This is a genomic window from Streptomyces sp. NBC_01216 (assembly GCF_035994945.1).
In the GTDB taxonomy this organism is placed as follows: Bacteria; Actinomycetota; Actinomycetes; order Streptomycetales; family Streptomycetaceae; genus Streptomyces.
Window position 1 is genome coordinate 4056225 of record NZ_CP108677.1, and the last position, 56044, is coordinate 4112268.

52 protein-coding genes and 1 pseudogene (2 of these 53 only partly in view) are annotated in these 56044 nt (G+C 71.6%); 31 read left to right on the plus strand and 22 right to left on the minus strand.

Translation table 11 applies throughout. The annotated features are described in order from the left end of the window. The 3 genes from OG393_RS17915 to OG393_RS17925 all read right to left on the minus strand — a co-directional run. Window positions 1–900 carry the 5' portion of an NAD-dependent epimerase/dehydratase family protein gene (locus OG393_RS17915; RefSeq protein WP_327375665.1) on the minus strand. 201 nt of this gene lie to the left of the window's left edge, so only the first 900 of its 1101 coding nucleotides appear in the window; its start codon is at window positions 898–900; its stop codon lies off the left edge, out of view. A 107-nt stretch (window positions 901–1007) separates the two neighbouring features. Continuing rightward, window positions 1008–1271 carry a DUF7848 domain-containing protein gene (locus tag OG393_RS17920; RefSeq protein ID WP_327375666.1) on the minus strand — a complete coding sequence of 88 codons (264 nt, stop codon included), beginning with the start codon at window positions 1269–1271 and terminating at the stop codon, window positions 1008–1010. Continuing rightward, window positions 1268–1747, minus strand: a complete 480-nt coding sequence (locus OG393_RS17925) for a hypothetical protein (RefSeq protein WP_327375667.1) — start codon at window positions 1745–1747, stop codon at window positions 1268–1270. Before OG393_RS17925 ends, OG393_RS17920 begins: the two co-directional genes overlap by 4 nt. Before the next feature lie 178 nt (window positions 1748–1925). Between OG393_RS17925 and OG393_RS17930 the strand changes: the two genes are divergently transcribed. The 3 genes and pseudogenes from OG393_RS17930 to OG393_RS17940 all read left to right on the plus strand — a co-directional run. Further along, window positions 1926–3041: a helix-turn-helix transcriptional regulator gene (locus OG393_RS17930; RefSeq protein WP_327375668.1), complete on the plus strand. Its 1116-nt coding sequence runs from the start codon at window positions 1926–1928 to the stop codon at window positions 3039–3041. A 13-nt stretch (window positions 3042–3054) separates the two neighbouring features. After that, on the plus strand, window positions 3055–3639 hold the full coding sequence (locus OG393_RS17935; protein WP_327375669.1) for an HD domain-containing protein: 585 nt from the start codon (window positions 3055–3057) through the stop codon (window positions 3637–3639). A gap of 223 nt (window positions 3640–3862) precedes the next feature. Further along, window positions 3863–5032, plus strand: a pseudogene (locus OG393_RS17940) (tyrosine-type recombinase/integrase); the annotation flags it as partial. Between the two features lie 67 nt (window positions 5033–5099). On the opposite strand, the gene OG393_RS17945 reads toward OG393_RS17940, so the two are convergent. Continuing rightward, entirely contained in the window at window positions 5100–5675 is a 576-nt protein-coding gene (locus OG393_RS17945) for a hypothetical protein (RefSeq protein WP_327375670.1), read from the minus strand. A gap of 256 nt (window positions 5676–5931) precedes the next feature. On the opposite strand from OG393_RS17945, the gene hemL reads away from it, so the two are divergent. From hemL to OG393_RS17985, 8 genes are all read left to right on the plus strand, one after another. Beyond that, window positions 5932–7239: a glutamate-1-semialdehyde 2,1-aminomutase gene (gene hemL, locus OG393_RS17950; RefSeq protein ID WP_327375671.1), complete on the plus strand. Its 1308-nt coding sequence runs from the start codon at window positions 5932–5934 to the stop codon at window positions 7237–7239. Continuing rightward, a complete protein-coding gene (locus tag OG393_RS17955; RefSeq protein WP_327375672.1) occupies window positions 7236–7958 on the plus strand; it encodes a histidine phosphatase family protein in 723 nt (240 codons plus the stop codon). Before hemL ends, OG393_RS17955 begins: the two co-directional genes overlap by 4 nt. A gap of 249 nt (window positions 7959–8207) precedes the next feature. Then, on the plus strand, window positions 8208–9473 hold the full coding sequence (locus OG393_RS17960; RefSeq protein ID WP_327375673.1) for a hypothetical protein: 1266 nt from the start codon (window positions 8208–8210) through the stop codon (window positions 9471–9473). Window positions 9474–9582: 109 nt separating this feature from the next. Then, on the plus strand, window positions 9583–10188 hold the full coding sequence (locus tag OG393_RS17965; protein ID WP_327375674.1) for a TlpA family protein disulfide reductase: 606 nt from the start codon (window positions 9583–9585) through the stop codon (window positions 10186–10188). A gap of 59 nt (window positions 10189–10247) precedes the next feature. Continuing rightward, window positions 10248–10955: a cytochrome c biogenesis CcdA family protein gene (locus OG393_RS17970; protein WP_327378466.1), complete on the plus strand. Its 708-nt coding sequence runs from the start codon at window positions 10248–10250 to the stop codon at window positions 10953–10955. A gap of 5 nt (window positions 10956–10960) precedes the next feature. After that, window positions 10961–12646, plus strand: coding sequence for a cytochrome c biogenesis protein ResB (resB, locus tag OG393_RS17975; RefSeq protein WP_327375675.1), 1686 nt, complete (start codon window positions 10961–10963; stop codon window positions 12644–12646). Next, window positions 12643–13725, plus strand: coding sequence for a c-type cytochrome biogenesis protein CcsB (gene ccsB, locus OG393_RS17980; protein ID WP_327375676.1), 1083 nt, complete (start codon window positions 12643–12645; stop codon window positions 13723–13725). Before resB ends, ccsB begins: the two co-directional genes overlap by 4 nt. 108 nt (window positions 13726–13833) lie before the next feature. Beyond that, window positions 13834–14361 carry an SRPBCC domain-containing protein gene (locus OG393_RS17985; RefSeq protein ID WP_327375677.1) on the plus strand — a complete coding sequence of 176 codons (528 nt, stop codon included), beginning with the start codon at window positions 13834–13836 and terminating at the stop codon, window positions 14359–14361. A 33-nt stretch (window positions 14362–14394) separates the two neighbouring features. On the opposite strand, the gene OG393_RS17990 is transcribed toward OG393_RS17985, so the two are convergent. The 5 genes from OG393_RS17990 to OG393_RS18010 form a co-directional block, all read right to left on the minus strand. After that, a complete protein-coding gene (locus OG393_RS17990) occupies window positions 14395–15930 on the minus strand; it encodes an ABC transporter substrate-binding protein (RefSeq protein ID WP_327375678.1) in 1536 nt (511 codons plus the stop codon). A 4-nt stretch (window positions 15931–15934) separates the two neighbouring features. Then, window positions 15935–17995, minus strand: coding sequence for a hypothetical protein (locus OG393_RS17995; RefSeq protein ID WP_327375679.1), 2061 nt, complete (start codon window positions 17993–17995; stop codon window positions 15935–15937). 88 nt (window positions 17996–18083) lie between these two features. Then, entirely contained in the window at window positions 18084–19028 is a 945-nt protein-coding gene (locus tag OG393_RS18000) for an isopenicillin N synthase family dioxygenase (protein ID WP_327375680.1), read from the minus strand. Then, window positions 19021–19473, minus strand: a complete 453-nt coding sequence (locus tag OG393_RS18005) for a nucleoside deaminase (protein ID WP_327375681.1) — start codon at window positions 19471–19473, stop codon at window positions 19021–19023. The genes OG393_RS18000 and OG393_RS18005 overlap by 8 nt, the downstream gene beginning before the upstream one ends. Window positions 19474–19526: 53 nt before the next feature. Continuing rightward, window positions 19527–19790: a GntR family transcriptional regulator gene (locus OG393_RS18010; RefSeq protein WP_327375682.1), complete on the minus strand. Its 264-nt coding sequence runs from the start codon at window positions 19788–19790 to the stop codon at window positions 19527–19529. Between the two features lie 449 nt (window positions 19791–20239). Between OG393_RS18010 and OG393_RS18015 the strand changes: the two genes are divergently transcribed. After that, window positions 20240–21178, plus strand: coding sequence for a DMT family transporter (locus OG393_RS18015; RefSeq protein WP_327375683.1), 939 nt, complete (start codon window positions 20240–20242; stop codon window positions 21176–21178). On the opposite strand, the gene OG393_RS18020 is transcribed toward OG393_RS18015, so the two are convergent. Beyond that, window positions 21072–21965, minus strand: coding sequence for a LysR family transcriptional regulator (locus OG393_RS18020; protein WP_327375684.1), 894 nt, complete (start codon window positions 21963–21965; stop codon window positions 21072–21074). The two genes, OG393_RS18015 and OG393_RS18020, sit on opposite strands and share 107 nt — an antisense overlap. After that, window positions 21965–22351 carry a PLD nuclease N-terminal domain-containing protein gene (locus OG393_RS18025; protein ID WP_327375685.1) on the minus strand — a complete coding sequence of 129 codons (387 nt, stop codon included), beginning with the start codon at window positions 22349–22351 and terminating at the stop codon, window positions 21965–21967. Before OG393_RS18025 ends, OG393_RS18020 begins: the two co-directional genes overlap by 1 nt. An 89-nt stretch (window positions 22352–22440) precedes the next feature. Here OG393_RS18025 and OG393_RS18030 point away from each other — a divergent pair, with 89 nt between their 5' ends. The 3 genes from OG393_RS18030 (at window position 22441) to OG393_RS18040 (ending at window position 25575) form a co-directional block, all read left to right on the plus strand. Continuing rightward, window positions 22441–23898, plus strand: coding sequence for a menaquinone biosynthesis decarboxylase (locus OG393_RS18030; RefSeq protein WP_327375686.1), 1458 nt, complete (start codon window positions 22441–22443; stop codon window positions 23896–23898). After that, a complete protein-coding gene (gene mqnP, locus OG393_RS18035) occupies window positions 23895–24797 on the plus strand; it encodes a menaquinone biosynthesis prenyltransferase MqnP (protein ID WP_327375687.1) in 903 nt (300 codons plus the stop codon). The genes OG393_RS18030 and mqnP overlap by 4 nt, the downstream gene beginning before the upstream one ends. Window positions 24798–24894: 97 nt before the next feature. Then, on the plus strand, window positions 24895–25575 hold the full coding sequence (locus OG393_RS18040) for a UbiX family flavin prenyltransferase (protein WP_327375688.1): 681 nt from the start codon (window positions 24895–24897) through the stop codon (window positions 25573–25575). On the opposite strand, the gene OG393_RS18045 is transcribed toward OG393_RS18040, so the two are convergent. Beyond that, window positions 25572–25709, minus strand: coding sequence for a hypothetical protein (locus tag OG393_RS18045; RefSeq protein WP_327375689.1), 138 nt, complete (start codon window positions 25707–25709; stop codon window positions 25572–25574). The two genes, OG393_RS18040 and OG393_RS18045, sit on opposite strands and share 4 nt — an antisense overlap. A gap of 114 nt (window positions 25710–25823) precedes the next feature. Between OG393_RS18045 and OG393_RS18050 the strand changes: the two genes are divergently transcribed. The 5 genes from OG393_RS18050 to OG393_RS18070 all read left to right on the plus strand — a co-directional run bounded on the left by OG393_RS18050 (window position 25824) and on the right by OG393_RS18070 (window position 30244). After that, the gene (locus OG393_RS18050) at window positions 25824–26288 is read left to right on the plus strand and encodes an Lrp/AsnC family transcriptional regulator (RefSeq protein WP_327375690.1); all 465 of its coding nucleotides are present in this window, start codon (window positions 25824–25826) and stop codon (window positions 26286–26288) included. Window positions 26289–26380: 92 nt separating this feature from the next. Next, on the plus strand, window positions 26381–27544 hold the full coding sequence (mqnE, locus tag OG393_RS18055; protein ID WP_327375691.1) for an aminofutalosine synthase MqnE: 1164 nt from the start codon (window positions 26381–26383) through the stop codon (window positions 27542–27544). Window positions 27545–27663: 119 nt separating this feature from the next. Beyond that, a complete protein-coding gene (locus OG393_RS18060) occupies window positions 27664–28188 on the plus strand; it encodes a GNAT family N-acetyltransferase (RefSeq protein ID WP_327375692.1) in 525 nt (174 codons plus the stop codon). 101 nt (window positions 28189–28289) lie between these two features. Continuing rightward, window positions 28290–28577, plus strand: coding sequence for a DUF4229 domain-containing protein (locus OG393_RS18065; RefSeq protein ID WP_327375693.1), 288 nt, complete (start codon window positions 28290–28292; stop codon window positions 28575–28577). 347 nt (window positions 28578–28924) lie between these two features. Then, window positions 28925–30244, plus strand: coding sequence for a dicarboxylate/amino acid:cation symporter (locus OG393_RS18070; protein WP_327375694.1), 1320 nt, complete (start codon window positions 28925–28927; stop codon window positions 30242–30244). 57 nt (window positions 30245–30301) lie between these two features. On the opposite strand, the gene OG393_RS18075 is transcribed toward OG393_RS18070, so the two are convergent. Further along, on the minus strand, window positions 30302–30568 hold the full coding sequence (locus OG393_RS18075; RefSeq protein ID WP_327375695.1) for a hypothetical protein: 267 nt from the start codon (window positions 30566–30568) through the stop codon (window positions 30302–30304). Between the two features lie 82 nt (window positions 30569–30650). Between OG393_RS18075 and OG393_RS18080 the strand changes: the two genes are divergently transcribed. From OG393_RS18080 to OG393_RS18105, 6 genes are all read left to right on the plus strand, one after another. After that, window positions 30651–31499 carry a helix-turn-helix domain-containing protein gene (locus tag OG393_RS18080; protein ID WP_327375696.1) on the plus strand — a complete coding sequence of 283 codons (849 nt, stop codon included), beginning with the start codon at window positions 30651–30653 and terminating at the stop codon, window positions 31497–31499. Continuing rightward, complete coding sequence (locus OG393_RS18085; protein ID WP_327375697.1) at window positions 31475–31678, plus strand: DUF397 domain-containing protein; 204 nt, start codon at window positions 31475–31477, stop codon at window positions 31676–31678. The genes OG393_RS18080 and OG393_RS18085 overlap by 25 nt, the downstream gene beginning before the upstream one ends. Before the next feature lie 326 nt (window positions 31679–32004). After that, on the plus strand, window positions 32005–33027 hold the full coding sequence (locus OG393_RS18090; RefSeq protein WP_327375698.1) for a hypothetical protein: 1023 nt from the start codon (window positions 32005–32007) through the stop codon (window positions 33025–33027). A gap of 132 nt (window positions 33028–33159) precedes the next feature. Beyond that, on the plus strand, window positions 33160–33546 hold the full coding sequence (locus tag OG393_RS18095) for an AAA family ATPase (RefSeq protein ID WP_327375699.1): 387 nt from the start codon (window positions 33160–33162) through the stop codon (window positions 33544–33546). A gap of 87 nt (window positions 33547–33633) precedes the next feature. After that, complete coding sequence (locus OG393_RS18100; RefSeq protein WP_327375700.1) at window positions 33634–34284, plus strand: TetR/AcrR family transcriptional regulator; 651 nt, start codon at window positions 33634–33636, stop codon at window positions 34282–34284. Window positions 34285–34795: 511 nt separating this feature from the next. Then, a complete protein-coding gene (locus OG393_RS18105; protein ID WP_327375701.1) occupies window positions 34796–36682 on the plus strand; it encodes an AMP-dependent synthetase/ligase in 1887 nt (628 codons plus the stop codon). 76 nt (window positions 36683–36758) lie between these two features. Here the strand turns inward: OG393_RS18105 and OG393_RS18110 are convergent, their stop codons facing one another. The 4 genes from OG393_RS18110 to OG393_RS18125 all read right to left on the minus strand — a co-directional run bounded on the left by OG393_RS18110 (window position 36759) and on the right by OG393_RS18125 (window position 45970). Beyond that, entirely contained in the window at window positions 36759–37424 is a 666-nt protein-coding gene (locus OG393_RS18110; RefSeq protein ID WP_327375702.1) for a pyridoxine/pyridoxamine 5'-phosphate oxidase, read from the minus strand. Between the two features lie 45 nt (window positions 37425–37469). Beyond that, window positions 37470–40757, minus strand: coding sequence for a FlgD immunoglobulin-like domain containing protein (locus OG393_RS18115; protein ID WP_327375703.1), 3288 nt, complete (start codon window positions 40755–40757; stop codon window positions 37470–37472). A 320-nt stretch (window positions 40758–41077) separates the two neighbouring features. Further along, a complete protein-coding gene (locus tag OG393_RS18120) occupies window positions 41078–44437 on the minus strand; it encodes a hypothetical protein (RefSeq protein WP_327375704.1) in 3360 nt (1119 codons plus the stop codon). Window positions 44438–44782: 345 nt separating this feature from the next. Beyond that, window positions 44783–45970, minus strand: a complete 1188-nt coding sequence (locus OG393_RS18125; protein WP_327375705.1) for a thiolase C-terminal domain-containing protein — start codon at window positions 45968–45970, stop codon at window positions 44783–44785. 182 nt (window positions 45971–46152) lie between these two features. On the opposite strand from OG393_RS18125, the gene OG393_RS18130 reads away from it, so the two are divergent. Continuing rightward, window positions 46153–47343 (plus strand): acyl-CoA dehydrogenase family protein, encoded by a 1191-nt coding sequence (locus OG393_RS18130; RefSeq protein WP_327375706.1) that lies wholly within the window; start codon window positions 46153–46155, stop codon window positions 47341–47343. Next, a complete protein-coding gene (locus OG393_RS18135; protein ID WP_327375707.1) occupies window positions 47343–47837 on the plus strand; it encodes a nitroreductase family deazaflavin-dependent oxidoreductase in 495 nt (164 codons plus the stop codon). Before OG393_RS18130 ends, OG393_RS18135 begins: the two co-directional genes overlap by 1 nt. Window positions 47838–48033: 196 nt before the next feature. Here the strand turns inward: OG393_RS18135 and OG393_RS18140 are convergent, their stop codons facing one another. Continuing rightward, a complete protein-coding gene (locus OG393_RS18140) occupies window positions 48034–48681 on the minus strand; it encodes a TetR family transcriptional regulator (RefSeq protein WP_327375708.1) in 648 nt (215 codons plus the stop codon). 305 nt (window positions 48682–48986) lie between these two features. Between OG393_RS18140 and OG393_RS18145 the strand changes: the two genes are divergently transcribed. After that, window positions 48987–50039 (plus strand): VOC family protein, encoded by a 1053-nt coding sequence (locus tag OG393_RS18145; protein WP_327375709.1) that lies wholly within the window; start codon window positions 48987–48989, stop codon window positions 50037–50039. A 103-nt stretch (window positions 50040–50142) separates the two neighbouring features. Then, on the plus strand, window positions 50143–52551 hold the full coding sequence (locus OG393_RS18150) for an outer membrane protein assembly factor BamB family protein (protein ID WP_327375710.1): 2409 nt from the start codon (window positions 50143–50145) through the stop codon (window positions 52549–52551). 90 nt (window positions 52552–52641) lie between these two features. Here the strand turns inward: OG393_RS18150 and OG393_RS18155 are convergent, their stop codons facing one another. Beyond that, window positions 52642–53280 (minus strand): hypothetical protein, encoded by a 639-nt coding sequence (locus OG393_RS18155; protein ID WP_327375711.1) that lies wholly within the window; start codon window positions 53278–53280, stop codon window positions 52642–52644. 274 nt (window positions 53281–53554) lie between these two features. Here OG393_RS18155 and OG393_RS18160 point away from each other — a divergent pair, with 274 nt between their 5' ends. Next, window positions 53555–54091, plus strand: a complete 537-nt coding sequence (locus OG393_RS18160; protein WP_327375712.1) for a hypothetical protein — start codon at window positions 53555–53557, stop codon at window positions 54089–54091. Between the two features lie 60 nt (window positions 54092–54151). On the opposite strand, the gene OG393_RS18165 is transcribed toward OG393_RS18160, so the two are convergent. The 3 genes in view from OG393_RS18165 to OG393_RS18175 are tightly spaced (at most 15 nt apart) and all read right to left on the minus strand, a layout consistent with a single transcriptional unit that may run on beyond the window. Continuing rightward, complete coding sequence (locus OG393_RS18165) at window positions 54152–54922, minus strand: enoyl-CoA hydratase/isomerase family protein (protein ID WP_327375713.1); 771 nt, start codon at window positions 54920–54922, stop codon at window positions 54152–54154. After that, the gene (locus tag OG393_RS18170; RefSeq protein ID WP_327375714.1) at window positions 54919–55350 is read right to left on the minus strand and encodes a Zn-ribbon domain-containing OB-fold protein; all 432 of its coding nucleotides are present in this window, start codon (window positions 55348–55350) and stop codon (window positions 54919–54921) included. Before OG393_RS18170 ends, OG393_RS18165 begins: the two co-directional genes overlap by 4 nt. A gap of 15 nt (window positions 55351–55365) precedes the next feature. Beyond that, window positions 55366–56044 carry the 3' portion of a lipid-transfer protein gene (locus OG393_RS18175; protein WP_327375715.1) on the minus strand. It continues 464 nt past the right edge of the window, so the window shows 679 of its 1143 coding nt (coding positions 465–1143); its start codon lies off the right edge, out of view; its stop codon occupies window positions 55366–55368.

A 56044-nucleotide genomic window follows, 5' to 3' on the forward strand; every position in this document is an offset into this window, starting at 1 on the left:
GTGCTGTTGGACCTGCTCGGCCACCTGGCGGATCGTCGTGGCGTGCCCGGTGCCCAAGTTGACTGTCTCATTGTGTGCTCGCGGCGCGACCAGCGCCCGCACCGTTCCCGCGGCGACGTCGTCGACGTGGATCAGGTCGCGGACCTGGTGCCCGCCGCCGTTGAGGTGCAGCGGCAGCCCGAGGGCGGCGCGGGCGGCGAACCAGGCGACCACCCAGGAGTGGGAGCCGCGTTTGACGGTCTGCGGATCCCCGTACACGGAGAAGTAGCGCACGATCGCGTACGAGGTACCGACCTGGGCCAGGTGGAGCGCGGTCTGGAACTCGCCCCACAGTTTGGTGTTGGCGTACACGGACAGCGGCTGCAGCACGGCGCTCTCGCCGAAGCAGGGCGGCATGTGTCCGTAGACCGCCTCAAGGAGTTGGCGCATCGAGCGGGTCTCCGCACAGGCGGGGCGCTCGTCGCGGTTGCCATTGCCGTAGACGCTGGCCGAGGAGACGTAGCAGAAGCGGCGCACCCGCTCGCAGGCGGCCACGGCGTCCAGCACGGTCTGGGTGCCGATTACGTTGGTGGTGATCGCGTTCATCGGGTGGCGGGTGCAGGCGGCCACGTCGGCGAGTGCGGCGGCGTGGATGACGTAGTCACAGTCAGCGACCAGACGCCGCACCAGCTTGGCGTCGGTGACATCGCCGACGGCGAAGTCCGCATCGTCCTCATCGACGCCGAACAACAACCGGTACGCCGACAGTGGGTAGGCATCCAGACGGCACAGGCTCACCGGACGCGCTCCCACCTCGCGCAGGTGAGCCGCGATGCGGCTGCCGATCAGCCCGCCTCCACCCGTTACCAATACGGTTCGGCCGCACAGTTCTGCGGTCAGATCGTCGTGCGTAGCCTGCACAGTGCCTCCTGGCGTCAGAGGGTGGCGCGCATCGGCGGGTAAGCGGCCCGATGGGCTGATGCGTGCGGGTGAAGGCGTGACTCGCGCCGGTGGTCGCCTGCCGCGAGTCACGCTGGTGTCGCTCGGTGCAGCGGGTTGCCCGGTGCCGGGGTGACGCGCAGGAAGACGGTCACGATCTCCCGGAAGCCTGTGTGCCCGGTGGTCCCTGCATGTGCCAGAGCCCATCTGTCCGGCTGGAGTTGGCTGGTGCCGGGCTCCGAGCGTTCCAGGCACGTGGTGCACTCCATCTCCCGGATCGGCGCCGAGACGCCCGGTGCGCGGTCCCGTCCGATGGTCCAGTCGGCGAATCGGTACACGGTGCCCGCGTTCATTCCGCGGCCTCCGTTCCCCTGACCGACGTCAAGGCGGCAAGGCGACCTCGGCCGGTGTTCGCTACGTCGGCGACATCTGCCAGGTGGCACAGGCGGGCCGGTGTCCGCGGGGCGACCGACCAGTACGTGCCGGGCGGTTGGGTGCGATCGGGGCAGGGGATCCCCACCCAGGTACCGACTCCCAGGTGCCGTACGCCGGGCTGCTCAACTTTCCGTCCGGCATCCGCGGGGACCAGGGCGTAGTAGTGGCGGTTTCCGCTGTCGTGGATCACCGGGCCGAGCTGGAGCCGCCCGGCCAAGTAGTCGGCCACCGCGTTGGGTTCGTCGCTCCCGGCGGCGGCGTGCACCAGCCTCTCCTCGATCCGCACCGCAGCGAGCAGACGGCCCAGCGGCAGCAGCGCCACCGTCCGGGTCGACCACTCTGACAGCGCCCGGCCTGGCATCGGATGCGCCTGTACGAGCCATTCGGAGATCATCCTGTCCGTCGGCTCCTGCGGCATCACCGCGCACCCACATTCGTAACGACGTTCATACCGGCTCTCTCCCTATTACGCTCAGTGGTCGATGGGTACGACGGTAGGCAGCGGTGATCTCTGCTTGAAGTGACCACCAGTACGGGTGGTCAGCCGCGGCCCGCAGGGGAATGGGGGTGTCATGCCGTCAAGTTCCCGGCCAACCCTGACCGGTAGTCAGGGAACGGCCGCCCGCCCCCGTTCGGGGATCATCTCCGGCTACGTATTCCGGCTCCTCCGTGAGCAGTTGGGGCAGACGCAGGAGTCGGTGGCAGAGCGGTTACGGGTGGCCGCCGACACGATTGCGGGCTGGGAATCCGGCCGGCGCCCGCTCACTGCCGTCCCCGTCGGGCAGATGCTCGGGCACCGACACCGGCTCCTGCAGCTGGGCACCGCTCCGGCACTGCTGCGGACACTCGAACGTGCCATGGAGGCCGATGTCCTTCTGGGCAGCTCCCTGGACGACGCGGCGCCGGTCGACGAGAGCCCGCTCGGTGCGTGGGTCTTGCAGCGAGACTTGGTTGAAGTGCTGTCCTGGCCCCTCACAGGTGTACCGCCGCAGCCGGTCCGCGATCTTCCCGCACCGCCCCGGCCACGGCGTGGGCCGGTTCCCTCGGCCCCGGAGCTGTCGTCCGAAGACCGTCGCCGGTTCTTCACGCGCATGCGCGGCGCGGTCGAACAGGCACGTGAGGAGAGTCAGTTCCTTCTGCGTCGCCAGGCCCTGTACCTGTCGGGCTACGACGACCAGGCCGACACCTCGGACTGGCTCGCCCACCAACAGGGCACCGAGCGGCCGAACGACTGGCTGACGCAGTGGCTCAACGCCCGCTCTGTCGCCGCCGTGGCGGCCCGCCAAGGCGACCTTGACCGGATGAGCCACTTCATCGACTCCGCGCTCGCGGACGACGACGCGGGGGAGGCCGCCAACCTCAACTACTGGGCCTACTGGATCGGCGAGGCCCCGCATCTCGAACTGTCCGACGACTTCATCGCCTCACGTACGCCCGGCCCGTGGCCCGGCCACAAGCTCCTGGCCCACCTCGCACACGGCCTCGCGCCTCAGCACGGGTATCTCGACCTGAACATCCACAGCCTGTGGGCGCTGCTCACGATCCGCCCCAACCTGCTGCGTTCCGGTGCGGTGGCCCGGACCCTGCACGACCGACTTCCGATGATGTTGGATAGCCAGGAGCTGTCGGCGCGTGCACGCCACGAGCTGGAGAGCATCCGGTACGCGATCCGCCTCGCAGGGGCGTGAGAGGAGACGGACGGTGGCAGACGACCTGTCCGCGGTGGCCCGATTCCTGTACGAGGCGGGGACGCTCAAGCAGGCCAGGCGCACCGGCTGGTGGATGGCCGGTGTCCGCGACCCCGAGAGTGTGGCCGAGCACTCCTGGCGCACCTCGCTGATTGCCTCGGTCATCGCCAAGCTGGAAGGCGCGGACCCGGCGCGGGCCGCGTTCCTCGCGGTCTGGCACGACTCCCAGGAAACCCGCACCGGCGACGTGAACCACCTCGGCAAGAAGTACGCCGAGGGAACCGACCCGGAAGCCGTCACCGCCGACCAGACCAAGGGCATGCCGGAGCTGCTCGCCTCCACCATCCGGGAGCTGGTCGCGGAGTACGAGGCCAAGGAGTCAGCCGAAACGCTGTGCGCCCGCGATGCCGACAAACTCGAATGCCTGCTGCAGGGCATCGAGTACAAGGCCCAGGGCTACCAGAACGCCCAGCGCTGGATCGACAACAGCCGGGCCCGCCTCACCACCGAGTCCGCGAACCGGCTCGCCGACGAACTGCTCGGCATGGACTCCCTCGACTGGCTGCGTACCGCCATGGGCGAAGAGCCGACGCCTTGATCCTGTTCATACCGCTGATGTTTCTCGCTGCCGCCTTCGCCTGTGCGGACATGGCCACGGTTGGGGGCCATGGCTCTGATGTCGGCCACTGCAGCGTGCTGGCGGGGATCGTGCTGGCCGCCGGAGCTTCGCATGCGCGTCCGACCGTCAGCGGGCGCCACTAGCCACGTCGGCGCCGCTCTGTGATCTGCTCCGACGCTGTTGTACGCGCGGGCTGCCGTGAAAGGAGAACTTCCACACGAAGGCCGAGGCGGACAACCGCGCCGCCGAGGTCGACGTCGAGATCCGGCAGGGCTCCTACGTCGTCCCCGCCGAGACGAAGCAGACGCTCGACGCCTACGCACAGAAGTGGCTCGACGCGAACTCCGTCGGCCCGACGACTGCGCTCCGCTATGAGGCGACGGTCCGCAACCACATCACCGAGCACCTCGGCCGACGCGAGCTGCGATCCCTCAACCAGCCCTCGGTCATCCAGGGTTGGATCCGCACACTCCAGGACGGCGGCCTGGAGGTGTCGACGATCGAGGGCATCTTCGACATCCTCTCCAGCATCCTCGGCGCGGCGGTGGAGGACGGGCTGCTGCCGAAGAACCCGTGCAAGGCGAAGTCGGTCAAGCTCCCGACCGCGACCAAGAAGAAGATCATCCCTTGGTCGCTGGAGCGCGTCCGCGCGGTCATCACCGAACTGCCGAAGCGCTTCCAGGCCGGGGGTAAGCTCGCCTTCGGCTGCGGTCTGCGGCAGGGCGAGGTGTTCGGCTTCGCCGTCGAGGACATCGACTTCAAGGGCGGATGGATCCACGTCAACCGCCAGGTGCGGCTGGTCGGTACGAAGCCCGTCTTCGCTCTGCCCAAGGGCAACAGGATCCGGTCAGTGCCCCTGTCGGCTCAGCTCGCCGCAGCCCTCAGGGCGCACATGAAGGAGTTCCCGCCGGTCGACGTCATCCTGCCGTGGGGCAAGCCGGACGGCGAGCCGAAAACCTTCCGCCTCCTCTTCGCCGACAAGAAGGGGCGGGCCTACAGCCGCAGCGTCTTCAACATGGGTGACTGGAAGCGCGCCCTTGCCGCCGCCGGCGTGATCCCTCCCCGAGAGCGCGGGGCGCGCTACCTCCAGGCGGCTCCGGAAGACGGCATGCACGCCCTCCGGCACGCGTACGCCTCCGTGCTCCTGGACGCGGGGGAGAGCATCAAGGCGCTCTCCGAGTACCTCGGCCACTCGGACCCGGGCTTCACGCTGCGGCCGTATACGCACCTGCTGCCGTCCAGCGAGATCCGCACCCGTAAGGCGATCGACGACGCCTTCACGGAACCGGAGACCCAGGAAACCGGCGAAGCCCAGGGCACATCAGTGCCCCCAGCGAAACCCATGTGCCCTCAATGTGCCCTGGCCGCCTGACGGCCTCTCTCCGCACATGACGGGGGCGGGGTCCGAAACCCTGCCCGAAAACCACTGAAACCCCAGGTCAGGGCCACACCAGGCAGTACGGCTGGTGCCCGGCCTCGTGCAGACGTACCGAGAAGTCCTGCCATTCGTGCAGCAACCGGTAGACGTCGAAAGCGTCCCGCGGGCCGCCGCGGTCGGGGACGGTGGACCAGATGAAGGCCGCCGCGCCGACCGATTCCTCGCCGATGCCCCGCAGCGGGTCGACCACGGTCATGGGCAGTTTCACCACCGCGTAGTCCGGGTGGAGGACCACCAGTTCCAGCGGGGGCACCTTGTGCAGGGGCAGGCCCTGGATGCCGGTGAGCACCATCGCGGCTATGGTCTCCGGCTTGATCTTGGTGAACATGCCGCCCATACCGAGCTCGTCGCCGCCGAGTTCCTCCGGGCGCATCGAGATCGGGACGCGGGCCGCCGTGGCGCCGTCGGGTGCGCCGAAGTACTTGTACGTCACCCCCAACCGGCCACTTCCGCTCCCTGTCGTGGGTTCCGTCGGTCCCGCGGGTTCCTCCGTACGCCGTCGCCGGTGTTTCCCCCGCCGGGCAGGCTCGGGACCCAGGTCGTCGGTCCCCTCGCCCAGTCCGCCACCGCGATGCATATCTCCACCCGACTGCTTTTTTGGCAGCGCGATCCGCGTCGCGCAACCCGATCACCGTGTCAGTGACCTCCCCCACGCTCTCGCGGTGAAACACCTGTCCGCAAGAACGTCGGGCCCTCTGACACCATGGATTCCGTGAGCCACCCCTATGACGCCCCAGTTTCGCAGACGCGGAGCACCTACGCCCCGGCGTGACGCACAGGGTGCCCACGCACTCCTTCCGTACTCAGAGCCGTACTCGCAGGTCAGGACCACAGTGCCGTATTCATACGAAGCCCCAGTCTCACAGACGCTGTTCGACCGCGCGTCCCTCGTGACGCCCGGCGGCGTGAACTCGCCGGTGCGCGCCTTCCGGGCCGTGGGCGGAACGCCCCGATTCATGGTGTCCGGTACCGGCCCGTACCTCACCGACGCGGACGGTCGTGAATATGTCGACCTCGTCTGCTCGTGGGGGCCGATGATCCTCGGCCATTCCCACCCCGAGGTGGTCGCCGCGGTGCAGGAGGCCGTCGCCCGCGGCACCTCGTTCGGCACGCCGGGCGAGGGGGAGGTGGCCCTCGCCGAGGAGATCGTCGCCCGGATCGAGCCGGTCGAACAGGTCCGTCTGGTGTCCTCCGGCACGGAGGCCACGATGTCGGCGATCCGTCTGGCCCGTGGTTTCACCGGCCGGGCGAAGGTCGTCAAGTTCGCCGGCTGCTACCACGGCCACGTGGACGCGCTGCTGGCCGCGGCCGGCTCCGGCGTGGCCACCTTCGGACTGCCCGACACGCCCGGCGTGACCGGCGCGCAGGCCGGGGACACCATCGTCCTGCCGTACAACGACCTGGAGGCGGTCCGGGCGGCGTTCGCCGCGCACCCGGGCGAGATCGCCTGCGTGATCACCGAGGCGTCGCCGGGCAACATGGGCGTCGTCCCGCCGGCCGACGGTTTCAACCAGGGCCTCGCCGACCTGTGCCGGGAGAACGGTGCGCTCTTCGTCTCCGACGAGGTCATGACCGGTTTCCGGACCTCGCGGGCGGGCTGGTACGGCGTCGACGGCGTGGCGCCGGACCTGATGACCTTCGGCAAGGTGATGGGCGGCGGCTTCCCGGCCGCGGCCTTCGGCGGCCGTGCGGACGTCATGGGACACCTCGCCCCGGCCGGGCCGGTCTACCAGGCGGGCACCCTGTCCGGAAACCCGGTCGCCACGGCCGCGGGCCTCGCCCAGCTGCGGCTGCTCGACCAGGCCGCCTACCGGACGGTCGACGCGGTCTCGGAGGAGATCCGGGGGCTCGTCACCGGCGCGCTCGCCAAGGAGGGCGTCGCGCACCGCTTGCAGACCGCCTCCAACATGTTCTCGGTGTTCTTCACGGCGGACGAGGTGCGCGACTACGAGGACGCGAAGAAGCAGGAAGCCTTCCGCTTCAACGCGTTCTTCCACTCGATGCTGGCGGACGGCGTCTACCTGCCGCCGTCCGCCTTCGAGTCCTGGTTCGTCTCCACGGCCCACGACGAGCGGGCGGTCGAGCGCGTCGCCGCCGCCCTGCCCGCCGCCGCCCGTGCCGCCGCGGAGGCCACCGCATGAGCGTCGAGCGTGTCGACAGCGGCCTGCCGAACAGGCTCCCCGGGCAGGACGACATCACGGTCGTCCACCTGATGCGCCACGGCGAGGTGCACAACCCCGACGGCGTGCTGTACGGGCGCCGTCCCGGATACCACCTGTCCGAGCTCGGCCGTCGCATGGCGGACCGGGTCGCGGAGCACCTGGCGGACCGGGACATCACCCATGTCGTCGCCTCGCCGCTGGAGCGTGCGCAGGAGACCGCGGAGCCGGTCGCCAAGAGCCACGGTCTGGATCTGGCCACGGACGGGCGCCTGATCGAGGCCGCCAACGTCTTCGAGGGCAAGACCTTCGGTGTCGGGGACGGGGCCCTGCGCAAGCCGGGCAACTGGAAGCACCTGACCAACCCGTTCAAGCCCTCCTGGGGTGAGCCGTACGTCGAGCAGGTCGTCCGGATGATGGGCGCGCTGGACGCGGCGAAGGACGCGGCCCGCGGTCACGAGGCGGTCTGCGTCAGCCACCAGCTGCCGATCTGGATCGTGCGCAGCTTCGTGGAGAAGCGGACGTTGTGGCACGACCCGAGGCGCCGGCAGTGCACGCTGGCCTCGCTGACCTCGTTCACCTACCGGGGCGACAGGATCGTGTCGGTCGGGTACAGCGAGCCGGCCAGGGACCTCGTCCCGGCGCACCTGCTCGCGGGGGCGAAGCCGGTCAAGGGGAAGTCGAAGGCGTTCGGGGCCTGACCGCCCGGTCGGAGGCCACCCGACAGGCTCTGAGCACAGCCCCGGAGCCTCGGTCGTTCCGGACCGGCGCCGCGGTGTGTGACGCGGTGTTCCGCGGGTACACCGCCAAGGCGATCGGATGACGTCACGTCATCCGGTCGCCTTGAGATTTTTGTGCTATTTCCCGGAACCTTCTGGTTCCTCCCCGCATCTCACTCATTGCCGGTTCGGATGACTGTGGGGTCATACGCAAGCGCGAATGGGGACGTCATGCGCGGGATCAGTCGAAGGGGCCTCATCGGGGCGGGTGTCGGAGCGGCGGCGCTCGGAGTCGCCGGATGCGGCTTCGTGAATCAGGACAAGTCAGGACGTTCCGCCGAGGGTAAGGGAGGTGACGTCCCGGCGTCGCCGAGCCCGTCGCCCACCGGGGAGGTCCGGCTGATCGGTGACGGCTCCACCGCCGACACCGGAAGGCAGCCGCACCAGCCCGACGCGCCCGTCCCGCTCGAACCCGGACAGACGCCCCCGCAGTTCGTGATCTTCTCCTGGGACGGCGCCGGCGAGGTCGGCAACGGACTCTTCCCGCGCTTCCTCGAACTCGCCCGGAACCACGACGCGGCGATGACCTTCTTCCTCTCCGGGATCTATCTGCTTCCCGAGTCGAAGAAGGACCTCTACCGTCCGCCGAACAACCGCGTCGGCGCCTCCGACATCGGCTACCTGACCGACGAGCACATCAAGGAGACGCTCAGGCACGTCCGGCAGGCATGGCTCGACGGCCACGAGATAGGCACCCACTTCAACGGCCACTTCTGCGGCGGTTCCGGCTCGGTCGGCAACTGGACGCCCGCCCAGTGGCAGAGCGAGATCGACCAGGCCATGGCGTTCGTCACCCAGTGGAAGACGAACAGCGGCTGGACCGACCTCGACCCGCTGCCCTTCGACTACCAGAAGGAACTGGTCGGCGGACGCACTCCCTGCCTGCTCGGTCAGGACAAGCTGCTCCCCACGGCGAAGCGCCTGGGCTGGCGCTACGACGCCAGCTCGCCCGGAGGCCGCCAGACCTGGCCGGCCAAGCGCCGGGGCATCTGGGATCTCCCGCTTCAGGCGGTGCCCTTCCCGGGCCACTCCTTCGAGGTCCTCTCGATGGACTACAACATGCTCGCCAACCAGTCGAAGAACACCACCCAGGGCGTACCCGCGCGCTACCCGGGCTGGCGCAAACAGGCCACCGAGGCGTACCTCGCCGGCTTCGACCGCGCCTACGCGTCCAACCGCGCCCCGTTCTTCGTCGGCAACCACTTCGAGCAGTGGAACGGCGGCATCTACATGGACGCCGTCGAGCAGGCCCTGAAGGTGATGGCGGGCAGGAAGGACGTCCGCCTGGTGTCCTTCCGCCAGTTCGCGGACTGGCTCGACGTGCAGGACCCCGCGATCCTCGAACGGCTCCGCACGCTGGACGTCGGCCAGGCCCCGACGGGCGGCTGGAACGCCTTTCTGCGCCCCGCCCGAGTCCCCGCCACCCAGGCCCCGTAAGCGCTCGTACGCCCCTTAGATCCTCTTGACAAAGGGCTTTATGGGCACCTAAGGGCTGTCCTGTGGGGGGTGCCCAAGATCCCTGGAACGCCCATGCGAAACTTTTCACATGAGCCTGAGCCGTACCCCTCGAAGCACCCTGCTCGCAGTAGGAACGCTGACGGCCGCCCTCGTCCTGTCGGCCTGCACGTCCGGCGGCAGCACGGCGTCCGGTGGCGGAGGCGGAACCAACTTCGTCCGGAGCTCCGGCGGTGTCGACATCGTCGCCAAGGGCGACCGGCGGGCCCCCGGCGCGCTGTCGGGCGAGACCCTCGACGGCACGAAGCTCGACGTCGCGGACCTCAAGGGCAAGGTCGTCGTCCTCAACCTGTGGGGTTCCTGGTGCGGTCCCTGCCGCGCGGAGGCCAAGCACTTCGTCAAGGTCTCGGACGACCTGGCCGACAAGGGCGTGGAGTTCGTCGGGATCAACACCCGCGACTACAACAAGCAGCCGGCTCTCGCCTTCGAGGAGGCGCACGGCATCACCTACCCGAGTCTCTACGACCCGCAGGGCAGACTGATCCTCTCCGGATTCCCCAAGGGCACGCTCAACCCCCAGGGCATCCCCACGACGATCGCCCTCGACAAGGACGGCAAGATCGCCGCACGCGCGCTGCAGGCGCTCGACGAGGAGAAGCTCCGTTCCATGATCGACCCGCTCGTCGCGGAGAAGTGACCGTGCTCGCACTCGCCGCCGAGGTCGGCCGCAACGAGACCGTCTACAGCGGCGCGCTGATGCTCGCGCTGCCCGTCGCCGTCCTCGGCGGACTGGTCTCCTTCTTCTCGCCCTGCGTCCTGCCGCTCGTCCCCGGCTACCTCTCCTACGTCACGGGCGTCAGCGGCACCGATCTCGCCGAGGCCCGGCGCGGCCGGATGGTCGTGGGCGCCTCGCTCTTCGTCCTCGGGTTCACCGCCGTGTTCGTCTCCGGCGGTGCGCTCTTCGGATACTTCGGTTCCACGCTCCAGCAGTACCAGGACACCTTCTCCCGCGTGCTCGGTGTCCTCATGATCCTGCTGGGTGTCTTCTTCATGGGACTGATGCCCTGGCTCAGCCAGCGGGAGTTCCGGTTCCACAAGCGGCCCGTCACCGGCCTGGCGGGCGCCCCGCTGCTCGGCGCGCTCTTCGGGATCGGCTGGACACCATGCCTGGGGCCGACGCTCACCTCGGTGAACATGCTCGCGTTCGACCAGGCCAGCGCGGGGCGGGGCGCCCTGCTCACCATCGCGTACTGCCTCGGTCTCGGGGTGCCTTTCATCCTCGCCGCGATCGCGTTCCGCAAGGCACTCGGCGCGTTCGGGCGGGTCAAGAAGCACTACGCGTGGGTCATGCGGATCGGTGGCGGCATGATGATCCTGACCGGTCTGCTCCTCCTCACAGGAGCGTGGGACAGCATGGTGTCCCAGATGCAGAGCTGGTCCGAAGGCTTCACGGTGGGGATCTGAGTTCCATGGGCAAGACCGAGACCGAGACCGAGACGCGAGATCCGGGCGACCCCGGAGCGCGGTTGTCCACGGCCCCCCGCGAGGAGACCGCCGTCGGTGGCCCCGTCCTCGGGGTGACCGGCTGGATCCGCTGGCTCTGGCGCCAGCTGACCTCGATGCGGGTCGCGCTGCTCCTGCTCTTCCTGCTCTCCCTCGGTGCGATCCCGGGCTCGCTCATCCCGCAGAACAGCGTGGACGAGCTGAAGGTGAGGGCCTTCAAGGACGCCCACCAGACGCTCACGCCGGTCTACGAGAAGCTCCAGCTCTTCGACGTCTACAGCTCGGTGTGGTTCTCCGCGATCTACATCCTGCTGTTCGTCTCCCTCATCGGCTGCATCGTGCCGCGCAGCCGGCAGTTCGTCGGCCAGCTCCGGGGACGCCCGCCGGGCGCACCGGGGCGTCTGACCCGTCTGCCGGCGTACACCACCTGGCGCACCGAGGCCGGACCCGAGGAGGTCCGGGAGGCGGCGCTCGCGCTGCTCAAGGGCCGTCGTTTCCGGGCCCACACCGTCGGGAACGCGGTGGCCGCGGAGAAGGGCTATCTGCGCGAGGCCGGGAACCTGGTCTTCCACATCGCCCTGATCGTGATGCTGGTGGCCTTCGCGACCGGCCAGCTCTTCAAGTCCGAGGGCGGCAAGCTGATCGTCGAGGGCGACGGCTTCTCCAACACGCTCACCCAGTACGACGACTTCAAGTCCGGCTCGCTCTACAGCACCGACGACCTCGCCCCGTTCGGCTTCCGCCTGGACGGCTTCACCGGTACGTACCAGAAGGACGGTCCTCAGCGCGGTACCCCGCGAACCTTCGAGGCGGCCGTCACGTACTCCGAGGCGGGCGGCGCCGACAAGAAGGCGGTCATCCGGGTCAACCAGCCGCTCGTGGTCGGCGGGTCCAAGGTCTACCTGATCGCCCACGGCTACGCGCCCGTCGTCACGGTCAAGGACGGCCGCGGCGAGCTCGTGTACCAGGGGGCCGTCCCGCTGCTGCCGATCGACAACAACATCACCTCCACCGGCGCGATCAAGGTGATGGACGGCTACCGCGACAAGAACGGCAAGCGGGAGCAGCTGGGCTTCCAGGCGTTCTTCGTGCCGACGTTCGCCGGCGCGGGCAAGGGCACCATGTTCTCGCAGTTCCCGGGCCTCGACTTCCCGGTGATGGCGCTGACCGGGTTCCACGGCGACCTCCGGGTGGACTCCGGGCTGCCGCAGAACGTGTACCAGCTCGACAAGTCCAAGATGACCCAGTTCAAGGACGCGGACGGCAACAAGCTCGCGCAGCGGCTGCTGCCGGGCGAGACCATGACGCTGCCGGACGGCGCCGGCTCGATCACCTTCGAGAAGGACGTCAAGGAGTGGGCCAGCTTCCAGATCTCCCAGCAGCCCGGCAACGGTCTCGCCCTGGCGGGCGCGATCGCCGCCATCGCGGGCCTGTCCGGCTCGCTGTTCATCCAGCGGCGCCGGGTCTGGGTCCGGGCCGTCCGGGGCGAGGACGGCGTCACCGTCGTCGAGATGGCGGGTCTGGGCCGGAGCGAGTCCGCGAAGCTCCCCGAGGAACTGGCCGATCTCGCGGTCACGCTCAACGAACAGGCGGCGCCGACCGCACCGGAACCCGCAGAAGAACCTGCCGAAGCTGGAGAGGCTGACAAGTGATCCTCGCCGCCGCGACCGACCAGAGCCTGGCGCAGATGAGCGACTACCTCATCTACTCGTCGATGGCCGTCTACACCCTCGCCTTCCTGGCCCACATCTCCGAGTGGGCGTTCGGCAGCCGCAGCAAGGTGGGCCGTACCGCCGCCGCGCTCACCCGGGAGACGTCCGGCCGGCCGGACGTCACCGTCCGGCTGAAGCAGACCGGCGGCGGCACCGCCGTCCTCGACAAGCCCCGGGTCGTCACCCGCTCGTCCGCCGGAGCCCGGGACGTCCCGGACGGCCCCGGCGCGGCGGGCGGCACCGTCAAGGGCGACCTGTACGGCCGGATCGCGGTGTCCCTGACGGCACTGGCCTTCCTGATCGAGGCATCCGGTGTCGTCGCCCGCGCACTCTCCGTGCAGCGCGCCCCCTGGGGCAACATGTACGAGTTCTCCACCACCTTCTCGACGGTGGCCGTCGGCGCGTACCTCTGCTTCCTCCTCGCGCGGAAGAACGTCCGGTGGATCGGTCTGCCGCTGGTGACGACCGTCCTGCTCGACCTGGGCATGGCCGTCACGTGGCTGAAGACGCCGAGCGACCAGCTGGTGCCGGCGCTGGACTCGTACTGGCTGTGGATCCACGTCTCCACCGCGATCTTCTGCGGCGCCGTCTTCTACCTGGGCGCGGTCGCCACCCTGCTCTACCTCTTCCGCGACTCCTACGAGAACAAGCTCGCGACGGGCGGCAACCCCGGCGCGTTCGCCCGCTCGGTGATGGAGCGGCTGCCGTCCGCGGCCTCGCTGGACACGTTCTCGTACCGGGTCAACGCGGCCGTCTTCCCGCTGTGGACCTTCACGATCATCGCCGGCGCCATCTGGGCCGGTGACGCGTGGGGACGCTACTGGGGCTGGGACGCCAAGGAGGTCTGGTCCTTCATCACGTGGGTCGGTTACGCGGCGTACCTGCACGCACGCGCGACGGCCGGCTGGAAGGGGCGCAAGGCGGCCTACATCGCGCTGATCGCGTTCGGCTGCTTCCTCTTCAACTACTACGGGGTCAACATCTTCGTGAACAGCAAGCACTCCTACGCGGGGGTGTGACGCGACGGCGGGGCGGCCCCGGGTTCCCGCGGGCGGGCGGTCCGGACCCTCGGTCCGGGCTTCCCGCCCGCGCTCGCGTCCCGCGCGTCCCGGGGCGACGCTGGAGAGATGAGCGAGATATCCCCGGGCAGCTGTACCCACGACGGTGACGTGCTTCTGCTGCGGTACACGGTGGACCTGCCGCACCCGGTGGCGCGGGTCTGGGAGGCCGTCGCGACCGCCGAGGGCATGCGGGAGTGGCTGTGCGCGGCCGACCCGATGGAGCCACGGCTCGGGGGGCTGCTGACGCTGCACCGGCTCAACGGGGACGCGGTGGTGTCGGGGCGCGTCACGGCCTGGGATCCGGAGTCCGTGGCCGAGTACACCGTCGATCCGCCGCACGGCCGGGTCCGGTTCCACCTGGAGCCGGGTGGTGCGGGCGCCGGGTCGACCGTGCTGCGTTTCACCAACGAGTTCCGCGGGACGCCGGAGCAGAAACTGGACATGATGGCGGCCTGGCACGACCACTTCGAGCGGCTGGCCGCCGCGCTGGACGGTTCGCCCACGGACTGGGCCGCCTGGAACGCGGACCGCTGGCAGGAGCTGCGGGAGCTGTACGCGCGCGACGAGGCGCCCTGGCCCCGGTGGGAGCCGTAGGCCCCGCGCCCGGGGCGGCCCGCGGGGCGGCTGTCACTCCCGTCGCGGCGGGAGGCAGGGCGCGGCGGGGGGATGGCCCTCGGGCCAGGCGATCCGGACGAACTTCTGGGTGCCGTCCTGGGCGAGCTCCACGATCGGCACCGCCTTGTCGAACGGATTGCCGTAGTTGTCCAGGCAGATCCAGCCGCCGGCGCCGTCGACCCGGAGGGAGCCCTTGACCTGGGGCCACTGGGTGGCGACGTCCGCCGTGTCCGGGTACCGCTCACCCTCCGGGGTCGCCTGACGGATCGCGTGCACCGCCGTGGCCATGGCGTCGTAGGCGATGATCGCCTGACCGTCGGCGAGCGGGACCGGCTCCTTCGACACCCGCTTGATGTCGCCGAGGAAGGTCAGGTACGCGGCCGTCGAGCCGCCCGTCGCCGGCACCTGGCCGCCCCGTGCCGGATTCCAGGCGTCCGGGTGGGCGAGCGCCGCGTAGCGGACGGTCAGCCGTCGCTTCAGCGCGGTCCGGTCGAGCTTGCGGTCCGCGCCCAGGTACGAGCCCTCGTCACCGGTCAGGATCGTGAAGGACCGCTCGGCACAGCCCCGTGCGCCGAGGGCGTTGATGAACTGGCGCAGCTGGGTGTGGCGGCCGGCGAAGAAGACGGTCTCCGCCTGCGTGTCGCAGATCAGGTGGGTGATCTGACGGAAGGTGTTGGCGGTGGTGCCCTCGTCGTTCGGGTCGGGGGGCGAGGTGAAGAGCTGCGGTTCGTAGGGCGCGCCCCTCAGGGAGGCGGCGAACGCGGTCTTGAGGGTGTCGGTGTAGTGGTCGCCGGTCCGGGTGTCCTGGACGAGGAGGGCCTTGGCGGCCACCACCTTGCCGAAGTGGGCCAGGGCCTTGGCCTCGTCGCCGTTGGTGGGGGAGACGCGGGCCAGACCGGGGTAGCGGTTGCCGCCAGGGCCGTTGGCGATGTCGTCGGCGGTGATGGTGGTGCCGACGACGGCGATGCCCGCGCCGGTCAGGGACGCGACCGCCTCCCGCACCTCGGTGGAGCTGGTGGCGACCCCGGAGACCGCGCGCAGCCGGTCGGGCGCGCCCGTCATCGTCTTGAGCCGCTCGACGGCGGGTTCCCAGTGGGCGTTGCCCTTGCCGGTGTTGGCGAGGACGAGCCGGATCCCGGGGGTCTCGCTGTTGGAGGCGTGGTTGGCCCGGTACTGCCGGGCGTAGGCGCCCTGCACCTCGTGCAGGACCTTGATCCCCATGCCGGGGTCCGTGGAGGTCAGTGGCAGCAGCAGGGCGACCGTGGCGTACTCGTCGGCCTTCAAGGTCGCGTTCTCCGTGGCGATGGCCCGGGTGATCCCGGTGAGGGCGGCGACGCCGAAGTCGTAGCCGTCACCGTTGACGCCGACGCATTCGGTGCTGCCCGCGGGACGTTCGACGCCCGGGGCGCAGGAACGGTCCTCCGGTGTGGTGACGCGGTCCACGGCGTAGCCGGCCGCCGTGCCGAGCACCGCCAGGACCAGCACGGTGGTGACGATCTTCTGACGGGTGGTGAACCAGACGCGGTAGCGCAGCCGGTTGCCGGCCATGGTCTCAGCCTCCGATCTCCGCGCCTGGCGGCAGGGAGAGGTCCCGCCAGTCACGGATGTCCTTCGGCCAGTGGGTGGCCGCGTCCCACAGCAGACTGTTGCCGGTCAGGTGGCGGCCGGAGAGCTGGCGTAGCTCGTGCGCCAGCTTGTCGGTCACCTCGCCGTCGGGCAGTGCGAGCGGATCGGTGAGCAGCCAGACGGCGTGCAGCAGCCGTCTGAGGAGCAGCTGGAGTTCGGCGGCGCCGTCGTCGAGTGCGGGCGGCAGCTGTTCGGCGGGCCGGCGGCCGAGGGCGATCGCGCGCCGTGGGTCGGTTCCGGCCCCGTCCCGTCTTCGGGGGTAGGGCGCCGAGGCGATGAAACGGAGCCGGCCCAGCCAGCCCAGGACGTCCGGGTCGGGGAAGGTCAGGCGCAGGTGCGTGACGGCGTGCTCGGTGCGGTCCAGGGCGAGTTCGTGGTGCAGCCGGTGGGGGCCGGCCGGTTCCCCGCCGTAGTGGCGGTGCAGGGTCTCGTGGACGGCGCGCCAGGTGGCGTAGCCCTCGCCGTCCTCGAAGCGCAGGCGGTGCAGGAGCAGGGCGCGCAGCAGCGGGTCGGCCACGAAGTGGTCGGGACTCTCCGGCCAGTCCTCGGCGCGCAGCCGGTCCCGGACGCGCAGCGCCATGTCGCCGTCGAGGGACTCCCCGCGCAGCCGGGTGCGGGCGAGCAGACGGGCCGACTCCTCGTCGTGGGCGGCGGCGAGGACGGAGAACGGGCCGGGGTGGACGCCCGGCAGGAGTTCCGCGAGGAGGGCCGGGGAGACCGGGACCGCCGAGGCGTCCTCGCGCAGCTCCACGCCGAGGTCGAGCAGGCCGCCGGGGGTGAGGGCGGAGCGGAGGGGCTCCGGGGCCTCGCTCGCGGCCCGCCCGAGCAGGATCACGCCGAGCGGGCGTCCACCGGTCAGCCGGTGGACGCCCCGGGCCAGGTCGGCGGGTGTGCGGCCGGCCGGGTCGACGTGGTCGAAGGCGCTCTGGGTCTGGGCGGGGGAGAGCGGGGTGAGTTCGACGGCGAGGATGCCGGAGGTGACGTCGGGGCCGCGGGGGCAGGGGGCGCGGTGGGCGGTCTCCGGCAGGCGCAGGCGGGTGGCGTGCCGAATGCCGTCGTGGTCGCGGACGCGGGAGGCCGCGAAGACGACGACATGGTCGCGACGGCCGTCGGCGCGGGCTCGCAGGATCGGTTCGACCAGGCGCCGGCCGAGGGGTTCATGGGCGTTGTCGAGAAGCAGGACCGGCCGGCCGCGGCGGGTGCCGCGGCGGGTGAGCCCGGTGTACGCGCGCCCCAGGTCCTCGATCAGCGCGCCGACGAGGAAGTCCTCCGCCTCGCGCCGCCGCCGGCCCCCCTGCCCGAAGTCGACGGCGAGCTGCTGGAGTCCGGCCTTGCCACGGCCACCGGCGTTGCGGTAGGTGCCGTACCAGCCCTCCGCGGTGCGCTGGAAGCGGCCGAACACCTCTTCCAGGACCGTCTCGACGGTCGCTTCGGCGAGCAGCCCGGCCATCGGCGCGGTCGCCTCGGCGAAGGTGGCGGCGAGCTTGGCGAGGACCTTCCCGACCCAGTTGGCGGCGGCTCCCTTGGCGGCGTCGACGGTCGCGAGCACGGGCCCGAGCCGCTGGAGGTCACGCCGGGCCCGTTCGTCGTCCTCCCGCGACCAGCCGATGGAGGCGACCGCGACCAGGCCGAGCGAGAGCCGGGGGAACTGCACGGGCCTGGCCGCGTGCACCTTCGGCGACAGCTGGACGGCGAGTTCGGCCAGGGCGCCGGTGAGAGGGTTCCAGCCGGGGCCGTGGTCGGCGGGCGGCTCGAGGTGGGCGCAGTCGAGCAGGGCCAGCGGGGTGGCCGGCCGGTAGGCGTTGCGGAGTTGCTTGAGCAGGGCGGTCTTGCCCATGCCCCGACCGCCGGTGAAGACGGTGACGGGCGGGTCGTCGCCGTGTTCGTAGGCGGTGCGGGCGAAGGCGTACGGGGTCAGGCCGATGAGACGGGCCGCGAGCCCCGCATCGTGGAAGACCGCCTCGCGGCCGTACAGCTCTCTGTCCACCCGTTACCCCCCGTCACAAGTCAACTCCACTTTATCGAGTGCGTGTTGGAGGGGTAGGTGGCTTGCCGGCACTGTTGCGCAGGTGTTGTCATCCGGTGGCGATGGCGTCCAGCCGCGACCGCAGATAGGCGTGGGACTCGATGCCGTGGATCGTGGTGCCGGGGTCGCACTCGTAGAAGTAGACGAGCGACATCAGTTCCTCGGCGGGCGCGTCGGCCGGGGGCGGCAGGACCCGGTGCCGGCCGGAGCGCCACCGGCCACCGGTCCAGCTCGCCATCAGGTCGCCGATGTTGACGGTCAGTGCCTCGGGGTCGTACGGGGCGTCCTGCCAGCCGTCGGCGTCGGTGCATACCTGGAGACCGCCCCGGCCGGCCTGCCGGTCCAGGAGGGTGACCGTGCCGAAGTCGGTGTGCGGGCCGATCCGGAACTGGCCGGGCTCCGGCTCGCCGGTCCGCTCCCGCGCCGGGTACCAGTTGATGTTGAAGCCGAAGGTCGGGTGCCCGGTGTGCCGGGTGAAGAAGCCGGCGTCCTCGCCGAGCGCCGGCCCGAGCCGGTCCAGAATGCGGTCCGCCAGGGCGCGCATCTGCCCGAGGTACGCCTCCACCAGCGGCTTCAGCCGGGGTACCTCGGCGGGCCAGGTGTTCGGCAGGAACCACTCGGCGTCGACGGCCGGTTCCCCGGTGGGCTCCTCGGCCGCGAAGGAGAGCGACTCCTTGAGGTCGGGCGGGGTCGCCGTGCCCTCGGCGTACGCGTTGGCCTCGGCCCCCGGACCGAGCCAGCCCCGGCCGCCGACCCGCACCGCGTACGGCTCCTTGACGGCCGCGGGCAGGACGAAGAAGGCGCGGGCGGCCTCACGGATGCCGGTGCGCAGCGCGGGGTCGATTCCGTGGCCGGTGACGAGCAGGAAGCCGGCCTCGCGCAGGGCCCGGTCCACGGCGGCCCGCTGCCCGCGCGGATCACCGTTCAGGTCGATGGTGGGAACGACCGGCCCGCTCGTCCTCCGCGCCCGGTCCGGCCTTCCGGTCTTACTCATCGCCGATGTCCTCGTTCCACAGGGCCGGGTTCCGCCGGACGAACTCCCGCATCAGCGCGGTGCATTCGGGGTCGTCGAGCACGACGACCTCCACCCCGTGACCGGCCAGCCAGTCCTGCCCGCCGCGGAAGGTCTCCGCCTCCCCGACGACCACCCGGGAGATCCCGAACTGCCGCACCAGCCCGGAGCAGTACCAGCAGGGTGACAGCGTCGTCACCATCGTCGTGCCCCGGTAGGAGCGTTGCCGTCCCGCCGCCCGGAAGGCCGCCGTCTCGGCGTGGGCCGACGGGTCGCCGTCCTGCACGCGCCGGTTGTGCCCGCGGCCGAGGAGCGTGCCGTCGACGCCGTAGAGGGCGGCCCCGATGGGGACTCCGCCCTCGGCGCGTCCGGTCCGCGCCTCGTCGACCGCGGTCGCGAGCCACTGTCGTGCCTGTTCCTGGTCCATGCCCGGGACTCTTCCCCGCCAGGGCGGCGGTTCACGCGGGGTGGCCGGCCGGGCTACTTCTCCGGGGAGTGCGCGTTCTCTCCGGCGGCGGGCATGACGTACGAGCCCTTGCCGGGCACCGTGTAGATCAGCCCACGCTCACGGAGTTCGCGCATGGCCCGGCGCGCGGTCAGCACGGCGATGCCGTAATCCTCGGCGAGGCGCCCCGGGGTGGGAATCACCCGATCGGGGGAGTACTCCCCGGTCGCGATCTTCTCGGCGATCAGGTCGGAAAGCTGTATGTACAGAGGGCGTCCCGACTTCGGATCAAGGCTCACCGGGACCGCCCGATGAGCCGTTGCGGGGCACGACGGTCCGCACCGCGACCGCGCGGGCGACGGCTGGTGGGTGAGGCCGGAGAGCGCCGAAGCGGTGCGCCCGTCCCGGCCGGCCGACGTGCTCACGGCCGCGCCCGAGCCGGAGTTCCGTTCACCGCGCTGCGTCGTCGGCCGGCACGACCGCTGCCGGGACCACGCGCCCCGCGACAGCGGCGTACCGGGGATCCGGCATCTCGTGTGCGGCTGCCCTTGCCATCCGGCGTCGGCCGCTGTGCCCGAAGGCCGCCCATGAGGTGACGGGCGAGGTCGCGACGCCTCGCCCGTCCCCGCTAGCGGCCCGTCGGCGCCGTGGTGTTCCGACCCCCCATCGGCGGCGCCGATGGGGGCATCGGCAGGACGCCCCACTGGGCCGTGGACCGGCCCCGGTCGCCGTCCGTAGCGTCGTGGTCATGAGAAACGAGACCAGGGGAACCGTCGAGCTGACCCTCGCCATGGTGCTGTCCGGCACGCTGGGCGTCTTCGTCGTCGAGTCCGGCGCGTCACCCTTCGACGTGGTGTTCTTCCGCTGCCTCTTCGGCGCGGCGGCCCTCGGCGCGTACAGCCTCGCCCGGGGCTATGTCACCGGGCACGGCCTCACTCCGGGGAAGCTCGGACTCGCGGCCCTCGGCGGGGTGTTCGTCGTCTTCAACTGGGTGCTCCTCTTCGAGGCGTACGAGGCGACCTCGATCTCCTTCGCCACCGTCGTCTACCACACGCAGCCGTTCGTCCTGGTCGTCTTCGGCGCCGTGCTGCTGCGGGAGCGGATCACCGCGGCGAGGTTCGGCTGGCTCGGGGTCGCCTTCGCCGGTCTGGTGCTCGTCTCCGGCGTCAGGCCCGGGGACACCGCCTCCCTGAAGGGCCTCGGTCTCGCGCTCGCCGCCGCCGTGCTCTATGCGCTGTCCACGATCGTGACGAAGCGGATCACCGGCGTCCGTCCGCATCTGATCGCCCTCGTCCAGGTCCTGGTCGGCGTACCGCTGCTGCTGCCGTTCGCCGATCTCGGCGCGGCCTCCCGGCTCGGCGCCGGCTGGGCCTGGCTCGCGGGGCTCGGGCTCGTCCACACCGGACTGATGTACGTGCTGATGTACTCGGCCTACCAGAAGCTCCCCACCGCGAAGATCGCCGTGCTCGCCTTCACCTACCCGGCCGTCGCGATGTTCGTCGACTGGGCGGTGTACGGGCACCACATCGGACTCGTCCAGGCGTTCGGTGTCCCGCTGATCGTCCTGGCGAGCCTCAAGGTCACTCTGGGGACCGCGACTGTTCCGACACGAGCCGCCGCGCCTGCTCCACGAACAGCCGCACATGCGCCGGAAGCCGCTTGCCCCGCCGCCACGCGATCTGTGTGAAGACGGCGAACGGCGGCTTCCAGTCCAGCTCCGTGAGCACCCCGGACGCCAGCTCCCCGGAGACGGCGATCCGGGGCAGCAGGGCGATGCCCAGGCCGGCGGCCACGCCCCGTTTGGTGGCCTCCAGCGTCCCGAACTCCGTGAACGGCGGCGCCCAGTGCCTCAGTTCCTCCTCGAACAGGTCGCGGTACGGACAGCCCGGCTCGGTGCCCACCAGCTGTGCGGCGGCCAGGTCCGCGCTCTCCAGCCCCGTGCGGCCGGCCAGCGCGTGCCGGGGCGAGGCCACCAGGACCAGCGGCTCGGCCGCGAGGACCTCGCTCTCCAGACCGGCGTGCTCGGTCTCGGGGTCGATCAGGAAGCCGATGTCGTAGGTCCCCCGGCGCAGCGCCTGCCGGGTCTCGTCGCCGAGTGTGGGGCGCAGCGCCAGCCTGACCTCCGGGTAGCGGTGGTGGAAGAGCTCCAGGAGCGGCGGCAGGCGGTAGGAGGTCAGCGACTCCATCGTGCCGACGGCGATCGTCCCGGCCGGTTCGCCGGCCTCCGTGACGGCGGCGCGGGCCTCGTCGGTCAGGTCGATGATCCGCCGGGCGTACGGCAGGAGACGCTCGCCCGCCTCGGTGAGCCGGATGCGGCTGCCGAGCCGTTCGAAGAGCTCCACCCCGAGGGTGGATTCCAGGGAGCGGATCTGGCTGGTGACGCTGGACTGGGCGTATCTCAGTTCGGAGGCGGCCCGGGTGAAGGAGAGGAGGGTGGCGACCTTCTCGAAGGTGACCAGGAGCCGGAACTCCATCACTTGTCCTTGTCGCCCTCCTGCTCGCGCTTCCTCAGCTCCTCCTCGCGGCGGCGCAGCTCCGCCTCGCGCTCGTCGAGGGAGGAGTCGAGCGGGGGCTCGTCCCGCCGGGCGCCGTCCTCCCTGAGTGACTTCAGGAAGTCGGGGTTGTCATCGGGGGCGACCCACTGGCCGGCCCCGCGACCACCGCCTGCGCCGAAGGCGGTCCCGCGGTCCTTGCCCGCGACGAACCAGACGATCGGCGCGGCGATCGGGAACAGCAGGATGAGGACGACCCAGGCGAGCTTCGGGAGGTGCTTGGTCTCGTCGTCCGGGGTGGTCACACAGTCGATGCAGGCGTAGATCGTCAGCGCCAGCGGCAGGATGAACATCAGCGCCCTGAGCATGTGGGACAGCCCCCTGAAAGCAATGGCGGGACACGTTTCCGCGGCCCCGGTGACAGGTCAAGCGTAGCCGGTGACCGATACTGACCCCTATGGCTTACGACGATCTCCGCTCGCTGCTCAGGGCGCTGGAGCGCGAAGGCGACCTCAAGCGCATCAAGGCCGAAGTCGACCCGTACCTGGAAGTCGGGGAGATCGTCGACCGGGTGAACAAGGCGGGAGGCCCGGCCCTGCTCTTCGAGAACGTCAAGGGCTCCGCCATGCCGCTCGCGATGAACGTCTTCGGGACGGACCGGCGGCTGCTGAAGGCCCTGGGCCTGAAGTCGTACGAGGAGATCAGCGAGAAGATCGGCGGGCTGCTCAAGCCGGAGCTGCCGCACGGCTTCGTCGGGGTCCGGGAGGCATTCGGCAAGCTGGGCTCGATGGTGCACGTGCCGCCGAAGAAGGTGAAGTCGGACAACGCACCGGTGCAGGAGGTCGTCCTCACGGGGGACGACGTGGATCTCGACCGGCTGCCGGCCCTGTTCACCTGGCCCAAGGACGGAGGGTCCTTCTTCAACCTGGGGCTGACCCACACCAAGCACCCGGAGACGGGCGTGCGGAACCTCGGGCTGTACCGGCTCCAGCGTCACGACAAGCGCACGATCGGCATGCACTGGCAGATCCACAAGGACAGCCGCAACCACTACGCGGTGGCGGCGGAGCGGGGCGAGCGGCTGCCGGTCGCGATCGCCTTCGGCTGCCCGCCCGCCGTCACGTACGCGTCGACGGCGCCGCTGCCCGGTGACATCGACGAGTACCTGTTCGCGGGCTTCGTGCAGGGCAAGCGGATCGAGATGGTCGACTGCAAGACGGTGCCGCTCCAGGTGCCGGCGCAGGCGGAGGTCGTGATCGAGGGCTGGCTGGAGCCGGGCGAGACGCTGCCGGAGGGGCCCTTCGGCGACCACACCGGCTTCTACACGCCGCAGGAACCGTTCCCCGCGTTGCGGATCGACTGCGTGACGATGCGGAAGCGTCCGCTGATCCAGTCGATCGTGGTGGGCCGGCCGCCGACGGAGGACGGTCCGCTGGGCCGGGCCACGGAGCGGTTCTTCCTGCCCCTCCTCAAGATCATCGTGCCGGACATCGTGGACTACCACCTGCCGGAGTCGGGGGGCTTCCACAACTGCGCGATCGTCTCGATCGACAAGAAGTACCCCAAGCACGCGCAGAAGGTCATGCACGCCATCTGGGGCGCGCACATGATGTCGCTGACGAAGCTGATCGTCGTGGTGGACAAGGACTGCGACGTCCACGACCTGCACGAGGTCTCCTGGCGGGCGCTCGGCAATACGGACTACGCCCGCGACCTCACGGTCGTCGAAGGCCCGGTGGACCACCTGGACCACGCGTCGTACCAGCAGTTCTGGGGCGGCAAGGCGGGGATCGACGCGACGCGGAAACTCCCGGAGGAGGGCTACACCCGGGACGGCGGCTGGCCGGACATGGTGGAGTCGGACCCGGCGACGGCGGCCCTGGTGGACCGCCGCTGGAAGGAGTACGGGCTGTGACCACCGCGGCCGTTCCCGGTGCGCGGCCGGGGCGTACGAAGGCTTTCCTGCGGCTCGTGATGATCGAGCACTCGGTCTTCGCGCTGCCCTTCGCGTACATCGCCTCGCTCACCGCGATGTTCCGGCTCGACCGGACCATCCACTGGGTCACCCTGCTGCTCGTCACCGTGTGCATGGTGGGGCTGCGGACCTTCGCGATGGCGTGCAACCGGATCATCGACCGGGAGATCGACGCGCGGAACCCGCGGACGGCACAGCGCGAGCTGGTCACCGGGGCCGTCTCGGTGCGCTCGGCGTGGACCGGCGCGGGGATCGCCGTCGTCGTCTTCCTCGGCGCGGCGGCGCTGCTCAACCCGCTGTGCCTGGCGCTCGCGCCGCTCGCCGTCATCCCGATGGTCGTCTATCCCTACGGCAAGCGGTTCACGAACTTCCCGCACGCGATCCTCGGTCTCGCCCAGGCCATAGGGCCGATCGGCGCGTGGCTCGCGGTGACCGGGGAGTGGTCGTGGGACGCGGTGATCCTCGGGCTCGCGGTGGGGATCTGGATCGGCGGCTTCGACCTGATCTTCGCCTGCCAGGACGTGCGGGCGGACCGCGCCCAGGGCGTCCTGTCGGTGCCGGCCCGCTTCGGTGTCCCGGCGGCCCTGTGGGGCGCACGCGGCTCCGCCGTCGTGACGACCGGCCTGCTGGTCTGGTACGCGCTGGCCACGGACGCGGGGACGTTCTTCTGGGCCGGTCTGGTGATCGTCGCGGCGGCCTTCTGCTACGAGCACTCGATCGTGAAGCCGCACGACCTGTCCCGGCTGAACCGGGCGTTCTTCACGGTCAACGGTTTCATCGGGATGGCCCTCTTCGTCTGCGCGCTGCTCGATCTCATGGTGCGCGGTCTCACGGTCTAGGCGGGCCGGTGCGCCCCCGGGAGCGCGGCCGGGCACTCCCCACCCCCGGCGGCTCCTGACGCGTCGGTCCCGACCTTCGCCAGATAGGCTCGTCGGCGTGGAACCGGTAGAGAACGAGCAGCGTCGTCCCTGGGTGGTCGGAGTGTCCGGGGCGTCGGGGACCCCGTACGCCGCATCGGTGCTGAGGGGGCTGCTCGACGCGGGGGAGAGTGTCGACCTGGTCGTCTCGCGGGCGTCGCGGCTGACCTTGCTGGACGAGACCGGGATCTCCTTCCGGGACGCGCACTGGCGCGAGGACCTGGCGTCCTGGCTGGAGCTCGGCGCGGACGGGAAGCCCGGCACCTTCGCGCCGGACGTGAGCGGCGTGCGGTACTGGGCCGCCGGGGACCTGGCCGCCGGGCCGTCCTCGGGTTCGTACCCCGTGAAGGGGATGCTGATCGTGCCGGCGTCGACGGCCGCCGTGGCGGGCGTGGCGCTGGGGCTGTCGAAGGACCTGCTCCAGCGGGCGGCGAGCGTGACGCTCAAGGAGCGGCGGAAGCTGGTCGTCGCGGTGCGGGAGACCCCGCTGGGCGGGCAGACGCTGAGGCATATGGTGACGCTGGACGAGGCGGGCGCCGTGGTGCTGCCCGCCTCTCCGGCGTTCTACGCGGGGGCGACGCACATCCAGGATCTGGTGGACTTCGTCGCCGGGCGGGTGCTCGACGCGGCCGGAGTGCCGCACGGGCTGTACCGCCGTTGGGAGGGGGAGCTCGGTGGAGCGTCCTCCCGGGGGGATTAGCGCTTCTCGGCGGCGCGCTTGGGGGCGCGGCGCTTCGGCGGGGTCGGCTGGTGGGCACGCGAGCGGTTGGCCAGGTCCTGCAGCTCGCGCATACGGGCGTAGGCCATCTCGATCGTGTACACGGTGAACACCACTCCTGAAAGATCGTCTTTGATCGACTGAAAGATTCACAGGGTGTCGGCCCCTGTGTACCTTAGATTCTATACCTAAACTCGCGGTATCGCTGGACAATGGAAGGCTTCGTACCTATGGACGCCGTGGACAGGCAGCTCATCCAGGCTCTGCGCGAGAACGGCAGGGCTTCCTATGCCGAACTCGGCCGGCTCGTCGGGCTCTCCGGCCCCTCCGTCACCGACCGCATCAACCGCCTCGAGGCGGCGGGCGTCATCACCGGCTACCGGGCCACGGTCGACGCCGCCTCGCTCGGCCTCGGCGTGACCGCCCTCATCGGCATCTCGCTCTCCGACGCGGCCGACCACGAGGACGTGGCCCACCGCCTCAAGGACCTCGCCGAGATCGAGGACTGCTGGTTCATCGCCGGGGACGACTCGTTCATGCTCAAGGTGCGGGTGGGCGACGTCGACGGCCTGGAGAAGACGATCCGCAGGCTGAGCGGGACCAAGGGCGTCTCCCGCACCCGCACCACGGTCGTGCTCTCCACCAAGTGGGAGAACCGGGTCGGAGAACTCCCCGAAGAGGAGCCCGGCGCGTAGCGGCCCGGGGGGACCCGCCGCCCAGGGTGTGGGGAGTGCGGGGAGTAACGTGGGCGAAGCCTGTTTTACGGAGACACATGGGAGGCGGCCGCATGGACGCGGGACTCAAGCGCGAGCTGGAGCAGAAGGTGCTCGCCGGTGAGCGGCTGAGCCGTGAGGACGGCATCGCGCTGTACGAGTCCGACGACCTGGCGTGGCTCGGCGGTCTGGCCCACGAGGTCAGGACCCGCAAGAACGGTGACGTGGTCCACTTCAACGTCAACCGTCACCTCAACATGACGAACGTGTGCACCGCGTCCTGCGCCTACTGCTCGTTCCAGCGCAAGCCGGGCGAGAAGGACGCGTACACGATGCGCATCGAGGAGGCCGTCCGCCTCGCCAAGGCGATGGAGGGCGAGAACCTCACCGAGCTGCACATCGTCAACGGGCTCCACCCCAACCTGCCCTGGCGGTACTACCCGCGCTCGCTCTCCGAGCTGAAGAAGGCGCTGCCGAACGTCTCCCTCAAGGCGTTCACGGCCACCGAGATCCACCACTTCGAGACGATCTCGGGGATGTCGGCCTCCGACATCCTCGACGAACTGATCGAAGCGGGTCTGGAGTCGCTGACCGGCGGCGGTGCCGAGATCTTCGACTGGGAGGTCCGGCAGCACATCGTGGACCACCGCACCCACTGGGAGGACTGGTCCCGTATCCACCGCCTGGCGCACGAGAAGGGCCTCAAGACCCCCTCGACGATGCTCTACGGGCACATCGAGGAGCCCCGTCACCGGGTGGACCACGTGCTCCGGCTGCGTGAGCTCCAGGACGAGACCGGCGGCTTCCAGGTCTTCATCCCGCTGCGCTACCAACACGACTTCGTCGACATGCAGGATGGCAAGGTCCGCAACAAGCTCCAGGCGCGCACGACGATGGCGACCGGTGCCGAGGCCCTCAAGACCTTCGCGGTCTCCCGGCTGCTCTTCGACAACGTGCCGCACGTCAAGGTCTTCTGGGTGATGCACGGCGTGCAGACCGCGCAGCTGGCGCTCCAGCACGGTGCGGACGACATGGACGGCTCGGTCGTCGAGTACAAGATCACCCACGACGCCGACAACTACGGCACCCCGAACAAGCTCACCCGGGACGACCTCCTGGAGCTCATCCGGGACGCCGGCTTCCGCCCGGTCGAGCGGAACACCCGGTACGAGGTCATCCGCGAGTACCCGGGGCCGGACGCCGGGCTCCGCGAGTCGCCGCAGCCCATGCGGGTCTGACGGCCCGGACGAACCGCCCCCGCCTCGCCCGGACGGCCGCGGCGCGCCTGGTGCGCACCGCGGCCGTCCGCCGTCCGGGCCGGGTTGAGCGGCTCGCACGTAAGGGATAATCTCGAAAGATGACCCTTACGTTCGCCCTCGATCCGCCCGTCACTCCCGCCTTGCGGGACGGCATCCTGCGCCTGTGGGCGGACGTCTCCGACGCGGGCGGCGCCGTCGGCTTCGTCCCGCCCGTGCACGTCGAGGAGATCCGGCCCGAGCTGGTCCGGCATCTGGCGGCGATGGCCGAGGGCCGGATGCGCCTGGTCGTCGGATGCGAGGGTGACGGCACCGTGGCCGCCACGGCCTTCGTCGCCTTCAACACGCACCGGCTCATGAAGCACTGGGTGTGGCTCTACACCGTCATGGTCCACCCCTCCCGGCAGGGCCGGGGGGACGGGCGGGACCTGATGGCCGCCGTCGAACGTGAGGTGCGCGGCTTCGGGACGGTCGACGCGATCCGGCTCACCTGCCGGGGCGGCACCGGAGTCGACCGCTTCTACGCCTCCTGCGGATACAAGGAGGTCGGACGGGTGCCCGGTGCGATCCGGGTCGCGGACGGCGACGACCGGGACGACATCGTCATGCTGCTCCCGCTGGCCTGACCGCCCGCCGTCGCCCCGTCGAGGCCCTGCGGGCCGCCCCGTCCACCGGTCGTGCTTCACTGGTCGGGCAAGACCACGCCGAAGGAGAGAAAGGGGCCGTCGTGTCCGAGAGCAGGACCGCCACCCTCCAGTACACGGTGATGCGCCTCGGCGTCTTCGCCGGCTGCTTCCTCGTGCTGTGGGGCCTGGTCTCCTTCGGCCTGCTCCCGCGGGGCCTGGGCGACTCCAACCTGCTGTGGGTCCTCCTCCTGTCCATCGTGATCTCCGCCCCGCTCAGCTTCGTGCTGCTGCGCCGGCAGCGGGACGCGATGTCCGAGCAGATCGTGGCCAAGGTCGACCGCGCCAAGGGCCGCCTGGAGTCGAACCGCTCCCAGGAGGACGTGCTGTGAAAGGCGCGTAAGTTACCTCACACGCACACACCCCGGTCAGAAGCTTCCAAGGCTCCTGACCGGGGTGTTCTGCGTTTCTGAGGCATACACGCCCCTCTACCCCCTCAAAGAAGAGCTTTGAGGTTCTCAAAGTTCAAGTGTTAACGTGTGGCCCATGAAGACAGCTGTGCGCCTCCCCGATGCCGTGAGCACCCCGCTCGTGGCGCGCCTGCATGTCGATCTCTGCCGCTGTATGTCCGCGGTCTGTCGCCGCGTGTCCTGACCCGGCATCATGCAGCGGTACCACCTGAGCGCGAGTGTGCCGCACCCCCCTTCCCGTATTCCCCGATACGCACTGTGGAGTGTCCGTGTCCGCGTCCGCGTCCGCCCCCGAGGCGAAGCCGAAGCTCTCCTCCCGCCTGTCCAAGGTCCCCTTCTGGGTCCAGATCGTCGCCGGCCTGGTGCTCGGCGTCGTCCTCGGCTGGGTCACCCGCACCCATGACATCCCGTGGCTCTACACCACCCTGGACAAGGTCGGCCATCTCTTCGTCCAGCTCCTGAAGCTGGCCGTCGCCCCGCTGGTCTTCTTCGCGATCCTGGTCTCGATCACCAACCTGCGGAAGGTGAACAACGCCGCCCGGCTCGCCTCCCGCACCCTGCTGTGGTTCATGATCACGTCGCTGATCGCGGTCGCCATCGGCCTCACGATCGGACTGATCACCGACCCGGGCGCCGGTACCGGCCTCACACCGAAGGACGGCAAGGCACCCGAACACGCCGGCTCCTGGCTCGACTTCCTGACCGGCATCGTCCCGACGGACGTCATCACGCCCTTCACCGAGCTGAACGTCCTCCAGATCGTCTTCATGGCCGCCGTCGCCGGCATCGCCGCGCTCAAGCTCGGCGACAGGGCCCAGCCGATCCTCACCCTGTCCGAGTCCGTCCTGGAGCTCCTCCAGAAGGCCCTGTGGTGGGTCATCCGGCTCGCCCCGCTCGGCACCGTCGGCCTCATCGGCTACGCCATCGCCGACTACGGCTGGGACCTCATCGGCAAGTACGCGACCTTCACCGCCGACGTCTACATCGGCTGCGCGCTGGTCCTCTTCGGCGTCTACCCGCTGCTGCTCGCCACGGTCGCCAAGGTCAACCCGCTCCGCTTCTTCAAGGGCGCCTGGCCCGCCATCCAGCTGGCCTTCGTCTCCCGCTCCTCGGTCGGCACCATGCCGGTCACCCAGAAGGTCACCGAGCGCCTCGGCGTCCCCAAGGAGTACGCCTCCTTCGCCGTGCCGTTCGGAGCCACCACCAAGATGGACGGCTGCGCCGCGATCTACCCGGCCCTCGCCGCGATCTTCATCGCGCAGATCTTCGGTGTGCAGCTCGGCATCGGCGACTACCTGCTGATCGCCTTCGTCTCCGTCGTCGGCTCGGCCGCCACAGCCGGTCTGACCGGTGCGACCGTCATGCTGACGCTGACCCTGTCCACCCTGGGACTCCCGCTCGAAGGCGTCGGACTGCTCCTGGCGATCGACCCGATCCTCGACATGGTCCGCACGGCCACCAACGTCGCCGGACAGGCATTGATCCCGGTGCTCGTCTCCGCCCGCGAGAAGATCCTCGACGTCGACGCGTACGACAACGCCTCCTCCTCCCCGGTCGAGGAGCGCGAGCCGCTGGCCGTCGCCGCCTGAACGTCCGTCCACCGCGTGCCGTGATGCCCGCGCCCCCCCCCGCACGGGGCGCGGGCATCACGGCGTGCCGGCCTGCCGGATGACGGACGCCAGCCTGCGCGCCACATCGGGGCGGCAGCGCCCGAGGTCCACCAGCGGAGCCAGATGCGGGCTCGCCAGGGACACGAGGTCGAGCCCGAGGGACGGCAGTCGTACCCCCACCGTCGCCAACGCCTCCCGCAGCTCGTCCCGCGCCGCCCGTACCTCCCTGATCTCGTCGACCGCCGTCTCCCGCCCCGCCGCTCCCATGCGTCGCGCCCTTTCCTCGACTGGTCCGTGACTCACGTCTCCCAGCATGGATACGTGTCGCTACGATCACCAGGGGTAATGGTTTTCGCGGTAGCGGAACGAAAATGGGGGGTCGCCGGTGCCCGCACCGAAGGAACTCGACCCGTCGGCGTCCCTGGCCGCGTTGTACGGCACGAAACTGCGCAAGCTCCGGGGCCGGGCCCGGCTCACCCAACGGCAACTCGGCGACCGGGTACCGATCGCCCACAGCCGGATCGCCCAGTTCGAACTGGGCAACGAGGTACCGCCCGAGGACGTGAACGGAAAGCTGGACCTGATCCTGGGGGCCGACGGGGACCTGGTCGACCTGTGGGGGCATCTGCGGCGGACGCCGTACCCGGACTGGGCGCGCAGATACATGGCGTTGGAGCCCCGAGCGGTGAAGATGCTGAAGTACATGGCGCAGGCGGTGCCGGGCCTCTGGCAGACGGAGGACTACGCACGGGCGGTCCTGCGGACCAGCCGACCCCGCGACAGCGAGGGGGAGATCGAGAAACTGGTCTCGGCGAGGCTGGAGCGGCAGGCGATCCTGTGCCGGGAGAGCCCGCCGCTGTTCTGGTGCATCGTGGACGAGGCGGTGCTCCGCCGCCCGGTAGGGGGCCCGGTCGTGATGGCCGAGCAACTCGATCGCCTGCTCGCCCTCGCGACGACGCCCCACGCCGTGCTGCAGGTACTCCCGTTCGGGGCGGGGGAGCACCCCGTCATGGGCGGATCACTCACGCTGCTCGCGTTCGACCGAGGGCCGGACGTGGCCTACACGGAGAGCTCGCACTCGGGCGAACTCGTCGAGGCGCAGGAAGAAGTGGCCGCATACGCGCTCGCCTACGATCTGCTGCAAGCGAAGGCCCTGGCCCCCGACGAGTCACTGAACCTCGTCCGTTCTGTTGTGGAGGAGTACCGAGCATGCGTGTTGCACGACGCGACCTGAGCGGCGCCACATGGCGCAAGAGCACCTACAGCAACGGACAGGGCGGCGACTGCGTCGAGGTCGCCGACGGCGTCCCCCGCGCCGTCCCCGTCCGCGACAGCAAGAATCCCGAGGGGCCCGTCCTGCTCGTGGCCGCGCCCGCCTGGGCGGCCTTCGTGGCGCATCTCAAGGGTCTCTGAGCCTGTCCACCGGGGCGCGCTTCCGCGCGCTCCGGTGGGGCGCGCCTCCAGGAAAGAAACCGGGGAAAGTACCCGACCAACCCCACCTGCCTCCCAACTCCCCCCGCCACACGATCGGGTGACTTGGTGTTGACTGGCCGGAAGGGTGCGGTACGTTCGCTCCGACAAGTGGCATATGCGACTCGGCCCCCGGCAGGACTGGCATCCTGACGAGGGCCTACCGATCAGGAAGAAGAGAACTTCCCGATGGCTGATCCGCAGTCTAACGCGGCCGTGTCCGCGCATCCCGCCGAACACCCGATCCCCGAGGGCGCGCCGCGCTCCGAGTGATCCACATCCGGCACCGTCACAGCGAGCAGTTCACCGTCGTCGGCAACCACCTCGCCCAGCACCGCGATCTGTCCGCCGTCGCGATCGGACTCGCGGTGCACATCCAGTCGGTGCCCGACGGTGCCTCCGTCACGGCGAAGGCGCTGGCGCTTCGCTTCTCCGAGGGAGAGACCACCATCCGGCGCGGGCTCAACGAGCTGGAGCGGGCGGGCTATCTGGCCCGTCCCCGAGTCCCCCTCGGCGGCGGCAGGTTCGCGACCCACACGGTCGCGTACGACAAGCCGGGCGCGGTGGTCGAGCCGCCTCGGCCCGGACCGGAGGAGGCGCCCGTTCCGGAGGTCCGGGACCTTCCCCGGTGGCCCGACTCCGATCCCTGCGCCGACTCCGATCCGTACGCCAGTCCCGCCCCGGAGCGTGGTCCGGAACAGCGGCCCGTTCCCGGCGGGGACGGCGACCCGGTTTCGGACGCGCTCCCGGTTCCTGCTCCGGAGGCGGGCCCGGCCCCGGGCCCGGCTCCTGTCCTTGCTCCTGTTCCGGTGACGTCGCCGGGGTCCCGCGCGGAGATGTTCCCGCCGCCCGCGCCGCGACGCCCGTCGTCGGCTCCGCCGCGCCCGTCCGTCGTCGTGCCGTGTCCGCCCGAGGGGCCCGCCGCCGGACTCCTCGCCCGCCTCCGGCTGGCCGATCCCCGCCTGCTGCTCTCCGCCGGGGACGTGGCGCGCCTCGCCCCCGCCGTCGACGCCTGGCTGGCGCGTTCCGCGACGAGCGAGCAGATCACCCGCACCCTGACCTCGGGCCTTCCGCCGGAGGCCGTGCCTGTCCACCACCCGGCCGGGTTCCTGGAATACCGCCTCGCCGCCCATCTGCCACCCCCGCTGCCCGCCGAGGCACAGGCTTCGCTGGGACCACCGCCCCTCGTCACCTGCGACGGCTGCGAGCGGGCCTTCCGCAGCCGTGACCCGGACCGGCGCTGCGCGGACTGCCGGTCCGGTGCCCGCCCGGCCGCCCGGACGGTCGCGTGACCGGCCCGCTCGCCGGAATCCCCTGGGATAGCGTGAACGGTGTGACTTCCCTGGGGACCGAAGAGGTCCGGCTGACCGCGTTCCGCGTTCAAGAGCTTCCGTGACGAGGTACTTCGGCTCGCTCCGCTCACCGTGCTCATCGGCCGCAACAGCAGTGGTAAGTCCAATGCCCTCGACGGACTCGAAGTGCTGTCGAGGCTCGCGCGCGGCAATCACATCGCTCAGCTGCCCACCGGTGGCCACCGCCGGCAGTACGCGGAGAAGTTCGCCGCCGTACTCCGGATGGTGGTGGAGGGCGAGGCCCCGTGGTCTCTCAACGAGGTCGAATGGAACGCGGCCCACCTCAACGCCCTGATCAGTGGCGGCAGCACCGAGACGAGCCTGGTGGAGCACGCGGTCGGCAGGGTCGGCTGCGGGGACCTCGACATCCTCATCGAGCGCGACCGCCACCTGGCCCGGACCGCGCGGGCGAAGGCCACGGTCTGGACCCTCGACCAGGGCCTCTCCGTCCACGGCTGATGTCCGGCTCCCGGCCCCCTCCGGGAGGTGCCGCGTAGGCTTCGCCGAGGATCATCAGTGCGGGGGCGAGGCGGAAGGATGCCGGACGTGGGCGCCGCGAAGGCGAAGCGCATGCCGCGCGCGGTGCGCGAGCAGCAGATGATGGACGCCGCCGTGCGGTGCTTCGGACGGCGGGGGTACCAGGCCGCGTCCATGGACGAGATAGCCGAACTCGCCGGTGTGTCGAAGCCGTTGATCTATCTGTACCTGAACTCCAAGGAAGACCTCTTCACCGCGTGCATCCGGCGGGAAGCCGAGGCCCTGCTCGCCGCGGTCGCGACGGCGGTCGACTCCCGGCTGCCCGCCGACGAGCAGTTGTGGGCGGGGCTGCTGGCCTTCTTCACGCACACGGCGGAGAACCCCGACGGCTGGGCGGTGCTGAACCGGCAGGCGCGGACGCACGGGGAACCCTTCGCCGGGGAAGTGGCCCGGATGCGGGGCGAGATCGTCGCGTACGTGACGACGGTGATCGGCGCCGCCGCCCAGGAGACCCACCGGGAGACGGACCGCGATCCGGAACTGGCCGGGCGGGACGTGGCCGGGCTGTCCCAGGCCCTGGTCGGCGCGGCGGAGTCACTGGCGGGCTGGGCCAACGAGACACCGGGCATGACGGCGTGGGAGGCGGCGGCGACGCTGATGAACTTCTCCTGGGCCGGTCTGGGAAACCTCATGCGGAGCGAGCGCTGGTCCCCCCGGTGAGACCGGTCAGGTGCGGGCTCTCACCGCGGCGGAGCCGGAAGCCGCACTGCCCGTCGGCCGCGAACGAGACCAGGCGCGGGCGGCGTGCCGATGAGGTGCGCATGGCGTCCGGCCATTGTCCTGACTCCCCGCCCGGTCGTAGATTTACCGATGAGTAAGGTTACTTGACGGTCAGGACGGGGGTGGGGATGCCGCCGAACCAGCTGGGACCGGAGCCGTACCGGGACGGGTACGGGCTCTCCGGGCGGGCGCGGGACGCCACCGCGTGCCCCGGCGGGGCCCCGTCGCTCCGCCGCCCGTCACAGGATGCCCACCCGGCGGCGCCGGGAACCCCACCACCGCTCCGCCCCGACACTCCTGAGTGACTGCCGGGTGACCTCCGGCCGGGCGGAGGCCACCCGGCAGGCGCTGAGAGCAGCCCCCCTCTCCCGAGGCCGCCCGGGACCCGAGCCGCCGGGGAACACGCACCGACGCACGACCTCAGTTCATCTCGACGACCGAGGAGCCGCACGTGTCCGTCGCCACCGCCTCAGAGATCCCACCGGTCGAGCCGCGCAAGACACGGGTGGACGGGAGGGTGCGGGAGGTCTCCGTACCGCCGCTCGTCCCCCGGGTACAGCGCGGCTCGCTCGCCGACATCCCTTACCACAACGCCCGGCAGGACCCTGGGGCCGCCGTCTTCGGGCGCAGGGGCCGGGACGGTGGCTGGGCCGATGTCACCGCCGCCGCCTTCGCCGCCGAGGTCCACTCCGTCGCCAAGGGGCTGATCGCGCAGGGGCTCCGCCCCGGCGACCGGATCGCCCTGATGGCCCGCACCACCTACGAGTGGACCCTGCTCGACTTCGCCTCCTGGGCGGCCGGCCTCATCACCGTGCCCGTCTACCCCACCTCCTCCGCCTTCCAGACCCGCTGGATACTCCAGGACTCCGGCGCCGCCGCCTGCGTCGTCGAGGACATGGACCAGGCCCGGATGGTCTCCACCGAACGGCGTCAACTGCCCGGCCTCGCCCACCTCTGGGCCTTGGACACCGGCGCCGTCGACCAGCTCCGCCGGGCCGGGGCGCACGTCCCCGACCTGGTGGTGACCGCACGCCGCGGACTGCTCACCCCCGAGACCCTCGCCACCCTCATCTACACCTCGGGCACCACCGGCCGTCCCAAGGGCTGCGCCCTGACCCACGGCAACTTCTTCGCCGAGGTCGACAACGCCGTCGAACTCCTGCACCCGGTCTTCAAGACGATCAGCAAGGAACCGGCGTCCACGCTGCTGTTCCTGCCGCTGTCCCACGTCTTCGGGCGGATGGTGGCGATCGGCTGCGTCCGCGCCCGGGTCCGACTGGGGCACGCCCCCTCCATCGACGGCGACGACCTGCTCACCGACCTCGCGGCCTTCCGGCCCACCTTCCTCGTCGCCATCCCCTACGTCCTGGAGAAGGTCTACAACACCGCGCGGGCCACCGCCGAACGGACCGGTCGGGCTTCCTCCTTCGACCGCGCGGCCCGCGTCGCCCGCCGCTACGGCCACGCCACCGACCCCTCCCTCACGCTGCGGGCGGCCCGCGCGTTCTACGACCCGCTCGTGTACCGCAGGATCAGGGCGGCGCTGGGCGGCCGGGTCCGCTACGCCGTCTGCGGCGGTTCACCGCTGGGGGCACGGCTGTCGGAGTTCTTCGCGGGCGCGGGCGTGGAGGTCTACGAGGGCTACGGCCTGACGGAGACGACCGCGGCCTCGACCGTGACCCCGCCGCGGCGCCCACGCGGCGGGACGGTCGGCTGGCCGCTTCCCGGCACGGCCGTGCGGATCGCCGGGGACGGCGAGGTGTGGCTCAAGGGCGGCCACGTCTTCGCCGGCTACTGGGACTCCCAGCGCGGGGTGGCGCTGCCCTACACGGACGAGGGCTGGTTCCCCACCGGTGACCTGGGATCGCTGGACGAGGACGGCTACCTGCGGATCACCGGCCGCAAGAAGGACATCCTGATCACCTCGGCCGGCAAGAACGTCACGCCCGCCCCGCTGGAGGACTGGCTCCGCGCCCACCCCCTGGTCGGCCAGTGCATGGTGCTCGGCGACAACCGGCCCTACATCACCGCCCTGATCACCCTGGACCACGAGGGGCTGACCCACTGGCGGCGGATGCGGAAGAAGGATCACCTCGCGCTGTGGGAGCTGGCGCGGGACGAGGACCTGCTCGCGACCGTCCAGCGGGCGGTGGACGACGCCAACCGGCTGGTGTCGCGGGCGGAGTCGATCCGCGCGTTCCGGCTGCTGACCACGGAGTTCTCGGAGAGCAGCGGCCATCTGACGCCCTCGCTGAAGCTGAAGCGCGCCGCGGTACTCCGTGACTTCGCGCGGGAGGTCGACGCGATGTACGACGGACCCGAGCAGCGGGAGGGCTGAGGACCCGGCCGGCGCGCGTGCGGGTGCGGGGTGAGCACGGGGCGCCGGGTGGCGCGGCGCCCCGGGCGCCGGATCATCAGGGCCAGAGCAGCTCGCGCGTCCAGGAGTCCGCGGCCCGGCCGCGCCGGTAGCGCAGGCGGACGTGCCGCCGGCGTTCGTCGCCCTGGAAGAACTCGACCTCGGCCGGCTCCAGGACGTAGCACGTCCAGGTCTCCGCCGGGGCGTCCGGCTCGGCCCGCGCGCGCTCCCAGGCCGCCCCGCTCGCCTCGGCGAGGACGCTCGTCGACGGCAGCACCTCGCTCTGCCGCCCCACCAGCGCGGAGGCGAGCGCGCCCGTCGAACGCACGCGCAGATCCTCCCGCGCCTCCTCGGCCGTCCCCACGGCCACCCGGCCCCGCACCCGCACCTGGCGGCCCTCACGCGGCCAGTAGAAGGCGAGCGCGGCCACCGGCCGGGCCGCGAGCTGGCGGCCCTTGGCGCTGGTCGCGTGCGAGGCGAAGTGCCAGCCGCGCGCGTCGGCGTCGTGCAGCGTCAGCATCCGTACGTCCGGCCGGCCCGCCTCGTCCACCGTCGCCAGCGACATGACGTGCGGTTCCACCTCCCCGGCCGCCGCCGCGGCCACGAACCAGTCGTGGAACAGCGGGAGCGGGTCCGGCGGAGTGTCCTCGGGCCGGAACTCCGGGAGCACCGTGTCCCAGACACGCGAGGACCGCAGGGCCTCATGAAAACGCGAGTCGTTCATGGCGTTCATCATGGGGCCCCGCGGCCGGGTGCGGTGACGCGGGTGTCAGCCGGTGTAGTAGCCGGTGACGTCGGCGATGAGGTCGACGGTGCCGGTGTGGTTGTAGAAGGTGACCTTGCCGTCCTTGACGGGCACGATCACGAGGTTGGGGACGGTCTGGCCGGCGGTGAAGTTGAGGTTCGAGGCGGCCCGCTGGGTGCCGTAGGGGTAGACCGAGACGAAGCCGGCCGCGGTCGGGTCGGTGGCGGTCACGTTGAGAACGACGGCGGTGTACGTGTCGCCGACCTCCAGCGACACGGTCTTGCCCGCGCCCACCTTCGCCTTCGGGACACCGGTGCCGTCGCGGGTGTCCATCAGCCGCTTGGGCTGCATGCCGGTGAAGACCGAGCCCTCACCGTCCTTGTAGTAGCCGGTGACGTCGGCGATGAGGTCGACGGTGCCGGTGTGGTTGTAGAAGGTGACCTTGCCGTCCTTCACGGGCACGATCACGAGGTTGGGGACGGTCCGGCCGGCGGTGAAGTTGAGGTTGGAGACCGTCGGCCGCGCGGTGCCGTAGGGGTACGCGGAGACGAAGCTCGTCGCCGTCGGGGCGGTGGCGGTGACGTTCAGGGCGACGGCGGTGACGCCGGGCTCGGTGACGGGCAGTGTCACGGTGCCGCCCGGTCCGACCTTGGCCTTCGGGACACCGGTGCCGTCACGGGTGTCCATCAGTCGCTTCGGCGTGACCGGCTGGTACTCCGAGCCGGAGGTGCCCTCGGTGTAGTACCCGGCGACATCGGCGAGCAGATGGACCGAACCGTTCTTGTTGTAGAACTCCACCCAGCCGTTCACGACCGGCACCGTCACCAGGTTCGCGGCGGTCCGGCCGGCCGCGAAGTTGAGGTTCGAGGCGGAGGTGCGCCGCGTGTCGTGCGGATAGACCGAGACGAAACTCGGCTCGGTCGGGTCGGTCGCCGTCACGTTCAGGACCACGGCGGTGAGTCCCTCGGTGGGCACACCGGCCTTGCCGGCCACCTGCAGTACCACGGTGCCGCCGGCCGGAACCCTCTCCTGGGGGACGCCGAGACCGCTGCGGGTGTCCATCAGCCGTGTGGGCGTCACCGGCGTGTAGGTGCCGGGAAGGGTCGTCAGCGAGCTGCCGGCGACGTCGAAGGCGTCCGAGGCTCCCCGAAGGGGGCCGAGGCCGTCGAGCGGATGGGCGGTCACCTCCCAGAGGTACTGCCCGGACTCGATGCCCCGGCCCTGGGAGTCCTTGCCGTCCCAGCGGACCCGGACGGCCGCTCCGGCCCCCCGCTCTCCGCTGTAGGTGCGGACGGTCTCGCCGTTGCCCTTGGCGACGCGCACCTGCCAGGAGCCCACCGCCTTGGAGAAGCGCCACACGGGCGACCACACGGCGGGCAGCGGCTCCACGCCCGCGCCCTCGAAGACCAGCGGCTCGACGGACTGCTCCAGCCGGGCGAGCGGCTGGGGTGTCACGCCGGTCTGCCGGACGTGGATGTCGCCGTCCGTGCCGACGAAGGCCACGCCGCCGCCGAACTTGTCGACGGTCCAGTCGATGCCACGGCCCGCCTCGGACATCCCGTACGGCAGATCGGCGAAGTCGGTGGTCTGTCCGGTACTCGCGTTCGTCAGCCGGAGCTCGCTGTCGACCTGCTGGACCACGAAGCCGTCTCCGAGCAGGGCGTCACCGACCGGCACCGGCACGCTCTTGCGCAGGGTCCGGTCGTAGACACCGGCCTTGTCCGTGCCGCAGGCCCAGTAGAGCCAGCGCCCGACGGCCTGGAGCTCGGTCGGCGCGCAGCCGGACGCGAGGTCGAGCGCGGCCGAGGTGACACCGGTGTTCAGGTCGTAGGAGTCGACCCGGCCGGCGGTGGCCGCGGGCTTCCACACCTTGGTGTCCCACAAGGCCGCGGCCGAGTCCGTGAGCGTCAGCTTCACGTCCGGCGTCGTGTCGTCGGGGTTCTCCAGGTCGACGGCCCAGGTGGTGTCACCGCTCCGCGCGAGGACGTAGCGGCCCGCTCCGTCGACGACCCGGCCGTTTCCGGGCAGCTCCGCCGTGCGGAGTTCCGAACCGGTGAGCGGGGCGTGGACGCGGGGCCCCGCCGAGAAGACCGACTCGCCGTCGCCCAGACCGGCCAGACCGGGCTCGTACGGGATCAGGGAGAGGCGCCGCGTCGGCGTGGGTGTGGACGACGCGGTGGTGTCGGCGTCGTAGAGCCCCGTCTCCTCGTGGAGTTCGGAGTTCCGGGCGAGGAAGCTGAGCCGTCCGGCGGCCAGCGCGAGGCCCCGGTCCGCCGACCGGACGCGCGGGACCTCGCGGACCGTCGTGACGCGCGGAGTGCCGTCGGGGGCGAGGTCGACGCGGCGCACCGCCCAGTCGGAGCTGCCCGTGCCGCCGGTGACCAGGAGGCCACCGTCAGGGGTGGTGGCGAAGTGCCCGCCGGCGTGCGGGAGCAGTTCCTTGGTCAGACCGGTGCCGATGTGTACGGCCTGGAGCGCCCCACCGCGCAGATCCTTGTAGGCCGGGACCTTCCGGGTGAAGACGATCCACTTCCCCAGGGCGGTGAACGGGCCCAAGTCGTCGGCGTTCTCCGCCGTGGTGAGCGGGGTCTCGTCGACCGTCGTGGGGTCGGTGCGCGGAGCCGAGAACAGCTTCTCCGCGGTGGAGTCGTAGTAGCCGATGCGGGTCTCGCCCAGCGAGACGTCGATTCCCTCGCCGAACATCGCCACCGGCTTCAGCGTGGCGGTCGCGTAGTCGAGGAGGTACTGGGCCTCGGACAGGTGCCCCGGCTGCCAGGTGCTCAGGACGGCGCCCCGGGTGTCCTGCGTGACGACCCGCAGCTCGCCGAAGGTTCCCGGGAGGCCCGTCACCGGCTGTTCGACGACGTGGCCGTTGACGACCCGGAGCAACTGGAAGGCGTCATAACGCCCTTGGGCGTCGCGTCCGGTGGTCAGCACGGTGTCCGCGGTGTAGGCGCCGCCGAACGTCCGGCCCTCGGGCAGCGCGAGCGTGAGGGCCGTGTGCTCGGTGGCGAGATCCGTCACCGTGACGCGGCCGGCCTCGGCCCTGACGTGAAGACCGGAGTGGCCCGCGGCCTCGTCGTCGGTGATCGACCTCTCGGCGCCGGTGGCCCCGTCCGTCCAGAGATAGCCGGGCGTGCCCTCCCGCCGGTGGGCGTAGCCGGTGCTCCCGGCCTGCGTCAGTTCCTCCTGCCGGGGCTGGAAGCGACCCGGGTCCTGGACCACGACGTCGGCCGCGGCGTTCGCGGCGCGGGCGTCGTGCGTGGGCGTCGGCCCGGCGGCGGTCGCCGTTCCCGTGGCCGCGGCGCACATGCCGGCGGTGATGCCGAGGGCCGTGGCGAGGGTTAAGGCTTTGTTTCTCCGCGCGCGTCGTGGTGCGTGGGCGTGAATGTTCAAGGGATTCCCCTCCGTGGAAGCCTGTGACAGGCGAGGGCGGGGGCCGTTGCGGCATGTGCACGCCGTCCCCTTCGGCACACCCCGCCCCAGGCGGTGATCGTAACAGCGGTCGGGGTGAAGGGAAACGGATTTTTCGAACCCGTTCAAACAGGTGGGGGGACGTTTCGGGGCCGGGTCGTCGCGGTGGACGGCCCGGCCCCGGGGCGGTTCGTGGCGGGGGGCTCCCGCCGTGGTTGTCAGCCGGTGAAGTAGCCCGCGGCGTCGGCGATGAGGTCGACGGTGCCGGTGTGGTTGTAGAAGGTGACCTTGCCGTCCTTGACGGGCACGATCACGAGGTTGGGGACGGTCTGGCCGGCGGTGAAGTTGAGGTTCGAGGCGGCCCGCTGGGTGCCGTAGGGGTAGACCGAGACGAAGCCGGCCGCGGTCGGGTCGGTGGCGGTCACGTTGAGAACGACGGCGGTGTACTTCGTCCCGACCTCCAGCGTCACCGTCTTGCCCGCGCCCACCTTCGCCTTCGGGACACCGGTGCCGTCGCGGGTGTCCATCAGGCGCCTGGGCTGCATGCCGGTGAAGCGGGACCCGGCGTCCTTGTAGTAGCCGGAGACGTCGGCGATGAGGTCGACGGTGCCCGCGTGGTTGTAGAAGGTGACCTTGCCGTCCTCGACGGGCACGACCACGAGGTTGGGCACGGTCCGGCCGGCGGTGAAGTTGAGGTTGGAGACCGTCGGCCGCGCGGTGCCGTAGGGGTAGACCGAGACGAAGCCGGTCGCCGTCGGCGCGGTCGCCGTCACGTTGAGGACGACGGCCCGCACACCCGGCTCGGTGACGGGCAGTGTCACGGTCCTGCCCGGTCCGACCTTGGCCTTCGGGACGCCGGTGCCGTCACGGGTGTCCATCAGGCGCTTCGGCGTGACCGGCTGGTACAGCGCGCCGCCCCAGCGCTCGGTGTGGTACCCGGCGACATCGGCGAGCAGATCGACCGCGCCGTTCTTGTTGAAGAACTCGACGTAGCCGTTGACCACCGGCACCGTCACCAGGTTCGCGGCGGTCCGGCCGGCCGCGAAGTTGAGGTTGGACGCGCTGGTGCGCGGGGTGCCGCCCGGGTACACGGAGACGAAGCTGGAAGCCGTCGGATTGGTCGCGGTGACGTTGAGGACGACGGCCGTGACCGTCGTCGCCGGGACGCCCGCCGTGCCCGTGACCTTGACCCGGGTCCAGCCGCCGGCACCGAGCTTGCCCCGCGGCACGCCGAGGCCGGTGCGGGTGTCCATGATCCGGGTCGGCGTCAGGGGGGCGAACGTGCCCGGGACCGTCGTCGCCGAGCTGCCCGCCAGCCGCACCGTGCCGGTCAGCGTCCGCTGCTCGGCGGGGGCGGTCCCGCCGACCGGGAGGACTTCCAGCGACCAGTGGTATGTGCCGTTCAGCAGGCCGCGCCCCTGGGTGTCGTGCCCGTCCCAGACCGCCCGGACCGCGGCCCCGTCGCCGCGGTCGCCGCCCGTACTGCGCACCACCACGCCGTCGCGGTCCTTGACCGTGAGGCGCCAGGGGCCGACCTGCCGGGAGAAGCGCCATACGGGCTTCCACTCCACGTCCGGTTCGAGGCCGACGCGGTCACCGAAGGACAGGTACGCCGGGACCGACGAGGCCAGGGCGGCCATCGGCTGCGCGGACACCGGCACCTGGCGGACCCGGATGTCCCGTGCGGCGTCGAGGTAGGCGACACCGCCCCCGAACCTGTCGACGGTCCACGTCTCACGGCGGCCCGAACCGGAGGAGGCCCGGAGGTCGGCGAAGTCGGTGGTCAGCCCGGTGGCCGCGTCGGTCAGCTTCAGCTTGTCACCCTCGTGGCGGACGACGTAGCCGTCGCCGAGCAGGGCCTCACCGGCGGGCACGGCCACGCTCTTCTTCAGGGTCCGGTCGTAGACGCCCGCCTTGTCCGCTCCGCAGGCCCAGTAGAGCCAGCGGCCGACGGCCTGGAGTTCGGTGGGCCGGCAGCCGGACTTGATGTCGACGGCGGCCGAGGTCTTCTTCGTCCCGAGGTCGTAGGCGTCGACCTGACCCGCCGTGGCGGCGGGCTTCCACACCTTGGTGTCCCACAGCGCCGCGGCCGAGTCCGTGGTGAACGGCACGTCCGGAGTGTGGATGTTGTGGTTCTCCAGGTCCCCGACGTACGCGGTGGTGCCGTTCTGGGCCAGGACGTACCGGCCGGAGCCGTCCACCACCCCTGCGGAGGTGGGAAGTCGGATGCTGCGCAAGGTGCTGGTGGTGGTCGGCGAATTGACGCGCGTGCTCGCCGCGTAGGCCGACTGGCCGTCGCCGAGTGAGGCCAGGCCCGCCGACGCGTTGATCACTCTCATCCGCAGTTTCGGGGCGGGCGGCGTGGCCGCCTTCGTGTCCAGGTCGTACAGGCCGTCCATGCCGTCCCGCTCGGTGTCGGCGAGGTAGCTCAGGCGTCCGCCGCCGAGCGCCAGACCACGCAGGGTCGCCGGGACCGGGGGGAGCGCGCGGACGGGCGTCGCCTTCACCGCGCCGCCGGAGTCGACGGTGATCCGCCGCAGGGCCCAGTCGCCGCTTCCGCCGCCGCCCACGACGAGGACGTCACCCTCCGGTGTGCGGACGAACGAGTCGTCCTCGGCCCGCGCGAGGACCCGTGTGACGGGGCCCCCTCCGACCGGGATCGCCCGCACGGCGTTGCCCTGCTCGTAGCCGTTCTCCGGGTAGGTCAGCGTGCGCTGGAAGAGCAGGGTGTCGCCGACGACGGAGAAGCGCTCGCCGGGGCCCTCCGCGCCGGTGGCCCCGGGGAGGTCGGTGGTGACGGGGGCCGCCGTCAGGTCGGCCCGCGGAACGGAGAGCAGCTCGTCCGCGTAGCTCGCGTGCGCCACGATGTGCCGCTCTCCCAGCGAGTAGGAGAAGGTCGGGGCGAACCTCTCCGGCAGGGGCTTCACGGTGGCGGAGGCGTAGTCGAGCAGGTAGAGGGTGCCGCCGTCGTCGCGGAACCGTACGAGCGCGCCCCGGGTGTCCTGCGCGAGGACGAAGAGCCGGCCCGTGGCCGCGGGCGGTTTCGCGACGGCCCGCTCGACCGTGGTGCCGTCGGCCGACGACTGCCACAGGGTCACCGAGGCCGGGGTGCCATCCCTGCCCTCGGTGTAGGTGACGGCCGTGTCGGCGTTGTACGCCTTGGCCCAGATCTGCCCGCCCGGAAGGGTGATCGCCTTCCGTGATCCGGTGGCCAGGTCGGAGACGGTGAGGGTGCGGGGCTGGTCGGCGGGAACGGAGTCGATCGTGGTCGAGAGCCCCGAGTGGTCCTCGGGCCGCGGGGTGGGGATGGGCGTGTGGGTCCCGGTCGCGAAGTCGGTCCAGACGGTACCGGTGCCCTCCATCCGGTGCGCGTAGCCACGGGTGCCCGCGTGCCACAGGAGCTCGTCGCGTGGCTTGTAGCGGCCGGGGGCGGGAATCACCGTCTCGTCCACGGCGGCCGGCGCCGAGGTGTCGGCGGCGGCGGGCCCCGCGGTGGCGGCGCACAGGCCGGCCGTGACGCCCAGGGTGACGATCATCGCGAGTGATCCGCGCGTGTGGACGCGCGCGTGACGGCGCATGCTGCTTCCCCCTTGGAAATGCCTGGTCAGGCTGGGGCGGGCGCCGCTACGGCCGACTGGTCCGGTCCGTCCCCTGCGGCGGAATCCGCCCGAAAGCGTGATCCTAACAGCGTCACCGGAGACACCGGAAGCGATTTTCGAACTCGTTCAAACGGTGCTCGGCCGGAAGGGAGTCGGGCTCAGTGCCTTTCGGGTGGCCTCTGGCCGGGCGGTCACGCCCTGGCACGCACGCTGCCGGCGTTGCCGACATGCCTCAGTAGCTCCGCTACAGCGACCTCCCGGGGCCTTGGAATCGAACACACCAGGCCGCGCCCGCCTGCCGTTCGAAGGTCACCCGGCAGGCTCTCAGCCGCGGCCGAGCACCACCGTTCCCGAGGAGCAGAACCAGCCGCCCGTGCCCGAGGCCACCGCCAGCTCCGGCAGGCTTCCGTCCGGCCTGCGGACCTGCGCCCCCGGCGCCTCCCCGCGCAGTTGTCGCACCGCCTCCACCAGCAAGAACAGACCCCGCATGCCCGGGTGGCAGGCCGACAGTCCGCCTCCGTCGGTGTTCACCGGCAGCCCGCCACCGCCCACCGTGAGGTGCCCCTTCCCGGCGAAGGCGCCGCCCTCGCCCTTCGGGCAGAACCCCAGATCCTCCAGTGTCACCAGCGTCATATAGGTGAACGCGTCGTATATCTGGGCGAGTTCGATGTCCGCGGGTCGTACCCCCGCCCGCTCGAAGGCCAGCCGGCCGCTGACCGCCGCCGGGGAGAGCGTGAAGTCGGGCCACTGCGACATCGAGGTGTGCGAGACGTACTCGCCGGTGCCGAGGACCCAGACCGGGGCCTTCGCCGTGTCGGGTACGTACTCCTCGGCCGCCAGCAGCACCGCGCAGCCGCCGTCGCTGCGGACGCAGCAGTGCAGCTTGGTGAACGGGTCGGCGATCACCGGGCCGCCCAGCACCTCGTCCACGGTGATCGGTTCGCGGAACATCGCCTCCGGGTTGGCGGACGCGTTCGCCCGCGCCTGGACGGCGACCTCGGCGAGCTGTTCCAGGGTCGTGCCGTAGGTGTGCATGTGTCGGCGGGCGGCCATCGCGTACTTCGCGACGAGGGTGTGGCCGTACGGCACATCGAACTGCAGCGGGCCGCGTGCGCCGAAGGAGAGGTTCGCGGTCCGGCGCCGCGCCTTGATGTCCGCGCGGGCGGTGGAGCCGTAGACCAGCAGGACGACGTCGGCGTGCCCCGCGGCGATGGCGTCGGCCGCGTGGGCGGCCATCACCTCCCAGGTGGCGCCGCCGACCGCGGTCGAATCGACCCAGCGAGGGCGCAGGCCGAGGTACTCGGCGACCTCCGCCGGGGCGAGGGTGCCCAGGCCCGCCGAAGCGAGGCCGTCGATCGCGGAGCGTCCGAGTCCGCTGTCGGCGAGGGCGCGGCGGGCGGCCTGGGCGTGCAGGGCGTAGGGAGTGGCGCCGTCGACGCGGCCACCGTCGGAGAGGGAGACGCCGACGACGGCGACGCGGCGCCCGGCGCGCTTCCGTGAAGGGGTGGACATGAATCTGACGGTACATCAGATGCGGTTCGGCGGGCAGGGTGCGGGCGCGAGGGTCCGTGCGGTGTGGGCGCCCGCACCGCCGCCCCGTTTCGCGCGGTGCGCCGATCCCGTCGACCCCCGGCCCTGTGCTTCTGTCGCGCCCCGGCCTAATATGACGCGCCGTCAGATATGGAGGGGAGCCCATGGACGCCGCCTTCACCGAGGAGCAGGACGAGATCCGCCGCACCCTGCGCGAACTGCTCGCCACGCACTGCGGACCCGCCGAGGTCCGTGCCGCCGTCGCGACCCCCGCGGGCTATGACGCCGGTCTGTGGAGCCGGATGTCCGGTGCCCTCGGGCTGTCCGGCCTCGCCCTGCCCGAGAAGTACGGGGGAGTCGGCTGCGGACCCGTCGAACTGGCCCTCGCCTGTGAGGAGACCGGCCGGGTGCTCGCGCCGTCGCCGCTCCTGGCGACCGCCGTCCTCGCCGCCCCGCTGATCGCCGCCCTGGGCGGTGTGGCGCAGCGCGCGGAGCTCCTGCCGCGCATCGCCGACGGCTCGCTGACCTGCGCCCTCGCCGTCCCGGGCGGCTCGCTCGCGCGAGCCCTCGGGCTCACCGGGGACGCCGCCGACGGCTCCTGGGCCGGGGGAGGCCGGGCCGGGGGTGTCCAGGGGCGGAGGGTGGACGGTCGCTGGCGGCTCTACGGGGAGGTGGCGCAGGTCCTCGACGGGCACAGCGCCGGGCTGCTCGTGGTCGCCGCGCACATCGGCGGTTTCGCGCGGAGCCGGACCCGGCTGTTCCTCGTGACGGACGGGGCGGCGGGCCTGGTCCGGGTGCGCCGGCCGACCCTCGACGCGACGCGCCCCCAGGCGGTCGTCCGGCTGAGGGACGTCGAGGCGGAACCGCTCGGGGAGGACCCTCCCGCCGGGCCGGGCCTGCCGGCGGCGCTGGCCGCCGTGGGGCGGACGGCGGCCCTGGTCCTCGCGTTCGAGACGGTCGGCGCGGCCCAGGCGGCCCTGGACCGGACGGTCGGGTACGTCGGGGTCCGCGAGCAGTTCGGCCGCCCCGTCGGCTCCTTCCAGGCGGTCAAGCACCGGCTGGCGGACCTGTACGTCCTGCTGGAGTCGGCGCGTGCCCTGGCGCACCGTGCCACGTGCGAGCCCGGGGCCGCCGGGCTCGCCCTCGCCTCGGCCCTGGAGGCGCTGCGGGCGGTGGCGGCGGACACGATCCAGCTCCACGGGGGCATCGGCTTCACCTGGGAACACGAGGCACACCTGTATTTCAAGCGGGCGGCGGCCGACGAGCTGCTCTTCGGGCCGGTCCACCGGCTGCGGGCCCGCGCGGCCGAGGCGACGGGCCTGTTCGGCGACGCTGCCCGGGAGGTGGCCCACTGATGGCGAGCATCGGCGTACGCATGATGCGGAAGGTGTCCTCCACCCGCGCCTTCTCCAAGGTGGCGCCGCACGTCGTGCCGGCGCTGGACCGGGCGGTGCACCGGCTGACCCGGGGGAGGGTGCTGCCGAGCGCCCGCATGCTGCCGGGCGTGGTCCTCACCGCGCGCGGGGCCAGGTCGGGGCTGCCCCGGCGGACGCCGCTGGCCTGCGTGCCGGAGCCCTCCGGTGGCTGGCTGCTGATCGGGTCCAACTTCGGGCGTGAGGGGCATCCCGCCTGGACCGGCAACCTGCTCAGGAACCCGGACGCGGAGGTGAGCTGGCGGGGGGAGGCGATTCCCGTGCGGGCGGAACTGCTGACCGGGGACCGGCGGGCGGCGGCCTGGCGGGTGGCGCTGGAGTTCTGGCCGCCGTACGCGATCTACCAGGCGCGGGTGGAGCGGGAGATCCGGCTCTTCCGGCTGACGCGGCGGGAGCCTGACCCCGGTCCGCCGTGACGCCAGGGCTTCGCCGGGCCCGGCCTGTGGTGACGGGTGTCCGCCCCCGCGTGATCCGCGGGGGTCCGGCCCCGCTCCGGCCGTGCCCGTGCCGCGCCCGCCCGCGGCGGGGCCGGACACGGGAACGCCGACGGCGGTGTCTCGCGGGAGGACCGCCGTCGGCGCGACAGGACGGATGAAGGGGACACGGCGCGGGCTACTTCACGGGCTTCTTCCCCGTGATGCCCAGATGGACCAACAGCGCCAGGTTCGGCTTCAGTTCGGCCTGCTTCACGCCCCAGGTCTGGAACCCCTTCTGGTGGCCGGCGACCGAGGCCAGCATGGCGACCAGGGAGCCCGCCATCGCCGCGGGGCTGACGTCCTTGTCGACCCTGCCCTTCGCCTGGAGTTCCTTCACCGCGTCCGTCAGGGAGTTGGTGACGGAGTTGAGGATCTTCATCCTGATCTTGTAGAAGCGTTTGTCGCCCTCGGCGGCCCCGAGGTCCACCACGCGCAGGATCGCGTCGTGCCTGCGCCAGAAGTCCAGGAAACCCTCGACGAGTTCCTCGGAGGTCGTCCAGCCGGCCTTGCCGACCCAGGAACGGCCGGAGAGCAGTTCGGTCAATCCCGTTCCCTCCTTGGCCATTTCCTCCGCGATCTCGAGGACGGCGCCCTCGACATCGGGGAAGTACTGGTAGAAGGTCGCGGGGGAAGTGCCCGCCTTCCGGGCCACGTCGATGACCTTGACGTCCCGGTACGGCGAGGAGCTGAGCATCTCGCTGAGGCAGTCGAGCAGCTTCTGCCGCGTCGCCTGACCGCGTCGTCCGGCCACGCGGCCGTCGACGGTGCGTACTTGTCCTGTCATGCCGTCAGCTTACCGACGGGTGATCGGCGCGCGATTCGGCCGACTGCAAATGGGGTGCGGGCCCCTCGGGGACCCGGGAGGGGGCTGTCCGGGCGTTCCATCGGGCCGGTCGTGTCCCGCGCGGCCGCGTCGGCCGCGCCCCGCGGCCCCCGGCCTGGTGTTCCCTGCTCGAACGGGATTATCAACAGCCTGTGGACAACTTCGGTGGACAAGCCGGGAAGCGCCCGGCCCGGCAGGCCCCCATCTGCCCCTATGTCAGCATTTCGAGGGGTGCGGTGCCGGACTTCCGGGCCTAGCGTGGAGCCATGGCCGCATTCACGGAGGGCACCCCGTGCTGGGTGGACGCGCAGCTTCCCGACCTCGAGGCGGGCAAGCGGTTCTACGGCGAACTCTTCGGCTGGACCTTCGACGCCGACCGGGACGAGGCCCTCAGCGACGGCGAACGGGTGGCCGGACTCCTGCCCAAGCGGGACGGCAGGATGCCGACCACCTGGACGGTCTACCTGGCCACCTCGGACGCCGGCACGCTCGCCGCCCGGATCAAGGCCGCCGGCGGGCGGATGATCATGGAGCCCTATCCCGTCGGCCCGTTCGGCGTGATGGCGCTCGCCGCCGATCCCGGCGGCGCGGTCTTCGGACTGCGCCAGACGGGGGAGGACGACGGCTTCGAGAAGACGATGCGGCCCGGTTCCTTTTGCTGGATGGAGGTCTACACGCGGGAGCGGGACGCGGTCGACACCTTCTACGCCTCCGTCTTCGGCTACCTGGGCCGCCAGATCGAGGCGGCCGAGGAGGGCCGGGACAGCGGATTCGACTACCGGGTCTGGTCTCCGCCCGGCTCCCGCTCCGAGCAGGACACCGCCTTCGGCGGCCGGGCCGTGCTCACCGAGGCGTTCCCGGCGGCGATGCCCGGCCACATCCTGGTCTATTTCGCCGTCCGTGACTGCGACGAGACCTGCGCCACGGCCGTCCGGCTCGGCGGACGCGTCACCAACCCGCCCTTCGACACCCCGCACGGCCGGATCGCCGTCCTGCACGACAACCAGGGCGCGCGCTTCGCGGTCCTGGCCGAGCCCACCGCCGCGGACCCCCCGGCCGGTCCGGCCGAGGCTGCGGCCGAGCCGGGCGCCGGGCTCGAGTCCGAGTCCGCGTCCGCGTCCGAGGGAACCGTCCCCGCCGACTCCGACGCTCCCGGCACCCCCGACGCCTCCGAGGCGCGCGACACTCCCGGCGGCGCGCCCGGAACCGGCACCGGCCCGGTCCGGGGCGCCGGCACCGGGCCGGGCTCGGCGGACGGCCCCCGGCCCGCTCCCGGACCGGGGTCGCCGGCCGGCGGGGAGCCCGGCGAAATGAGATAGGACACCCCGATCCGCCCCCGGGTTCGCCACCACCGCCCCGGACAGGAAGAATCAGGGCCACGGGGCCGTATTCTCATGGCCCGTACGGGGAGGTGGCAGGCAAGTGGAGCAGCTGACGCAGCACGACCCGAGACGGATCGGGCCTTTCGAGGTGCTGGGCCGGCTCGGCGCAGGTGGCATGGGTCTCGTGTACCTCGCACGCTCGGCGTCCGGGCGTCGGGTGGCGATCAAGACCGTGCGGACCGAACTCGCCGAGGACCAGCTGTTCCGCGTCCGATTCACCCGTGAGGTCGAGGCCGCGCGGGCCGTCTCCGGTTTCTACACGGCGGCCGTCGTCGACGCCGACCCGCGGGCGGCCGTGCCCTGGCTGGCCACCGCCTACGTTCCCGCGCCCTCTCTCGAGGAAATAGTGAACGAGTGCGGGCCGCTGCCGGCCCAGGCGGTGCGCTGGCTGGCCGCCGGTGTCGCCGAGGCCCTGCAGTCCATCCACGGCGCGGGTCTGGTCCACCGCGACCTGAAGCCGTCCAACGTCCTGGTCGTCGAGGACGGGCCGCGGGTGATCGACTTCGGTATCGCCTCCGGGGTCTCCAACACCCGCCTGACCATGACCAACGTCGCGGTCGGCACGCCCGCGTACATGTCTCCCGAGCAGGCCCGCGACTCGCGCAGCGTCACCGGCGCCAGCGACGTGTTCTCGCTGGGGTCGATGCTGGTGTTCGCCGCCACCGGCCATGCCCCGTTCCACGGTGCCAACCCGGTCGAGACCGTCTTCATGCTGCTGCGCGAGGGCCCTGACCTGGAAGGACTGCCGGACGAGCTGCGCCCGCTCATCGAGTCCTGCATGCAGATGGACGTCTCTCGCCGCCCCTCCCCGGCCGACCTCCAGGCGCAGCTCGCCCCGCACCTCTTCGGCTCGGGCAGCGACGACAGCGGCACGGCCTCCGCCTGGCTGCCGCAGAGCGCCACCGCGATGATCGAGCACCGCCGCGGCGGCCGGACGAGTCTCCCCGCGCCGGTCTCCGCACCGCCCGCGCCGCCCGTACCGCCGCGCCCGCCCCGGCCCGCACCGGAAGGGGGCGCGGACCCCCGTGGGAACGGCCACCCCGTCCCGGCCGGCCGGCACGCCGGTCCCGCGGAGGGCGGCGGTCCGGTCCGGCTCGCCGGGGCCACCGTCCCGATCGGGCCGGGGCCCCGGGTCGCCGACACCCGCGCCACCTTCGGTCTGGGGGCCGGAGCCGGTCCGGCCACCGGCTGGATCCGTCCGCCCGGCGGGGCGAACGGCACCGAGCCAGGTCCGCCCCCGGGTGCCCGGCCGCTGCCCTCGCCCGCCCCGCCCGCCGACGGCCCGTCCCCGGCCCAGCAGCAGGAGCCGGGTCTCTGGCGGCCCTGGCGTTTCCGGATGTCGAACGACGTCTGGGGCACCCCGGTCGTCGACGGCGACCTGCTGTACGTGACGTCCTTCGAGGTGCACGCCCTGGACGTGGCCAGCGGCCGACGCCAGTTCAAGACCCGCGACGTGGCCTGGTCCATGGCGGTGGAACAGGGTCGCATCCACGCCTCCGACGGTCCCACGCTGTACGCGCTCGACTCCTCCGACGGCGGCGAGCGCTGGCGTCTCGCGACGGACGCGTGGGTGTACTCGCTTCAGGTCGACCGGGGCACGCTGGTGACCGGTACCCGGGGCGGCGGGGTCCAGGCGTGGGAGGCGTCCACCGGAGCCAAGCTGTGGGAGGTCACCGGCGCGCAGAGCGACTTCGAGACCCCGGAGGCCGGCCCGTCCGTCCACGGCGACACGGTGTACGTCTGGCGGGACGCCCGGCTGTGGGCCCTGGAAGCGCGCAGCGGTGCCGAGCGCTGGTCGTACCCGGTCGGCGACGCCGCCTCCTGCGGCGGTGTCCCGGTCCGGGTGGCACCGGCCGAGGACGGCTGCGTGTACGTCGCGGCCGGCACCCGGGTGCTGTCGATCGACATCGCCGGCGGACACGTCCGCTGGCACTTCGAGGCACCCGCGGTCTTCCTCTCCCCGCCGGTCTTCGCCCCCGGGCCGGCCGTCACCGGCGGCGGCGTCTATCTCGCCGACTACCTCGGCACGGTCTACGCGCTGGACGCGGCCACCGGCCAGGACCGCTGGCGGATCGCCACCGAGGCCCGCCAGTCGGTCGAGCCGGTCCTGGTCGTCGACGGCAACGTGCACGTCGGCAGCGGAAGCGCGCTGTACACGCTCGACGCGGTCACCGGCACCCCGAAGTGGCGGTTCGCGGCGGGCGGGGAGCTGATCGGCGCCCCGGTCGTCGCCGACGGCCGGGTGCACTTCGGCTCCGCCGACCACGTCCTCTACACGCTGGACGCGACGGGCGGCCAGCTGCGCTGGAAGTTGGCGACCGGCGGTGAGATCACCGGTTCGCCGGTGGCCCGTGACGGGGTCGTGTACGCGTGCAGCAAGGACCGGTGCGTGTACGCCCTGGACGCCGTCAAGGGCACGGCCACGGGACGGTCCGCGGCCCGCTCCTGAGCTGAGAGCCTGTCGGGTCCCCTGAGCGGGCCCCGGTGGTGCGGGGCCGGTCCCGGGCGGTCCGGCCCGGCGGCGGCGCGGCCGGTGTCGTCAGGGCCGCCGCCCTGACGGCGGCCCCTCGTCCCGCCGCTCTCCCTCCGGCTCCCACGAGGGCGGCCCGTACGGTTCCTCCATCGTCCGTGTGGGCGCGGAGGACGGGGGCGGGCCCGGGTAGGTGTCCGGCGCGGGATGACCGCGACCGCCGGTTCCGTCGCCTTCCGGGGGCGGATACGCGGGCGCGGGACGGGGCGGGGTGTCGAGCCGGGCGGTGCGCGTCCTGCCGCGCCCGGACATGACCACCGCGCCCAGCAGGAGGAGAATCCCGCCTCCGACGGCGTTCGCGACGCCGTCGCCCAGCCCCGTACCGTCGCCGCCGACCGTCAGGCCGCCCTCGGCCTGGCCCACCCGCACCATCCACAGGATGGTGAAGCCGAGCACGATCAGCCCGGCGAGTGCCACCAGTGTCCGGGACCGGAGCACCACGCCGAGCACGGTGACCAGGGCCGCGAACGCGAAGGGGAGCAGGATCGAGCCGATCACCTCCGCCTGCGCGTCGGTGATGCCGGTGAAGAGGTCGTCGATGCGGTAGTCGCTGCCGTGACGGCCGTCGTACCAGGCACGGAAGGGGCTCCAGACGGCGGCCGTCGCTCCGGCGAGGGCCAGGACCGAGCCGATGACATTGCGGATCATCGATCGGCCTCCTTCGGTCCGGCTCTCGCTCCCGACGCTACGCCGGGCGGCGACGGCCTGCCACGTGGCGCCGGGCGGACCGGCGCGGGCCGGCCGCGCCGCCCGCGACGGGCCGCGCCGCATCGGCCGAACAGCCCCCGGACGAGGCCGATCCGGCGTCTTCATCACGCCGGACACCGCCCGGCGTGGCACTAGGCTGGCGCGAACACGACAGACGGCACGGGGGCTCGACATGACGACGGGGACGGCACGGAAGCGGGGACTCAGGCTCGCTGTGACACTCACGGCGGTCGCACTGGCACTGACCGGTTTCCAGACGAGCAGCGGCAGCGGCACGAGCAAGAGCTCGAAGAGCAGGAGCGGGAAGAGCAGGGGCGGCAGCACGTCCGGGGACTCCGGCGGCGGCTGCTCCCACTCCCGGAAGCGGAACGACGACTACGACTCCGACGACGCGGGCGGCGGGTCGCAGCACGCGACCGCCGCCCCCACGGTCGAGGCGTCGCCGAGCAAACGGTTCGAGGTCGTGGTCGTGGACTGCGTCCGGCCGGAACAGAAGAAGCGCGGCTCCAAGCCGGCCCGCAAGGCGGACACCACCTCCACCCTGCGGATCACCTCCCGCGAGAGCGTCGCGCAGACCTACGCGGTCATCCTGGCCTTCGAGGACGCCCAGGGTGCGCGGGTCGACACCGCCGAGCGGGTGATCACGGTCGAGGCCGGGGAGACGAAGACCTTCGAGGTCGCGATGAGGACCCCGAGGGCCGTCGACCGGGTGAAGGACTGCCGGGTGTCCGACGCGCGGGTGCGCGAGTAGGGCGCCGGGTGCGGGAGCCGCCGTGTGGCGGCTCCGCCGGGCCGAGCCCCCCGGGGTCGGTCAGCGCAGGCGGTGCCCGCCGCGGCGCCGGGCGAACAGCCCGGCCTGCCGCTCGGGTGGCAGGTTCCCCAGCGTGACCAGATGGGGTGCCAGGGCGAGGGCCGGCGCGCGGCCGGCCTCCTTGGCCGACCACAGGGCGCGGACCGTGCCCTGGACGGCCTCCGTGGGGTAGGAGGCGATGACGGCGGCGACCCGTCGGGCGGCGGCCAGTGCCCCGCCGGGCTCCGTGAGCTCGGAGACCAGACCCGTCTCGTAGGCCCGCCGGGCCGAGATCCGCTCGGCGGTCCCGGTCAGCGCCATCCGCGCGACCTCCCCGAACGGCATCCGCTGCGCCATGTGGACGGTCTCGAAGGCGCTGACCATGCCATAGGCCGTGTGCGGGTCGAAGAAGGCGGCCCCTTCGCCGGCGACCAGGAACTCCGCTTCCCCGAGGAGATAGAACGCCCCGCCGCAGGCCATCCCCTCCACGGCCGCGATCACGGGCTTCCACAGATCGTTCGCCTTCGGGCCGACGGTGAGCAGCGGATCGTCGATCGTGTACGGGGAGGAGGGCTGCGGGACCTCGGCGGCGCGGTCGATGCCGGTGCAGAAGGCCCGCTGCCCGGCGCCGGTGACGACGACCGCCCGGACGGCGTCCTCGTAGCGGAACCCGCGCCAGACGGCGGCCAGTTCGCGGGCCATCCCCAGGGTCAGGGCGTTGTGCTTCTCCGGACGGTCGAGGGTGACGACGGCGACCCCGGTCTCCTCGTCGCGTGCGACGGTGATGCTCATCCGCGCTCCAGCAGCCAGCGCGGTACGGCGAAGCCGTCGACGTCGGTGAAGACGACCCGCACGGCCGCGCCGATCCGCAGCCGGGCCGGGTCGACCGAGTCCAGGGGAGCGTCCGGGGCGGCGACCACGTTCCCGACGAGGCGGATGCGGGGTGCCTCGGCGAGTTCCACGACGACGACGTTGTACGGGGCCTGGGCGGCGTAGTCGGGCAGGAGCGGCGGATGGGGCAGGACGAAGGACCAGATCCGGCCGCGTCCGGACATCGGGCGCCACACGCTGTCGAAGGACTGGCAGCACGGGCAGCAGGGGCGGGGCGGGAAGCGGAGTTCACCGCACTCCGGCGCCGCGCAGCTCTGCACGCGCAGCTCGCCCCGGGCGGTGTACTCCCAGAAGGGGGCGCCGTCCTCGTCGACCACCGGTGTCAGCATCCGTGCCTCAACTCCTCACGCTCGCAGCAGAATCGCCGAAGTGGGAACCCCCTCGCCGGCCGTGACCAGGCAGGTGGCGGCATCCGGGACCTGGGCGGTGGAGGTGCCCCGGAGCTGTTTGACGCCCTCGTTGATCAGGTTGAAGCCGTGGACGTACGCCTCGGAGAGGCCGCCGCCGCCGGTGTTCAGGGGCAGCCGGCCGCCGATCTCCAGGGCGCCGCCCTCGGTGAAGGCCGCCCCCTCGCCCCGGGAGCAGAACCCGTAGCCCTCGAGGGAGAGCGGGACGAGTGGGGTGAAGGCGTCGTAGATCTGGGCGACGTCCACGTCCCGCGGTCCGAAGTCTGCCTGCTTCCAGAGCTGCCGGGCGGCGGTCCAGGCCGGGCCGGTCAGCGGGTCGTCGTTCCAGTAGTTGACCATCCCGTGGTGCTGGGCGGGCAGTCCCTGGGCGACGGAGTGGACGTAGACCGGCTTCCGGCGGCAGTCGCGGGCCCGTTCCGCGGAGACGACGACGCAGGCCAGCGCGCCGTCGGTCTCCAGGCAGTTGTCGAAGAGGCAGAGCGGCTCGCTGATCCAGTGGGCGGTCATGTACATCTCGCGGGTCAGCGGGCGTTCGTACATGACGGCGGCCGGATTCTGGTTGGCACGGTTGCGGCAGGCGAGCGCGACGTTGAAGAGGTGGTCGCGGGTGGCGCCG

What these genes read in the sequence shown, in the direction of transcription:
- OG393_RS17920 (WP_327375666.1), bottom strand. Translation starts at nt 1,271, where the DNA reads ATGAACGCGGGCACCGTGTACCGATTCGCCGACTGGACCATCGGACGG.
- OG393_RS17925 (WP_327375667.1), bottom strand. Translation starts at nt 1,747, where the DNA reads ATGATCTCCGAATGGCTCGTACAGGCGCATCCGATGCCAGGCCGGGCG.
- OG393_RS17930 (WP_327375668.1), top strand. Translation starts at nt 1,926, where the DNA reads ATGCCGTCAAGTTCCCGGCCAACCCTGACCGGTAGTCAGGGAACGGCC.
- OG393_RS17945 (WP_327375670.1), bottom strand. Translation starts at nt 5,675, where the DNA reads ATGCATCGCGGTGGCGGACTGGGCGAGGGGACCGACGACCTGGGTCCC.
- OG393_RS17955 (WP_327375672.1), top strand. Translation starts at nt 7,236, where the DNA reads ATGAGCGTCGAGCGTGTCGACAGCGGCCTGCCGAACAGGCTCCCCGGG.
- OG393_RS17960 (WP_327375673.1), top strand. Translation starts at nt 8,208, where the DNA reads ATGCGCGGGATCAGTCGAAGGGGCCTCATCGGGGCGGGTGTCGGAGCG.
- OG393_RS17965 (WP_327375674.1), top strand. Translation starts at nt 9,583, where the DNA reads ATGAGCCTGAGCCGTACCCCTCGAAGCACCCTGCTCGCAGTAGGAACG.
- OG393_RS17970 (WP_327378466.1), top strand. Translation starts at nt 10,248, where the DNA reads ATGCTCGCGCTGCCCGTCGCCGTCCTCGGCGGACTGGTCTCCTTCTTC.
- resB (WP_327375675.1), top strand. Translation starts at nt 10,961, where the DNA reads ATGGGCAAGACCGAGACCGAGACCGAGACGCGAGATCCGGGCGACCCC.
- OG393_RS17985 (WP_327375677.1), top strand. Translation starts at nt 13,834, where the DNA reads ATGAGCGAGATATCCCCGGGCAGCTGTACCCACGACGGTGACGTGCTT.
- OG393_RS17990 (WP_327375678.1), bottom strand. Translation starts at nt 15,930, where the DNA reads ATGGCCGGCAACCGGCTGCGCTACCGCGTCTGGTTCACCACCCGTCAG.
- OG393_RS18000 (WP_327375680.1), bottom strand. Translation starts at nt 19,028, where the DNA reads ATGAGTAAGACCGGAAGGCCGGACCGGGCGCGGAGGACGAGCGGGCCG.
- OG393_RS18005 (WP_327375681.1), bottom strand. Translation starts at nt 19,473, where the DNA reads ATGGACCAGGAACAGGCACGACAGTGGCTCGCGACCGCGGTCGACGAG.
- OG393_RS18015 (WP_327375683.1), top strand. Translation starts at nt 20,240, where the DNA reads ATGAGAAACGAGACCAGGGGAACCGTCGAGCTGACCCTCGCCATGGTG.
- OG393_RS18020 (WP_327375684.1), bottom strand. Translation starts at nt 21,965, where the DNA reads ATGGAGTTCCGGCTCCTGGTCACCTTCGAGAAGGTCGCCACCCTCCTC.
- OG393_RS18025 (WP_327375685.1), bottom strand. Translation starts at nt 22,351, where the DNA reads ATGCTCAGGGCGCTGATGTTCATCCTGCCGCTGGCGCTGACGATCTAC.
- OG393_RS18030 (WP_327375686.1), top strand. Translation starts at nt 22,441, where the DNA reads ATGGCTTACGACGATCTCCGCTCGCTGCTCAGGGCGCTGGAGCGCGAA.
- OG393_RS18050 (WP_327375690.1), top strand. Translation starts at nt 25,824, where the DNA reads ATGGACGCCGTGGACAGGCAGCTCATCCAGGCTCTGCGCGAGAACGGC.
- mqnE (WP_327375691.1), top strand. Translation starts at nt 26,381, where the DNA reads ATGGACGCGGGACTCAAGCGCGAGCTGGAGCAGAAGGTGCTCGCCGGT.
- OG393_RS18060 (WP_327375692.1), top strand. Translation starts at nt 27,664, where the DNA reads ATGACCCTTACGTTCGCCCTCGATCCGCCCGTCACTCCCGCCTTGCGG.
- OG393_RS18085 (WP_327375697.1), top strand. Translation starts at nt 31,475, where the DNA reads ATGCGTGTTGCACGACGCGACCTGAGCGGCGCCACATGGCGCAAGAGC.
- OG393_RS18110 (WP_327375702.1), bottom strand. Translation starts at nt 37,424, where the DNA reads ATGAACGACTCGCGTTTTCATGAGGCCCTGCGGTCCTCGCGTGTCTGG.
- OG393_RS18115 (WP_327375703.1), bottom strand. Translation starts at nt 40,757, where the DNA reads ATGTGCGCCGCGGCCACGGGAACGGCGACCGCCGCCGGGCCGACGCCC.
- OG393_RS18120 (WP_327375704.1), bottom strand. Translation starts at nt 44,437, where the DNA reads ATGCGCCGTCACGCGCGCGTCCACACGCGCGGATCACTCGCGATGATC.
- OG393_RS18125 (WP_327375705.1), bottom strand. Translation starts at nt 45,970, where the DNA reads ATGTCCACCCCTTCACGGAAGCGCGCCGGGCGCCGCGTCGCCGTCGTC.
- OG393_RS18130 (WP_327375706.1), top strand. Translation starts at nt 46,153, where the DNA reads ATGGACGCCGCCTTCACCGAGGAGCAGGACGAGATCCGCCGCACCCTG.
- OG393_RS18135 (WP_327375707.1), top strand. Translation starts at nt 47,343, where the DNA reads ATGGCGAGCATCGGCGTACGCATGATGCGGAAGGTGTCCTCCACCCGC.
- OG393_RS18140 (WP_327375708.1), bottom strand. Translation starts at nt 48,681, where the DNA reads ATGACAGGACAAGTACGCACCGTCGACGGCCGCGTGGCCGGACGACGC.
- OG393_RS18145 (WP_327375709.1), top strand. Translation starts at nt 48,987, where the DNA reads ATGGCCGCATTCACGGAGGGCACCCCGTGCTGGGTGGACGCGCAGCTT.
- OG393_RS18155 (WP_327375711.1), bottom strand. Translation starts at nt 53,280, where the DNA reads ATGATCCGCAATGTCATCGGCTCGGTCCTGGCCCTCGCCGGAGCGACG.
- OG393_RS18165 (WP_327375713.1), bottom strand. Translation starts at nt 54,922, where the DNA reads ATGAGCATCACCGTCGCACGCGACGAGGAGACCGGGGTCGCCGTCGTC.
- OG393_RS18170 (WP_327375714.1), bottom strand. Translation starts at nt 55,350, where the DNA reads ATGCTGACACCGGTGGTCGACGAGGACGGCGCCCCCTTCTGGGAGTAC.